This window comes from Streptomyces sp. NPDC006925, from assembly GCF_042869575.1.
GTDB lineage: Bacteria > Actinomycetota > Actinomycetes > Streptomycetales > Streptomycetaceae > Streptomyces.
Window position 1 is genome coordinate 167,089 of record NZ_JBIAGB010000012.1, and the last position, 51,787, is coordinate 218,875.

Here is a 51,787-nt window from a genome sequence, read left to right on the forward strand (position 1 = left end):
GCCCCCCCCCCCCCCGCCCCGGGGGCGGGGGGGGCCGGGGGGGGGGGGGGGGGGCCCCCCCGGGGGGGCGCGGGGGGGGGGCGGCCGCCCCCCCCCCCCCCCCCCCCCCCCCCCCCGCCACAGTGGTCAGGAGGGATGAGGGTCAGGAGTGGGAGGTGATGACGCCGCCGGGGGTGAGCACGATGTACACGCCGTTGGCGCTGGTCCCGGTGGCGCTCTCGTTCGCCTCCAGGGTGCCGTTGACCGCACCGTCGTTGCCCAGGATCTCCGCGCGGTACCGGTTCTGGCCGAGCTTGGTGACCTCGGCCTTCCAGCCGCCCTCCAGGTCGAAGGTGCCCGGACCCTGCTGCTCGCCGCCCGTCCAGGAGTGGACCTTGCCGCCCATGGTGAGCACGAGATACATCCCGTTGAAGTTGGCGCCGTCGTCCGCGTCGTGGGTGCGCAGCGTGCCGTAGCGCTCACCGCCGTTGACGATCTCGGCGCGGTAGTTCTGGTCGCCGCTCCGGTAGATCTCGGCGGTGCTGCCGTCCACCAGGGTCTGGGTGCGCACAGGTGAGGCCGCCTTGCTCTCGGTGCTGTCGGCGACGGGGGTGCCGTTGTGCTCGCCCTTCGGGGTCTTGCCCGATGCGGACGAGGAACCGCCGGACGAGGAGCCGCCGGACGTGGCCTTGTCCTCGCCGGTGGAGTGCGAGGCGGAGGCGGAGTCCTTCTTCTGCGGGCTGCCCGCGGCGTCCTGGTCGGTGCCCTGGCAGGCGGTCAGCGAGAAGGCCGCGGCGGCGGCGAAGGCGACCAGGCCGGTGGTGCGGAGAGTGCGGCGGGTGCGGCGAGCGGTCATGATGGAGATCCCCCATGGGCTGTCAGGATGCGGTGTCGCCGCCCGTCTGCGCGGGCCGCGGCCGCATCGGCTGTGAGCTTGTACCCCATGTGATGGCGCGCGGGCCGAAGTTGTTCACGGGGTTGTGTCCGCATCCGGTAACAGCCCGCCTCCGCCGCCGGGCCCAGCCGCAGGGCCGCCCGTGGGGCTCAGCCGGTGATCCGGCCGCCCGCCACGTCCAGCGTGATGCCGGTGAGATAGCTCGCGGCGTCGGAGGCGAGGAAGAGCGCCGCCGAGGCCACGTCCGCCGGTTCGGCCATCCGGCGGAGGGGGTGGCGCAGCGCGGTCCGGTGCTGCGCCTCCTTGGACATGGTGGCGGCGACCTTCTCGGTGCGGACCGTCGAGGGGGCCAGGCAGTTGACGCGGATGCCCTGGGGGCCCAGTTCGGTGGCGAGTTGCCGGGTGAGCGTGGTCACTCCCGCGTTGGCGACGCCGTGGGCCAGGTCGGGCGCGCCGGGGCGGGAGCCTCCGGAGGACGCCGAGGACACCGAGGACGCAGCGGTCATGGTGAGGACGCTGCCGCTGAAGCGCTCGACCATGGCCGGGAGAAAGGCGCGGATCGTCAGGAAGGTGGCGGTCAGTCCCGTGTCGAGGACCTGCCGCCAGCGCTCCTCGGTCAGCTCCAGGGCGGGCACGGGGGAGCCCCGGCCGCCCGCGAACGCGGCGAGGATGTCGACCGGGCCCAGCTCCTCCGCCACCCGCTCGGCCACCCGGCGCAGTGCCCCGGTGTCCGTCACGTCGGCGAGGGCGCCGATCGCGGTGCCGCCCTCCTTGCCGATGCCGTCGACGACCTCGAACAGGGCCGGGCGGTCCCGTCCCACCAGGCAGACGGCGACACCCTGGGCGGCCAGCGCCCGTCCGGTCTCGGCGCCGATGCCCCGGGAACCGCCGGTGACCACCGCGACCTTGCCCGCCAGGTCCGGGTAGACGGGGTGGGCGGGGACGGGGCCGCCGAGCGGGACGGACGGCGCGGGGCCGTCCGGTGCGGCGCCGCCGGGGCTGTGCGTCATCGGGAGGATCCTCCGGTCGGTTCGCTCGAGTGCAGGCCCAACTCGCGGCGGCGGCGGTGGCCGTAGACCGCGGCGCCGATCGCGCAGCCCACCAGGGCGCCGGTGGTGATGCCCCAGCCGACGACGAAGGCCCCCAGCTGCGTCGGCTCCGAGCGGCTGGGCCGCACCTCGCCCCGCGGGTCGGCGACGACCGACAGGGTCTCGCCCACCTCGTCCTCGCTGCAGGGGAGGCGTAGGCCGTCGGTGCGGATCCCGTCCTCCGCGAGCGGGCGCATGTCGCAGGTGGGACCGCCCTTGGCGTGGTGGTGCACCTCCGTCAGCTCCACCCGTATCCACTCGCCGCGCTGCCCCAGCACCGAGGCGGTGTTGCCGCTCCCGGCGACGACCAGCAGGGCCAGCCCCGCGAGGATGATGAGCAGCAGATAGCTGGGTCGCGGCCCGTAGTAGGTCAACTCCAGCAGCAGCAGGACCAGATAGACCGCGGTGAGCAGCATCAGCGCCCAGAACAGTGGCTCGCCGCCGACATGGGTGGGCAGCACCATGGCGGCCGCGGCCAGCGCGCATCCCACCAGCGTCACGGTGGTCGCCAGGGCAGTGGCGGCGGGCAGCGAGAGCTGCTGGATCCGGGTGTCCAGCCGGGGGCTGAGCCGGTGCGGGGCGGCCGGGCGGGCGCCGAGCCGGGTGTAGAGCCCGGCGCCGGGTGCCAGCCGCGCGTCCCGCGCGCTGCCGCCGGAGCCGGACGTACCCGACGGGCCGTCGGCGCGCGGCCGGTACCGGCGGGCCCGGGCTGTGCCCCCGCAGCCGGCGACGGTCAGGATCACGGCCCACGCCAGCAGCGCTCCGTAGACCGTGGGGTCGGGTTCCTCGTACGGGTCGGAGGAGAACGCCTGCATCAGCCCCGAGAGGAGGAAGACGAAGGCGAGAAAGAGCGCGAGCACGGACAGTGCCGTCCAGCCGGCCCGCCGCCCGCGCAACCCCTGCCCGGCCTTGCCGCCGGCCGGGCCGCCGTACAGCTCGATCATCCGGTGCCGGTCGCGGCTGCGGCCGCGCAGCCGCAGCAGCACCACGAGCGCCCCGGGCACCAGGACCGTGCCGGTGACCAGTGACAGGTTCGCGGCCAGGCCCTCGGGGCGGCCGACGTGCGTGTAGTCGTAGATGCCGGAGGCCAGCAGGCCGCTGCCCGCGCAGAGCGCCACGACGAGTGCGACGCGCGCCCACAGCTCGCCGGGTGCGAGCTGGGCGCGGATCAGCGCCGCGCCCCACGCGGCGTCTTCCGCGGCGTCCTCCCCGTGCGCATCCGGGAGCCCGGCCGTGGCCGTGCTGCCGTCCGCCGTCCGCAGGGCTTCCCGGCCCGTCCTCGCCATTGTGCTGCCCCCCGTTCGCCCCGGGCCTGCCCGGCCTGCTCCGAGCCCGCGCCCCGCACTCTAGGGGGCGCCACCGACAGTGTCGGGGGTCGGGTCCGCTGCGGAAAATCCCTGTGGATAAACCCGCCTCGGAGGAGTAGAGAGTCTGCTGTGTCTTCCTCGACTTCCTCGACTTCGACGTCGTCCGCACCCCGCATCCGGCCGGCCGCCCTCGCCGATCTGGCGGCGGTCGCGGACATCTACGCGCACTACGTCACCGACACCGTCGTCACCTTCGACCAGACCCCGCCGTCCGCCGACGACTGGCGGCGGCGCTTCGAGGAGCTGTCCGGGCGTGGGCTGCCCTTCCTGGTGGCGGAGCTCGGCACCGAGATCGCCGGATACGCCTACGCGGGCCCCTGGCGCCCCAAACCGGCCTACCGGTACACGGTCGAGGACTCCGTCTACCTCGCTCCCGACCGGACCGGCCGGGGACTGGGCTCGGCCCTGCTGGCGCGACTGCTCCGGGAGTGCGGACCGGCCGGTGTCCAGCAGATGGTGGCCGTCATCGCCGACACCGGCAGCGACGCCTCCGCGGCGCTGCACCGCCGCCACGGCTTCACCCCGGCGGGACGGCTCACGGCCGTCGGCCGCAAACAGGGCCGCTGGGTCGACACGGTCCTGATGCAGTATTCCTTCGAGGGCACGCAGGACGTGCCCGACCGGTAGCACACCCGGGACGTGCGGGACGGGGAGCACCGCGCAGGGTGCGCGGAACGGGCGGAGCAGCACGCTGCGCCCGGCGCCGACCGCTCGGCGCCGGGCCGCGCGTCACTTCTCGCCGCGCTCCTGCTTGCGGGCCTGTTCCCACTCCTGCCGGCGTTCCTGTTCGCGGGCGCGGCGGGCCGCCTCGGCGGGGCGGCGGACCGGGTCCAGCTCCTGGTCGATGTCCGGGATGGAGTCGTGGTCCTCGTCGCGGGTCTCCGCCTCCCACAGAGTCCGGTATTTTGCGTCCCGCATCTTCAGCAGGAAGCAGGCCACCAGCGCGGAGAGCAGCGAGCCGAGGAGGACGGCGGCCTTGGTGTGCTCGGTGACGGCGGCGCCCTGGAAGGCCAGCTCGGACACCAGCAGCGAGACCGTGAAGCCGATCCCCGCGAGCATGGCGACCCCGGCCACGTCCGCCCAGGCCAGATCGGAGCTGAGGCGCGCTCGGGTGAACCGGGCCGCCAGATAGGTGCCGCCGAAGACACCGAGGAACTTGCCGACGAACAGGCCGAGCATCACGCCGAGCGCTTCCGGTTGCCGGAAGGTCTCGCTCAGTGCCGAGGCCGAGACGCCGACGCCCGCCGCGAAGAGGGCGAAGACGGGCACGGCGAAGCCGGCCGACAGCGGGCGCACCAGGTGCTCGATGCGTTCGGCGGGGGAGACGCTGTTCGGGTCGTCCGGGTTGTCGGGCTTGACCCGGAGCAGCAGGCCCATCGCGACGCCCGCGATGGTGGCGTGCACGCCGCTGTTGTACATGAGCGCCCAGATCACCACGCCCAGCGGTACGTAGATGTACCAGCCGCGCACCCGCAGGTTGACGTGGAGGACGCGGAAGAGCACCAGTCCGGCGACGGCGCCCGCGAACGCCGCCCAGTTGAGGGTGGAGGTGTAGAAGACGGCGATGACGAGGATGGCGCCCAGGTCGTCGACGATGGCGAGGGTCAGCAGGAAGGCGCGGATCCCGGAGGGCAGGTTGGTGCCGATCACCGCGAGGACGCCGAGCGCGAAGGCGATGTCGGTGGCCATCGGCACGGCCCAGCCGTTCAGGTTTCCGCCGTCCGCCAGGTTCACCGCGACGTAGCAGAGGGCGGGCACCACCATGCCGCTGGCGGCCGCGACGACGGGGAGTGCGGCCGCCGCGGGGCGGCGCAGTTCGCCGACGGTCAGTTCGCGTTTCAGCTCGATGCCGGCGACGAAGAAGAAGATCGTCAGGATGCCGTCCGAGGCCCAGTGCTCCACGGACAGGTCCAGCCCCAGCGCGGGGATGCCGAAGTGGAAGGCCCGCACACTTTCGTACAGATGTGCGAGCGGAGTGTTCGCCCAGACGAGTGCCACCACGGCGGCGACCAGCAAGACCGTCCCACCGACGGTCTCCGTGCGCAGCGCGTCGGACAGCAGCTTGCGCTCGCGGGCCGAGGGGCGTGCGAAGAGCGACGTGTCGCCGCTGCCGCTCTGCCGGTCGCGGCTCTCGTCTGCGGTGGGCGGTGTCATGGGCGGCTCCTGGATCGGCGCGTGCAGAGATACGGGGAGGGTCCCCGTACCGCCGACCAGACTTCCCGGCACACCTGTAACAAACCTGGCGCGATCTTGACGCCTCTCCGACACCGTACTCGAACACATGGGAACCGCACCTTCCGGTCTCCTGGCCGATGCCCGGTCGATGCCCGCCCGTAGCCTTGCCGAGCGCGGTGTCCCCGCTCTCCGGACGCCCGGATCCAGCCTCGCCGGCCCCGGGGATTCCGCCTCGACGGGCCCGGAATCACGCCCCGCGGCAGCGGTCGGATCCGCCTTGAGGGGGTCGGGGGGTGTTGATACTGTGCCCGGGATCTGTAGGGCGTGGCCGCGTGTCGGTACGCGGGGGTATGTCCGCTGTGGGGTAGCGCACGGCGGCGCGGGGGCAGGTTTCTCGACGTGGAACGACGTGAGACGCACACAGAACGGAACACGGGGGTGGTGAGGTGAAGACCCAGGAGCGGAGCTCCGCCGGGGTCGGGCGCGGGGCGGCACTCACCCCACCGGCCGGGGACCGGCTTCCCTCCCCGCCACGCGAGCGCAAGCCCGCGCTCGCCGCGCTCGCCGTCCTCCTCGTGCTGCTCGGCGCGCTCGGTGCCACCGTTCTGGTGATGCGCGCCGGCGACCGGGTCGAGGCCGTCGTCCTGACCAAGCGGGTCCAGCAGGGCCAGGCGATCCCCGACTCGGCCATCGAACCGGTGATGGTCGCCGAGGACAGCGACATCAAGTACGTGCGCTGGGACCAGCGCGGCCTGCTCAAGAAGTACCGCTCGACCACCGACCTGGTCGACGGCACCGTACTGGTGGGCAGCATGCTCACCAAGGAGAAGGGCCTGGAGGCCGGCAAGGCCGTGGTGGGGCTCTCGCTCAAGAGCGGGCAGTACCCGCCGCGCCTGAAAGAGGGCGACACGGTCTCCGCCTACCGGGTGGGCCGCGAGACCTCGGGCGGCAGCGACGACTCCGACAGCGGCACCGGGGACGGCTCCGGTCAGCGGCGCGGCTCCTCCGGCAACGCGACGATCGCCGAGGGCGCCAAGGTCCAGTCGATCAAGTCCGGCTCCGGCGACTCCATCGCCTCCAGCGGCAACCTCCCCGTCTCCGTGGTCGTCGACAAGAGCGACGCCGCCGAGCTGACCGCGGCCGCGTCCAACGGTGAGGTGTCCCTCGTCCTCGACGCCGACGGCGGAAGCTGAGACGCACCCGCGCGCGGGCCCACCGCGCCGCGGCCGTGTGGCGGGCTCCCCGCCGCCGGGACGCCGGGCCCGCCCGTGGAACCGTCCCGCCGCGCGGTGTCGTCGTCGGCTACGGCAGGACACGACGACAGGCACCACGGCACGGACGACAGCACACGGACACAAGGAAAGGCGTAGCCGGAATGGCGCTGATCGCACTCGCCGCCGACAAAGGCGCACCGGGGGTCACCACGACCGCCGTCGCCCTCTCGGCGGTGTGGCCGCGCCGCGCGCTGCTGGCCGAGATGGACACCGCGGGCGGTGACCTCGTCTACCGCAGCCCCGCAGCGGACGGGCGTCCGCTGGACCCCAACACCGGACTGCTGTCGCTGGCTGCGACCGCCCGCAGAGGGCTGGCCGCCGAGCAGCTCTGGGACCACACCCAGCGGCTCTCCGGCGGTCTCGAGGTGCTGGTCGGACTCGGCAGCGCCGAGCAGTCCGCCGGGCTGGCCGGGCAGTGGGACACCGTGGGCCGCGCCTTCGCGCACCTCGCCGAGTCGCCGCACCCGCAACTGGCCGCCGACGTGATCGCCGACTGCGGACGCATCGGTCCGGAGGCCGCCTCGGTCGCGCTCCTGCCGCACGCCGCGCTCGTGCTGCTCGTCGCGCGCGACGAGCCGGAGCAGATCGCCCGGGTGCGGGACCGCGCCCTGGCCCTCACCGCACGGCTGCACGGCGCCGGGCACGCCGCCGGCCCGCTGGCCCAACCGCTGCTCGGCGTATTGCTGGTGGCCCGCACCCAGGGCGCCGCCAAGATCGCGGGACAGGTCAACGACATGCTGGTCGCCTCCCGCGCCGGCGCCCGGGTCGTCGGCGTCCTCGCCCACGACACGCTGGGCGCCGAGCAGTTGGCCGGACGCCGCCGCGGCCGCGTCGAACGCTCGCTGCTCGTCCGCTCGGTACGCAAGGTCGCCACCGATCTGCACCAGCAGTACGGCGCCAACTGGGAGTCGGCCGCGCCGCCGCAGCGGTCCCTCACCCCGCCCGGCCCGGGGCAGCAACCCCAGGGCCCGGCCGGCAACCCGGTGCAGGCCCCCGGTCGCAGCCCGGCCCCGGGCGCCGGAGCGCCACCGCACCCCGGTCCGGGCCCGGTCGGCGGGCCGGCCCCGAGCGGCCCTGCCGAACCCCTCCCCTCCGGCCCGGCGCCGCACCCGCGGCCCGGTCACCCCGGTGCACCCGGTCACCCCGGCAGCGCACCCGGAGACCCCGGCAGCACGCCCGGGAACCCCGGTGCGGACCCCGGCCCGGCCCCGGCGCCCGGGAGGTCCGGATACCCCGCGCCCGGCTCGTGGACCCCGGCCGACCAGGGCGCGCCCGGCCCGCAGACGCCACCGTCCGGACCGCAGCCCACTCGCCCAGGTCCGCAGGCGGCCTCGCCCACCCCGCACCCCTCGCCGCCCGGCCCGCAGGCGTCCCCGCCCCCGCAGGCGCCGGGTGCGCTGCCGCCGGTCCAGGCACCCCCGGCGCAACCGGCCGCCGCGCCCGCGCCGGGCGCCGCCGGGCAGGACGCCTCCCAGCGGGGGCGCAAGGGGCTGCGCGGGCGGCGCAGGCCGACGGCGCCCGAACCGACACCGCCGGTACCGCTGCCCGGCACCCCCGGGAACGGGGACCCGCGGGATGAGGGAGCCGCCTCGTGAGCGCGAGCATGGTCGACCACCAGTTGGTGAAGCGGTTCCGGCAGGAGGCCGGGGACCGCATCGCCGAACAGCGGCGCATGGACCAGGCGTCCGGCGTGGCGGCGATGTCCGCCGAGGACGAGCGGCAGTTCGCGCGCGCCGTGATCGCGCAGATCCTCGAGGAGCACGCGCGCACCGAGATCACCTCCGGCCGCACCCCGCCGGACGCGCAGTCCGAGGAGGCGTACGCGGCCGCGGTGCACGCCGCGCTGTTCGGCGTCGGGCGGCTCCAACCGCTGCTCGACGATCCCGAGGTCGAGAACATCGACGTCAACGGCTACGACCAGGTCTTCGTCGGCTACGCCGACGGCCGCGAGGTGCGGGGCGAGCCGGTCGCCGAGTCGGACGAGGAACTGATCGAGCTCATCCAGATCCTCGGCGCCTACTCCGGACTCTCCTCCCGCCCCTTCGACTCCGCCAACCCACAGCTGGACCTGCGGCTGCCGGACGGCTCCCGGCTCTCCGCCGTCATGGACGTCACCCGGCGGCCCGCGCTGTCCATCCGGCGGGCCCGGATGGGCAAGGTCTTCGTGTCCGACCTGGTGGGCAACGGCACCCTCACGCCCGAGCTGGGCAGCTTCCTGGCGGCGGCCGTACGGGCCCGCAAGAACGTCATGATCGCGGGAGCGACCAACGCGGGCAAGACGACGCTGCTGCGCGCCCTCGCCAACGAGATCCCCCCGCCCGAGCGGCTGATCACCGTGGAGCGGGCGCTGGAGCTGGGCCTGGACCAGTTCCCCGAACTGCACCCGAACGTCGTCGCGTTCGAGGAGCGGCTGCCCAACTCCGAGGGGCAGGGCACCATCAGCATGGCTGAACTGGTCCGCCGCTCGCTGCGGATGAACCCCTCCCGGGTGATCGTCGGCGAGGTGCTCGGCGACGAGATCGTCACCATGCTCAACGCCATGTCCCAGGGCAACGACGGCTCGCTGTCCACCATCCACGCCAACAGCTCCAGCGAGGTCTTCAACCGCATCTCCACCTACGCGCTCCAGGCCACCGAGCGGCTGCCCATCGAGGCCACCCAGATGCTGATCGCCGGGGCCATCAACTTCGTCGTCTTCGTCGAACGCCGCAACGCCTTCGCCAGCGGCGGGCGGCTGTCCCGCTCGGTCACCTCCGTACGGGAGATCAACGGCGTGGACGGCCGGGTGCTCTCCAGCGAGGTGTTCGCCGAGGCCCCGGACGGGCGGCTGCTGGCGCACGCGCCGGTCTCCTGCGCCCAGGAGCTGGCCGCACACGGATACCAGCCGACCGGAAACTGGGGGTGAGACCGTGTCTGTGAGCGGCGGTACGGGCGGCATCTTCGCCCTGTCCACCCTCTACGCGCTGCTCTGCGGCGTCGCCGTCGGCGGCGGCGTCGCGCTGCTGATCGTCGCGCTGCGCGGGCTGCCCGCCAAGGCGCCGGACGAGCAGCGGGACGCGGGCAGACGCGCCGCCGAACTGGCCCGGTTCATGAGCCGGCGCGGCTCGATCGCGGTGTGCGCCGCCGTGCTGGTGCTGCTGCTGACCCGGTGGCCGGTCGCGGCGATCGCCACCGGAGTGCTGGTCTTCCTGTGGGACCGGCTCTTCGGCGGTGCGGCCGAGGAGCGCGCCGCGATGAAGCGGGTGGAGGCGCTGGCCGCCTGGACGGAGTCGCTGCGCGACACCATCGCCGGGGCCGTCGGCCTCGAACAGGCCATCCCCGCCTCGGCCCGCGCGGCCGCCCCCTCGCTCCGCCCGCATCTGGACGCGCTCATCGACCGGCTGCGGGCCCGTACCCCGCTGCCCACCGCACTGCAGAACCTGGCGGACGAACTGGACGACCCGTCGGCCGACATCATCGTCGCCGCGCTCATCCTCAACGCCCGGCTGCGCGGCCCCGGTCTGCGCGAGGTGCTGGGCGCGCTCGCCAAGTCGGCGCGCGAGGAGGTCGACATGCGGCAGCGGGTGATGGCGCAGCGCGCCTCCACCCGGCGCAGCGTGCAGATCGTCGTCGGGGTCAGTGTGGCCTTCGTGCTGGGTCTCGCCGTCTTCAACCGGGACTTCGTCGCGCCGTACGGCACCCCGCTGGGCCAGGTCGTGCTGGCCGCCGTGTGCGCCATGTTCGCCTGCGGCTTCTGGTGGCTGCGCAAGCTGTCGCAGATCGAGACCCCGGAGCGGTTCCTGGTCCGCGCCGACCAGCAGGCGCCCGGAGCCGGTACGGGCCACCCGGGCGAGCGCGGTGAGGCGCCGGTACCCGGCCTCCCGGGGCCCGGCGGACCGTCCGCCGGGCCGGGCGCCTCCGGCGCCGGAGCGGAGGTGCCGCGCCGATGACCCCCTTCACCCTCACCGCACTCACCGGCGCGCTGGTCGGCCTGGGCCTGTTCCTGCTCGTCCGTGCCCTGGCACCGGGCAAGCGGAGCACCGTCGCCTCCGTCGCCGAGATCGACGCGCTGCGCGCCCGCGCCGCCGCGCACCAGCAGGGTGCGCAGGGCACCCCGGAGGAGAGCGGACGGGTCGCCGCCTTCCGCGCCCGGATCGGCGCCCGGGTCGCCGAGCTGTATCTGCGGCAGGGCTGGGAGCAGCGCAGTCTCCGCTCCGACCTGGAGGTGCTGGAGCGCAGTTGGGAGAAGTTCCTCGCGACGAAGGTGCTGCTGGCCGCCGCAGGGCTGTTCTTCGGGCCGTTCCTGTTCTCGATCGGCTGGCTGATCGGGTTCGGCCGCAGCCCGCTGATCCCGCTGTGGCTGGCGCTGCTCTGCGCGGTGGTGTTCTTCATGCTGCCGGACCTGGAGGTGCGCCGGGACGCCGCGGCCAAGCGGCGCGACCTGCGCCGGGTGGTCGGCGCCTACCTCGACCTGGTGGCCATGAACCTGGCGGGCGGCCGCGGACTGCCCGAGGCGCTGAAGGCGGCCAGCGAGGTCAGCGACGGCTGGGCGCTGCGCCGCATCCGCGACACCCTGGCCGACGCGCGGATCACGGGGCAGAGCCAGTGGTCGGCGCTCGGCGACCTCGGTGCCCGGCTGGGGGTCGACGAACTCAAGGACATGTCGGCATCCTTGGCACTGGTCGCCGACGACGGCGCCAAGGTGCGCGCCTCGCTCTCCTCGCGGGCCGAGACGATGCGCCACCGCGAACTGGCCGAGATCGAGGGCAGCGCGGGTGAGAAGTCCCAGTCGATGCTCGTGGCCCAGCTGATGCTCTGCGCGGGCTTCCTCGTCTTCCTCATCTATCCAGCGGCCATGCGCGTCTTCCAGATCTGACGCCTGCCGACCCTCACCCGAAGACCAAGAAAGGACTGAGCACGATGCCGAAACCGCTTCGCTCGATCAGTCATCCCGCCGTCGACTTCCTCGTCACCTTCCTCCGCGGCCGCGTCCAGCGCGCCCGCTCCGGCGAGTTGGACCGCGGCGCCTCCGCCGTCGAGTGGGTGATCATCTCCGCGGTGGTGGTGGCCATCGTCGGCGTGGTCGCCGCCATCATCAACATGGCGCTGAGCGACGGCGCCAACAAGGTCAAGGACTGCATCGACGGCGCCGACGAGAAGGGCACCTGCTAGGAGGAGCGGACCAGGACAGCACCCGCACGTAGGAGTGGCAGCGTGAGAGCGCAGGAACGGCCGGCCGGATGGGCACGCCGCAGGTGGGAGGCTGCCTCCCGGCGCGGCGAAAGCGGCATGACCGCGATCGAGTTCGTGCTCCTGACCCCGGTGCTGTTCTTCCTGATCTTCGCGACGGTGCAGTTCGCGCTGTACTTCTTCGCGGACCACGTGGCGCAGGCGGCGGCCCAGGCCGGAGCGCGCAAGGCCCGGCAGGAGGCCGACGCCGATCCGGGCGGCTGGCGCGCCAAGGCGCGGGAGACCTCCGGCTCCTACATCCAGCAGCTCGGCCCGGAGTTGATCCTCGACCCTGACGTGAAGCTGCTCGGCCCGCGGGACAACACCGTCGGAGTGGAGATCCGCGCCAGGGTGCCCTCGGTCTTCCCCGGCCTGGACATGGACGTGTACGCGATCTCCCAGGGCCCGATGGAGCGGTTCGTGCCGGACGGGGGCGGCTGATGAGACGGACGACGAGCCGGAGGGGGAGCGACGACGCGGGGCTCTCGACGATCGAGGTCGTCGTCCTGGCCCCGGTGATGATCCTGTTCATCCTCGTGCTGGTCGCCTTCGGGCAGCTCGTGGACGGCCGCGGCGCGGTCGACGGCGCCGCCCGGGACGCGGCCCGGGCCGGATCGCTCCAGCACGGCAGCCACGCCGCGGCGATGACCGCCGCGCAGCAGGCCGCCACCGCCACCCTCAAGGGCACCTGCGCCGGGGACGTGACCGTACGGGACGCGGGCAGCGACTACCGCTCCGGCGGGCTGTTCACCGTCGAGGTGAGCTGCCGGGTGCGCGGTCTTGACATGCTCGGGCTGGACATCGCCAAGGACATCTCGGGCCGGTCCAGTTCGCCGATCGACCCCTACCGGAGGACCGGATGAGCCGCCGCGCGGAGTTCCGCGAGCGGGCCGCGGCCTGGCTGCGGGCCAGGGAGGCGGCCTGCGACGACCGCGGCTCCGGCGCCGCGGCGGTCATCATGTTCGCGCTGCTGTTCATGGCGCTGGCCGCGTTCGTGGTCGACGGCGGGCTGTCCATCTCGCAGCGCGAGCGCGCCGCCGACATCGCGGAGCAGGCCGCCCGCTACGCTGCGCAGGACATCGACGAGGAGGCGCTGCGCGCCAGCCAGGGCAACAGCGCCCCCATCAACTACGAGAACTGCGGCGCGCGGGTACACGAGTTCGCCACCCGCTCCGGCCTCTCGGCGGCCGACGTGGCAGCCTCCGGCTGCGTCTCCGCCAGCGCCCAGCAGGTCAGGGTCCGCATCCGCCTCACCTACCGCCCGGTCCTGACCGGGCTGTTCTACAGCGCACCGCTCACCGTCCACGGCACGGCGACGGCAGAGTCCGTGACCGGGTGACCCGGTCCGGGTGACCGCCCCTCCTCCACGTCCGCACTTCTCACTCTGGGAGCACACGACATGGCGCGCCGCAGTTCGACACCGGCACCGGCCCCCGGCGGGTCCAGGTCCCGTGCCCGCTCGCGCACGCCCGTCTCCGTGCGCACCCGCCGCACGTTCGGGGACCTGCTCAAGGCGTGCGGCGCGTTCCTCGCGCTGGCCGCGCTGGTGGCCGGGGTGCCCGCGGCGCTGGCGTACTTCATCGGCTGGCCGCTGCCGCACCGGATGCCGACGCTGGACATGCTGCGGGACGAGGTGAGCGCCGGGGTCTTCATCGACGTCCTGACGGTCGTCGTCTGGCTGGCCTGGGCGCAGTTCACCGCCTGCGTGCTGGTCGAGGTGAAGGGCGCGCTCTCCGGGGTGGGGCTGCCGGCCCGGGTGCCGGGTGCGGGCCCGAGCCAGCTGCTGGCCCGGCAGCTGGTCACCGCGGTGCTGCTGCTGGGCTCGACCACGGCGAGTTTCGCGCCCGGGCTGGCCCAGCTCGGCCACCATGTCCAGCCGCACCAGTCGGCGCAGACCGTCGCCAGTGCCCAACTCCTGCCGGGACAGCAGCAGTCGGCCGGGCCCGACGCGCTGCTGGACGGCGGCGGTGCGCACGTCATGGGCGGGAGCGGCAGCGACACGGTGGTGCTGGCCGCCGCCGGTGGGAAGGGCGACGGCGCGGGGCGGCAGTCCACGGGCGGCGCCTCCGACCGGGCCGAGCGGACGAAGTTCTACCGCATCCAGCCGCCGGTGGGCCGGCACCACGACTCGCTGTGGGAGATCGCCGAGCGGCACCTGGACGACGGGCGGCGGTACAAGGAGATCTACCGGCTCAACAAGGACCGGGTGCAGCCGGACGGTTCCCGGCTGTCCGAGGCGAGCCTCATCCGGCCCGGCTGGATCATGGAGATGCCTGCCGACGCGCACGGCGGCGAACTGGTCGAGATGCCGGACGACGCGCAGCAACTGGGCGAGCGGGAGCGCGCCCAGTTCGAGCGCTACCAGGACAGCGGCTCGGGCCGTGACGCGGGCGGTGGCCACGGCGACCGGCGGCAGCAGCCGGCGCCGCAGGACGAGGACCGCTCGGCGCAGGACGAGCCCACAGCGCCCGGCGAGTCCGACAGCGACACGCCCGGCACCGACACGCCCGACAGCGACACGCCCGGCGGCGACGGTCCCGGCAGCGGGGTGCCCGGCGGTGACGCACCGGGCGGGGACACCTCCGAGAAGGGCACGCCCGACCGGGACGCCGACCCGGTACCGGACTCGTCCGACGACGACGCCCGGGACGATGACTCCGACCCCGCGCTGCAGCCGAGCGTCCCGGAGGACCCGGCGGCCACCAAGCCGGACCAACAGGCCCCGGACGACAGCGGCGACCCGGGCGGGCCGACCCCCGGCGACCGGGACACCCCGGCCGACCGGGACGCGGACGGCACCGGTACCGGCGCGGACGAGGGCACCGACACGGACACCGACGACGCCCGGGCACGGCCGGACACCGAGGAGCGGCTGGACGTCCCGCCGGACGCGCACAGCCCCGACCGCCAGGGGCAGTCCGTCCCCGAGACCCCGGCCGAGCGGGAACCGACCCGCACCGACGACCTCGGGGACTCGGCGGACGACGACGGCCTCCCGGGCCCCGGCGTCCCCCAGCCCGACGACATCCGGCCCGGCGGGACGGACCCCGACACCTCCCACGACTCCGCGCCCGCCGGCAGCGACCGGCACCCGGCGGACCACGACCGCGACGGCGCCCGGGACCACGACCGGGGCGAGAAAGGCCGCACCGGCACCGGGGACCGGGCGGAGGACGACACCGCCGCCGACCTCGACCACGCCGACATCCCGGAGGCCGACCGGAGCAACCGGCTCGACTCGTCGGGCGCCGCGCAGGACGAGGCCGGTGGGGACACCGGAGACGGCGTGCTCGGCCCGGTGGGACTCCCCGAAGCCCTGCTGGGGGCACCGCTGCTGGCGGCGGGCGTGCTGGCGGCGCTGGGGCGCCGGCGGCGGACCGCGCTGTGGAAGGCGGTCACCGGCCGGTCCCGGCGCGCGACCGGCGACGACTTCACGCCGCCCTCCGACCCGGCCGCGCTGGCCCGCGACGCGCTCCTGGCCGGAGCGGACCCCGGCGCCGTCCGGTTCCTGGACCGGGCGCTGCGCGGGCTGGCCGAGGACCTGGCCGAGGCGGGGCGGGCGCTGCCCGTCGTCTACGCGGCCTGGCTGACCGGCCAGGACCTGCATCTGCAACTGGCCGAGGAGACCGGACAGCCGCCGGCCCCCTGGCGATTCGGCCAGAGCCCCACCTTCTGGACCATCCAGCGCTCGCACACCCGCTTCGACGTGGACACCAGCGGCCCGCCGCCCTACCCGGCCCTGGTCAGCCTCGGCCTGCGCGGCGAGGCGCGGCTGCTGCTCAACCTGGAGTCGGTGCCCGGCCTGGTGTCGGTCGCGGGCGAGGAGGAGCGGCGCATCGCCGTCCTCGCCTCCGTTGCCGCCGAACTCGCCACCGGAAGCTGGTCGCAGGGGACCGGACTGACCCTCGTCGGCTTCGGCGCCGAACTGCACGCGCTGGCACCCGACCGGGTGCGGCACCTGCCCGACGTGGCGGCGCTGCTGCGCGAGCGGGAAGCCGCGCGGACCGAGGGGCCCGCCGCCTCCGGCGCGCAGGCGGCACCCCAGGTGGTGCTCGTCGGCGCTGAGCCCACCGAGGAGGAGGCGCACCGGCTGGCGGCGCTCGCCACCGAACGCGGGGGGCCGCGCGTCGGCTTCGTCGTCGGGGTGGCCGGCGGGCGGCTGCCCAGCGCCGTGTGGGAGTTCACGGTCGACGCGGAGGGCACCCTGGCCGCGCCCCGGATGGGACTCCAGGTGCGGGCCCAGCTGCTGCCCGAGGAACTGCGCACCGCGGTGGTCGAGCTGTTCGCCGACGCCGACGGAGAGCGGGCCGAGAGCGGCCGGGGCCCCGGGTTCCGCGTCGACCTGAGCGAGGGCGGCCGCCCGGCCGTCTACGCACGGATCATGGGCAACTACGACGTCACCGGGATCGAACCGCCCGAGGAGGCGCGCAGCGCGCTGCTGCACGAGGCCCTGGCGCTGCTGCTGCTCAACCGGGACGGAGTGCACCCGCGGGTGCTGGCCTCCGCACTGTGGCCCAAGGGCGTCACCGACGACGTCCGGGACGCACTCGTCGAACGGCTGCGCGGCTGGCTGGGCATCGAGACCGACGGCACGCCCCGGCTGTCCACCGACAAGGACGGACGCCTCGCGCTGCGTTCCTCCGTCGTCTCCGACTGGGACGTGCTGCGCACCCTGCACCACGGCTGCACCGGGGAGCGCGGCAGCAGGCTGGCCGCGCAGGTGCGCCGCCAGAAGCTGACCGAAGCCCTGGACCTCGCCCGCGGACCGCTGCTCTGCGACCGGCCGCAGGGCCGGTACGGGTGGCTCGCCCACGACGCGGTCGAGGCCCAGCACCCGCTGCTCGTCGCCGAGGTCGGGCTGGCGCTCTGCGCCGAGCACCTCAGGTTCGGCGAACCGGGCGCCGCGGTCGACGCGGCGTACGCGGCGCTGCGGACCGCCTCGGCCGACGAACGGCTGTGGGACGCGCTGCTGCGGGCCGCGCACGACACGGGGGAGCAGGCCGTCTTCGACGAGGCCGTGCGCTGGGTCACGGAGCGTGCCGCCGCGTTGCACGGCGCGGAGCGCGGCCTCCCGCCGCGGACCCGGGCCCTGCTGGAGGAGCTGGCCCCGGGCGCGTATCCGCGCTGAACTCCCGTCGGCCGTGAACGGTTTGTCACCGAATCGCGACCTTCCGCACGAGTCCCGGCGGCGCCGTCTCCCGTCACACCGGAGGAACGCAACTGAACGCGACGGTGTGAGGGGGACGCGATGAGGCGGGCACGGCTCGCGGGGGTCGCCATGGCGGTGGCGGTGGGAGTGCTGTCGGGATGCACCGGGGACATCCATGACACCAAGGCCACGAGCCTCGACAAGGGCGGCGGCCGGGGCGCCCCCGGCTACGCGGAGGGCGGTGCCGCCCAGCCGCGGAACGGCGCCTCCGGGAAGCCCGAGGAACCGGCCGACTTCCGTTCGACGTTCGCGCTGGACGTCGATACGGCGTCCTACAGCTACGCGCAGCGCATGCTCCGGGACGGCGCCCGGCCGGCTCCGCGCACGGTGCGCACCGAGGAGTTCGTCAACAGCTTTCCGCAGGGCTACCGGCGGCCCAAGGGCGACGGCTTCTCCGTCTCGGCGGACGGAGCCCGCCTCGGTGCGGGCGACTGGTCGCTGATGCGGGTCGGGCTGGCCACCAGGAAGAGCGACCCGGACGCGCCGCGCCGCCCGGCCGCGCTCACCTTCGTCCTCGACGTCTCCGGCTCGATGCGCGGGCCCGGCCGGCTGGACCTGGTCAAGGACGCACTGCGGACGGCAGCCGGCCGGCTGCGCGAGAGCGACTCCGTCTCGCTGGTGACCTTCAGCGGGAAGGCGGAGACCGTACTGCCCATGACCCGGCTGGACGACGGCGGCCGCGACCGGCTGCGGGCGGCCGTCGACGAGCTGGAGCCGCGGTCCAGCACCGACCTGGGCGCGGGGATGAAGCAGGGCTACCGGCAGGCGGCCGAGCACCGGCGCTCAGGGGCCACCAACCGGGTCGTGCTGATGTCCGACGCGCTCGCCAACATGGGGGAGACCGACGCGGACCGGATCCTCGACGAGGTCGCCCGCTACCGGAAGGAGCAGGGCATCTCGCTCTTCGGCGTCGGCGTGGGCAGGAACTACGGCGACGCGCTGATGGAGCGCCTCACCAACAAGGGCGACGGCAGCACCGTCTACCTCTCCACCCGTGCGGAGGCCCACGAGGTCTTCGTCAACCAGCTGCCCCGCAACATCGAACTGCGCGCCCGTGACGCCAAGGCCCAAGTTGTCTTCGACCAGGACGCGGTCACCGACTTCCGGCTGCTGGGCTACGAGAACCGCAAGGTGGCCGACGACGACTTCCGCGACGACACGGTCGACGGGGGAGAGGTCGGCCCGGGGCACACGGTCACGGCGCTGTACGCGGTCAAGCTTGAAGACGGCGCGAAGGGAAGGGCGGCCACCGCGACGGTGCGCTGGCTCGACCCCGACAGCCGGAAGCCGCACGAGGAGGAGCACACGATCGCCGCCTCGGAACTGGCGGGGGAGAGCCTGTGGAAGGGCGAGGTCTCCCCGTATCTGCGGCTGTCCGCGGTCGCCGCCTACTTCGCCGAGGCGCTGCGGGCAGGCGGGGACGCCACAGCGCCCGGCCCCGAGCCGAGTCCGGCAGCCGCGGAGGCCGGGCCGCTGCCCGCCGCGCCGTCGTTCGCGAAGCTGCGCTCCGAGGCGGACCGGCTGGCGGAGGAGCCGGGGCTGAGCTCGGCGGCCGGGCTGGCGAAGAACATCAGCCGGGCCCGGAGCATCTCCTGACCCGCGGTGCCCGACGGCAGACGGCCCGCTGAGCCGGCGGGCCGGGCGGGAAAGGAGCCGTGGCCCGCGCCCTCGGGGGAAGGGGCACGGGCCACGGCGGTCTGGGGAAGCTTCGGCCTTGCTCAGCCGACCTGCAGCTTCTGGCCGGGCAGGATCAGGTCCGCGTCGTCGCCGACGGTGGACTTGTTGTCCGCGTAGACCCGCTGCCAGGTGGTGCCGTGCGCCTCGGCGATCTCGCTGAGGGTGTCGCCCGGCTTGACGGTGTAGTTGCCGTGGCCGCTCTCGGGGGCCTGCTGCCGCGGCTGGGCGGGCTTGCTCGGGGCGGCCTTCTTCGGTTCCGCCTTCTCGGGCGCCGCCTTCTCGGGTGCGGACTTGTGCTGCGGCTGGGGCTGGTTGCCGTCGGGGTTCACCTCGGCGGCGGGGCCGCCGGCGGTCAGCCCGCCGGCTCCGGCGCAGGCCCAGGCGCCGGGGCCCTGCATGTCGAGGAGTTTCTCGGCGACGGCGATCTGCTGGTCCTTGGTGGCCAGGTCGGCGCGGGAGGCGTAGGCGGTGCCGCCTGCCGCGGCCCAGCTCGACTGGGAGAACTGCAGGCCGCCGTAGTAGCCGTTGCCGGTGTTGGCCTGCCAGTTGCCGCTCGACTCGCACTGGGCCACCTTGTCCCAGGTGTCGACCGAGGCGGCCTGCGCGCCCGTCGCGGAGACCAGCGGCACGGCGGCCACCGCGCCGGCGACACCGGTCATGGCGGCGATACGGGCGGCCTTGCTGGGGCGACGATGACGGCCCTTGCCGGAGAACAGCATGGTCTTTCGTTCCTTACGGTCGCGGCTGTCCGCCCACTGGTGCGGGGCGAACGTGTCGAGCGGGAGCGACCGTAAGCACGTCTGTCCGAATGCTCCAACGAGGGGCGTTAAAGATCGTTGAAGCCGCTTGACACCCAACAGCGACATCTGTGCTGGTGATGCGCCTGCGTGAAGATCGGCACGGGTGGGTGTGACGTAGCCGTCGGAGACAAGCGTCACAAGCGGGGACGTTCCGCCGGTGGGTGCACGGCGGTGGGAAGCGGCCGGCGCCGGATGGTGCGGGGCCGGGGCGCGTCCGCGCACTCCGGCCCCGCACCACGCGTTCTCAGGGCCAGATCGAGTCGGCCCACTCCGGGTGGTCGACGAACGGATTGCGATTGTGCTGGAACTGGTCGTATATGACGTCGTTCCGGTGCTTCTCGAAGGTGTCCGGCGGGTCCTGCTCGTTCCACTGCTTCAGCACCGAGAGACGGCCCATGGCGGGCGCCGAGCCGTTGTCCACCTCGTCGTTGGGCTCCAGGTCGGGGAACGCGTCGTCGCCCTCGTAGCGCACGGCCATGTAGAGCACCATGCGGGCCACGTCGCCCTTCACCTCGTCGCGCGGCTCGAAGGAGTCGTCGTCGGTGCGGTTGCCCGGCGCCTGGTCGACCTCCTCGCCGCCCTCGTCGAAGTCCTTGTTGCCGCGGGTGCTGTTGACCGAGACATCCGTGGGGCGCAGATGGTGGATGTCGGTGCCGGGACCGGTCGCCGTGCCGAAGTCGCCGTGCGACTTGGCCCACACGTGCTCCCGGTTCCACTGGTCGGCGCCGCCGCCGTTGTCGTCGGCGCTCTGCGAGCGGCCGCTGTAGAGCAGCACGACGGACGAGGAGTCGTCCGGATCCTGGTCGGTCGCCTTGAGCGCGTCCCACACCTGGTCGTAGGAGAGCGCTTCGGAGTCCTCGATGATGCCGTGCAGGGCCGCCTTCAGCTCGGAGCCGGTCTTGCCCTCGGCGTCCTGGTAGTAGTCGGCGGGAGCGTCGTAGGCGGTGGCCGAGGCGGCCGGGTCGGTGGGGGTCAGGGGCATGGCCGAGGCCTGCGGGGACAGCACCAGCAGTGCGGCGGTGCCCAGGGCGGTGGCCAGAGGAGCGTGAACAACACGCATGGGGGGTCCTCTCGACGGCACGGGGCACGTGCGGAAGTCAAGACCCCCGAATGCGCCCCGTGTTGGCATGGGACGGGGGGAGCCTGCCAGATTTTCGAACACATGCAAGGGGGACGACCCGATGCGCGAACCCCGTCCGCGGCTCCCCTCTGCTTCCGGGCGGCGACCCGCGCCCGGCGCGGCCCCGCGGGTGCGGGGGCCACGGGACCGGCGTTAACCTGGGGGCGCGGCGGCCGCCCGGCCCCGCACGGCGGTGGGGCTCGCCGGACACCAACCGCGGCGACGGCGCCGCCAACGGTCCCTGCTTGCGACGACGCGCGCCCACGGGCGCCCGGCGAGTAGGAGACAGGTGTGGAGAGGCTTTCGCGGAGCCCCGCGCGGCCCCCGCGCACGCCCGTGGTGCTGCGCGGCCAGGGTCCCGTCGTGGCGGTGGTGGCCCTCGGCGGCGCGCTCGGCGCCTGCGCCCGCTACGGTGCCGGGCTGCTGTGGCCCACCCCGCACGGCGCCTTCCCCTGGACCACCCTCGGGGTCAACGTAGCCGGATGCGCCGTCATCGGCGTGTTCATGGCCCTGATCACCGACGTATGGGCGGCACACCGACTGGTGCGGCCGTTCCTGGGAACCGGGGTGCTGGGCGGCTTCACCACCTTCTCCACCTACGCGGTGGACATCGAGCGGCTGCTGGAAGCGGACGCGACCGGCACCGCGCTCGGCTACCTCGCGCTGACGCTGGTGGGCGCGATGGCGGCGGTCGGGCTCGCGGCGGGCACCACCCGCCGGCTGATCTCAGGGAGGCAGGGATGACGGAAGCGGACCCGGCCCGGTACGGGACGGCACTGCGGCTGACCGTGCTGCTCGGCGAGAGCGACCAGCACCACCACCGGCCCGTGTACGCCGAGATCGTGCACCGGGCCCACGCGGCCGGGCTCGCCGGTGCCAGCGTCTTCCGCGGCATCGAGGGCTTCGGCGCCTCCTCGATGGTGCACACCACCCGGCTGCTGTCGCTGAGTGAGGACCTGCCGGTGGCCGTCGTCATCGTCGACGAGGCCGACCGGATCCGGGCCTTCCTCCCCGAACTGGAGGACCTGACCGGGGAGAGCCCGGTGCTGCTCGACGAGGTACGGACGGTCCGCCTGCCGGGCCGCGGCGCTCCCCGGGAGACCGGCGGGGCGGGCGCGTGAACTGGCTGTACGTGTGCGTCGGCGCCGCCGTCGGCGCGCCGCTGCGCTATCTGACCGACCGGGCCGTGCAGGCCCGGCACGACGCGCTCTTCCCCTGGGGCACGTTCACCGTGAACGTCGCGGGCTGCCTGCTGCTCGGCCTGCTCACCGGCGCCGCGCTGGCCGGCGCCCCGTTCCTCGGGGCGCCGCAGGCGCAGCTCCTGCTGGCCACCGGGCTGTGCGGCGCGCTGAGCACCTACTCGACGTTCTCCTACGAGACGCTGCGCCTCGCCGAGCAGGGCGCCGCCCGCTACGCGCTGCTCAACGTGGCGGCGAGCCTGGCGGCCGGACTCGGAGCCGCCTTCGCGGGCGTCGCGCTGGCCCGGGCCGCCTGGGGCTGACCGGCCGCGCGGCCCCGGCTCACCAGCCCGCGGGCCTGGCGGTGCCCAGCGCCCGGGTGACGGCGATCTCGACGACGACCCGGTCCGGATTGGGCCGGGGCGGCTTGTAGCGCCGGGTGTAGCGCTCCTCGGCGTCGGCCACCGACTCCGGGTCGTCCCGTACCACGGCGGTGCCCTCCAGGGTGCACCAGCGGCGCCCCTCGGCCTGGCTCACCGCCGCGCGCGCCCCCTCGGGCCCGGCGGCCAGCACATTGCGGACCTTCTTGCTGGAGCGGCTGCTGATGACCCGGGCGATCCGGGTCTGCGGATCGTAGGTCACCCCGACCGGCACCAGATGCGGGGTGCCGTCGGGACGCGGGGTGGTGAGGAAGCAGATGCGGCGCTCCTCCCAGAAGCCGGGATCCACCCCGGCCGCGGTCTGAGTACTCATGGGCGGAACGCTACCGGCCCCCGTCACGCGCTCAGCGGTGTACCGGGCCAGCCGAGCAGCCGGGCGCCGATCACCGCGGTCTGCAGCATGTAGCGGTGTGCGGGGTCGGTGGGGCTGGCCCCCGTCAACTGGTGGATCCGCTCCAGCCGGTAGGTGAAGGCGCGCACGCTGAGCGAGAGCCGCCGGGCCGCCTCCGCGGCCACACAGCCGGACTCGAAATAGGCGGTGAGCGTCTCCAGCAGCGGTTCGACCCCGCCCCGGGCCGCGCCCAGCGGACCCAGCGTCGCCTGCACGAGGTCGGCCATGGCCTGCCGGTCGCGGGTCAGCACCGGGTAGACCAGCAGATCCGAGGCGTAGAGCACCGGTTCGCGCAGCTCCAGCCGGGCGCCGAGATCCAGGACGCTGACGGCTTCCTCGTACGACTGCACCACCCCGCCCGGACCGGGCTGGACACGCCCGATCGCCACCTGGCCGCCGTCCATCGCGGCGTAGCACTGTTTCGCGAAGTAGGTGAGCACCTCGGGCTGGTCGCCCGGCGCCACGCAGAGCATCCGCCCCTCCTTGGTGGTCAGCAGGATGCCCCGGTCGTGGAAGCGGGCGATCAGCGCGCGTTCGACCCGGCGCGCCACCTGGTGGCTCTCGTCGTAGTCGGCCGGACCGCGCGCCGCGGCCACCGCGTGGGTGTGCGAGAGGCGCAGCCCGAAGCGCTCGGCGCGCTCGGCCAGCCGGCCCAGGTCGCTGCGGCCGTGCAGCAGGTCGTCGATGAACTCCCGCCGGGTGGCCTCCTCCTGACGGACCGCCTGCCGTTGGGCGCGCTCGTACCCCTCGGCCACCGCGTCGACCACCTGGTGCATCACCGTCAGCAGGCTGTCGGCGTCGCCCGGCAGGGTCGGCCAGGCCGTCCGCGCGGCCGTGAGGTGGGCGCTGACCAGGTCGCGCAGCCCGAACCCGGCGTCGGCCGCGCGCTCCCCCAGCTCGCGCCGGGTCTCCAACTCGTCCCGCTTCAGCCGGCGGCCCGTCCGGCAGACCTCGTCCAGCAGTGCGACGTAGCCGTCCAGATAGGTCTCCGGTATGCGCGCAGCGTCACTCACCCGTATCTCCGCTCTCCTGGTGCCGCGTTGACGGTTCCTTGACGCCGTCCGGCACGCAGACCCTAGAGAACGCTGCCGGGTTCCGGCAATGCGGTGCGGCGTGCTCCGCGGACAGAATGCTTGCCACGGGGGGAACCACGGGGGAATCCGGGGGGAACCGGGGGATGCCTCAGTGCCGTACACCGGCAGGGGGTGCCGTACACCGGCAGGGGGTGCGGCGCTGAGGCCAACGGGGGCGACGGAGGGGACGGCCATGGGAACTTTCCTGGAAGCGACCACGGCCTTCCCCACCGTCGTGTTCTCCGCCGCCCTGCTCGTCGTCGTGCTCGGCTGGTTGCTCGCGGCCCTCGGCAGCGTCGACCCGGAGGAGGCCGCCGCACCGTTCGGTGCCGCCTTCCACGGCCTGGCCGGACTGCCGGCCGCCGTCGGGGTCTCGCTGCTGACAGCGGTCGCCTGGCTGCTGAGCCTGGCGGGCGGGCTGCTGCTCGACCGGGCCGGGCTCGGGCCGGGGCAGCAGGCGGCCGCCGGCGCCGCGCTGCTGGTCGCCGCACCGTCGGCGGGCTGGCCGCTCGCACGCGCCGCGGCGCATGTCGCGGCCCGGGCGCTGCCGACCGGAACCGGCCCCTCACGCCACGACTTCGTCGGCCTGACCTGCACCGTGCGCACCCGCCAGGTGGACGGCCGGTTCGGCCAGGCCGAGGTCACCGCAGAGGACGGCTCCAGCGCGCTCGTCCAGGTCCGGCAGAACGGGACCGCCCGGCTGACGCGGGGCAGCACCGGCCTGCTGTACGCCTACGACGCCGAGGGCGAGTTCTTCTGGGTGGCGCCCTTCGACCCGGCGCTCGACCCGCGCCGCACCTTCGACTGACCCACAGACCACCGCACCACAGCATCGCCGCACCACCGCACCACAGCACCACCGCACCACCGCACGGTGAAGTCACCGCACCGCCGGACAACCCGGCGGACCGCCGCGCCGCCATGCGCGCGCACCGGCCCCGGCCGGACCGCGGGCCACCGGGCACCACCGCACACCGGCTCCCCGAGCCGCTCCTTCTTCGTAGAGGTCGTCACATGGAAACCTTCAACCTGGGCCTCGGCGTGCTCGTCGCCGTCGTCCTGCTGATCGTGCTCGCAGCCCTGCTGGTCGTCTCCCGGCTCTTCCGCAAGGTCGAGCAGGGGCGCGCGCTGATCGTCTCCAAGATGCGCAAGGTCGACGTCACCTTCACCGGGCAGGTCGTGCTGCCCGTCCTGCACAAGGCCGAGGTCATGGACATCTCGGTGAAGACCATCGACATCTCGCGCACCGGCCGGGACGGGCTGATCTGCAAGGACAACATCCGCGCCGACATCCGCATCTCCTTCTTCGTGCGGGTCAACAAGACCGTCGAGGACGTCATCAAGGTCGCGCAGGCCATCGGCACCGAGCGGGCCAGCGACAAGGGCACGCTCCAGGAGCTGTTCAACGCCAAGTTCTCCGAGGCGCTCAAGACCGTCGGCAAGCAGCTCGACTTCGCCGACCTGTACACCAAACGCGACGAACTGCGCGACCGCATCATCCAGGTCATCGGCACCGATCTGAACGGCTACAGCCTTGAGGACGCGGCCATCGACTACCTGGAGCAGACGCCGCTGGCCCAGCTGGACGCCGCCAACGTGCTGGACGCGCAGGGCATCCGGAAGATCACCGAGCTGACCGCCGCCGAACACGTGCGCACCAACGAGTTCCAGCGCGGCGAGGAGAAGGAGATCACCCGGCAGAACGTCGACGCACGCGAGGCGATCCTGGAGCTGGAGCGCCGCCAGGCGGACGCCGAGACCAAGCAGAAGCGCGAGGTCGAGACCGTGCGGGCCCGCGAGGAGGCGGAGACCGCGCGGGTCGTGGAGGAGGAGCGGCAGCGCGCCCAGGCCGCGTTCCTGCGCACCGAGGAGCAGCTCGGGGTGCAGCGCGAGAACCAGAACCGCGAGATCGCCGTCGCCCAGAAGAACCGCGAACGCGTCATCGCCATCGAGAACGAGCGCATCGAGAAGGACCGCCTCCTGGAGGTCATCGCCCGCGACCGGGAGACCGAGCTGACCCGCATCTCCGCGGAGAAGGAGGTCGAGGCGCAGCGCCGGGACATCGCCGAGGTGATCCGCGAACGCGTCGCCGTCGACCGGACCGTCGCCGAGCAGGAGGAGTCCATCAAGAAGCTGCGCACGGTCGAGGAGGCCGAGCGCGACCGGCAGGCCCTCGTCATCGCGGCCGAGGCCGAGGCACAGGAGAAGCTGGTCAAGGACATCAAGGCGGCCGAGGCCGCCGAGCAGGCCGCCACCCACCGGGCCGCCGAGGAACTCACCCTCTCCGAGGCCCGGCTCAAGGCCGCCGATCTGGACGCCAAGGCCAAGGCACGGCTGGCCGAGGGCGTGCAGGCCGAGAACGCCGCACCGGGGCTCGCCGAGATCCAGGTGCGCGACAAGGAGGCCGAGGTCATCGAGAAGGCCGGCCGGGCCGAGGCCGAGGCCGTCGCGGCCCGGCTGCGCGCCGAGGCCGAGGGCGCCCGCGCCCGGGCGGAGGCGGAGGCCGCCGCGGTCGGCGAGAAGCTCAAGGCCGAGGCCGAGGGCCTGACGGAGAAGGCCGCCGCGATGGCGGCGCTGGACGAGGCGTCCCGCGCCCACGAGGAGTACCGGCTGCGCCTGGAGGCCGACAAGGAGGTGCGGCTGGCCGGACTGGACACCCAGCGGCAGCTCGCCGAGGCACAGGCCGCCGTGCTGGCCAAGGGACTGGAGAGTGCCGACATCGACATCGTCGGCGGCGAGTCCGCCTTCTTCGACCGGCTCGTCTCCGCCGTCTCGCTGGGCAAGAGTGTGGACGGCTTCGTCGACAACTCCCGCACCGCGCAGGCCCTGGCCGGATCGTGGTTGGACGGCTCCGCCGACTTCACCCGCGACCTCACCCGGGTGCTGGGCTCCTTCAGCACCGGCGACGTGCAGAACCTGACCGTCTCCGCGCTGCTGACGAAGCTGATGAGCGACGGCGGGCAGCAGTCCGGCCGGCTGGGCGAACTGCTGGAGTCCGCGCGCAGCCTGGGCCTGGCGGACATGCCGCTGGCCGAGCTGAACGGGGACGGCCGCACCGCCGCCGCGCACGGCGGCGGCCAGGACTGACCCGCAGTCCGCGCCCGGTGGGCCGGGGCCGAACCGCCCCGGCCCACCGGGCACCTGCCCCGCACCCACCCGCCCCGAGGAAGGAAGCCCGCGATGGACACCGGTCCGGACACCGGAACGTACGAGGTGCTGCGCGACCGGCTCGCCGCGCAGGCCGCCGAACTCGCCCGCCGCGCGGAGGCGCTCGATGTGCTGCGCACCGAGGAGTTCGGCGCCCGGCGGCTGGCGCTGACCGGCACCGGACGGCTGCACAGCGAACGCCCGAGCCTGCCGCGCGACGTGGTGGCGGTCGGGGACCGGCTGCTCTTCGGCCGCCACGCCGGACCGGCCCCGGCGGACGGCCGGACCGAACCGGGCGACGTGCTGGCCCTCCACGACCGGGAGCTGAACCCGCTGCCCGCCGACGCGGTGCCCGGGCTGCTGGACGATGCCGACTTCCGGCACGAGTTCGCCGCGCTGCACCGCTACTACCGGCACGCCAGGCTGCTGCGGCTGCGCCCGGTCGAGGGCAGGCTGCTGGCCGTCTTCCAGACCGGCGAGAACCCCGCCGACATCCGGGTGCTGCGCTGGGAACTCGCCCCGGACGGCGGCAGCGCCCGGTTCCTGGACGCGCGCGGCGAGCGCGACCACACCGCACCGGCCGAGCAGGACCTGGCGTGGACCGAGGCGACCCGCGAGGACCACGTCTCCGGACGCCGTCCGTACGTCGCCGTCGGCGACGGGGTCCACGTCTCCACGGTCGGCGGCTTCCTCACCGTCGGGGACGGGCACGGCACCGGGAACGAGACGGAGACCGGCCCCGGCACCGGCCCCGGCAGCGGCCCCGGCACCGGCGTCGGCACCGGCGTCCCGGAAGCCGACGAGCTGTACCGCGAACCCGTCAGCGACGCCCTCCAGTCGCTCGCGGACGCGGAGATCGCGCACGCCGCCGTCGGCCCGCTCGTCCTGCTGCGGGTGCGGCCCTACAAGGAGGAGCAGCGCCGCTACCTGGTCGTCAACCCGCTCACCCGGCAGGTGGTCCGGCTGGACGGCATCGGCGCGGCCTGCCGCCGGCTGCCCGGCGACGGCGGCGTGGTCTTCCCCGGCGGCTACTACCTGGCCTCGGGCGAGTGGAAGACCTTCGACGCGGTGGACACCGCCGGGTTCGGCTTCGAGGCCGCACTGCGGGCCCCCAACGGCGAGGACGTGCTGTTCGCCTTCCACGCGCCCCAGGCCGGCGGCCGCGACCTGCTGCTGTCCTACAGCACCCTGCGCCAGGAGTTCGCCGCCCCGCTGGTCTGCAAGGGGCACGCGCTCTTCGGCGACGGCACCCTGGCCGTGCTGCGCGCGGACGGCGACGACGGCGTGCAGCACGGCCGGGTGCACACCGTGCAGACCTGGGCGTCCCCGTACGTGTCCGACGCGTTCGAGGCGGCCTCGGGAGGAACGGCGGGCGGGGACGCCGGACCGCTGGCCCGGATCGGCAACCGGGACCTGGTCGGCGGCATCTCCGCGTGCCTGGCCGTCGCCCGCTCCGCCGCGCCCGCACACGGCGAGCCGACCGCGGAGCGCTACCGGGCCCTGGCCGCCGCCTGCGGGCGCACCGCGGACAGTCACCCCTGGCTGGGCGCCCCGGAGACGGGCGACCTGCACACTCCGCTCCAGGAGCTGGCGGGCACCGCCGCGCAGGTGCTCGCCGAGTTCGAGACCGTCCGCGACCTCACCCGGCAGGCCGCCGAGGAGCTGGAGGCCGCGGCAACCGGACTGGCCGCGGTGGTGCGGCAGGTACGCGGCGACGAGGCCCGCCCGGCCACCGCGTGGGTCGAGGGGCTGACCGCGCTGCGCGCCGCCCAGGGCAGACTGCTCGGCTGCGCCGAGACGCGCTACGCCGACACCGCGCGCGCCGCCGAGCTGGCGGCCGAAGCCGAAGCCGAACTGGCCGCCTTCGGGCTGCGGGCGGTCGAGAGCCTGCGCGAGGAGGGCGCGTTCGCGGACCACCACCGCGACATCGAGGAGCTGATCGCCGCCGCGCGGGACGCCGACACGGCCGCCGAGGCCGCCGCGGTCGCCGAGCGGATCGGCGCCCTGGACCAGGGGCTGCGTACCGTCACCGAGGTGATCGGCGCGCTGGAGGCGGGCGACGCGGCCGTGCGCACCGCCGTCCTGGAGCGCGTCTCGGAGGTGGCCGGGGGGCTCAACCGGGCCCGTGCCACGGCGGAGGCCCGCCGCCGGACCCTGCTCGCGAGCGAGTCCCGGGCCGAGTTCGCCGCGGAGTTCGCACTGCTGGGCCAGTCCCTCACCGCCGCGCTCACCGCGGGCGACACCCCGCAGCAGTGCGACACCCAGCACGCCCGGCTGCTGGCGAAGGTCGAGGACCTGGAGCGGCGGTTCGCCGAGTCCCCCGACTTCCTCGCCGACCTCGACGCCAAGCGCGCCGAACTCAACGACGCCTTCGCCGCCCGCAAACAGGCGCTGGCCGACGCCAGGGCCCGCCGCACCGAACAGCTCGTCGGCTCCGCCGAGCGCACCCTGGGCACCCTCGCCCGGCGCGCCGCCGAGCTGGCCGACAGCCAGGAACTCGCCGCGTTCTTCACCTCCGACCCGATGGCGGACGCCGTGCGGCGCACCGCCGGTGCCCTGCGCGAGTCGGGCGAGTCGGCCCGCGCCCAGGAGTTGGAGGACCGGCTGTCGACCGCGCGTCAGGAGGCGGCGCGTGCCCTGCGGGACCGCGGCGAGCTGTACCTGGACGGCGGCAGCGTGCTGCGCCTGGGCCGCCACCGCTTCGCGGTCAACACCCAGCCGCTGGACCTGACCCTGGTACCCGACGGGGACGGGCTGGCCCTCACCCTGACCGGCACCGACTACCGCACGCCCGTCACCGACCCGGAACTGCTGGCCGAACGCGCGCTGGGCGAGCGGCTGGTCCCCTCCGAGTCGGCGGAGGTCTACCGCGCCGAACACCTGGCGGCCCGGCTGCTGGACGAGCACGGCCCGCAGGCCCTCGGCGCGGCCGAGGACCTGCCCGGACTGGTCCGGCAGGCCGCCCGGGACGCCTACGACGAGGGCTACGAGCGCGGCGTCCACGACCACGACGCCCTCCTCGTCCTGCGCACGCTGCTGGAGCTGCACGAGGGAGCCGGGGCGCTGCGCCACGAGCCGGACGCCCGGGCCGTCGCACAGCTGTTCTGGACCTACGGCACCGGGCCCGCGCAGCGCGACGCCTGGACGCGGCGGGCCGTCTCGCTGGCCCGCGCGGACGAGGCGTTCGGGCCGGCGGCGGTCGGCGCCGGACTCCGCGACGAGCTGGCGGCCGCGATCGGGACGTTCGGCCGGGAGCAGCCGGCCGCCGCCGGAACCGGCGTCCGGCCGGAGGCCGCCGCCGACTACCTGCTGCACGAACTGACCGGCGCCGCCGCCGGGTTCGTGCTCAGCGGTGCGGCCCGCGCGCTGCTGGAGAAGTTCCGCCACAGCGTCGACCCGGACCTCCACGACGGCTACCTGGCCGACCTCGACGCGCTGGACACCCTCACCGAACGGCACCAACTGGCCGGCGCCTGGCTGTCCTCCTACGCCCGCTCCACCGGCTCCGGCCTCACCCCGGGCGACCTCGCCGAGGCGGTGGCCGCGCAGCTGTGCCCGGAGCTGGAGCGCTACGACGGCGACGCGCCGCTCACCCGCACCGCCACCGGACTGCTCGGCGCCCACCCGCGCATCCGGGAGGGCGAACTCACCGTGCGGATCGACGAGTTCCTCGCCCGCACCGCCGCCTTCCGGACCGAGGCGGTGCCCGCCTTCCGCGCCCACCAGCGGCGCCGCGCCCGGCTGGTCGCGCAGGAGCGGGACCGGCTGCGGCTGGCGGACCACCGGCCGCAGGCCCTGCCCGGGTTCGTCCGCAGCAGACTCATCGACGAGGTGTGGCTGCCGCTGATCGGCGAGAACCTGGCCAAGCAGCTCGGTACCGACACCGGAGCCGGGGCGCTCGGCGGACTGCTGCTCCTGCTCTCCCCGCCGGGGTACGGCAAGACGACACTGCTGGAGTACGTGGCCGAACGGCTCGGACTGCTGCTCGTCAAGGTGAACGGCCCGGCCCTCGGCTCCGAGGTGACCTCCCTGGACCCGGCGCAGGCGCCCCACGCGACGGCGCGGCAGGAGCTGGAGAAGATCAACTTCGCGCTGAAGGCGGGCAGCAACACCCTGCTGTACGTGGACGACATCCAGCACACCGCGCCGGAGTTCCTGGAGAAGTTCATCCCGCTGTGCGACGGCACCCGGCGAGTGGAGGGCGTCTGGGAGGGCGTGCCGCACACCTACGACCTGCGCGGCAAGCGCTTCGCCGTCTGCATGGCCGGAAACCCCTACACCGGCTCCGGCAGCCGCTTCCGCATCCCCGACATGCTGGCCAACCGGGCCGACGTGTGGAACCTGGGCGAGGTGCTGACGGGCAAGCAGGACGCCTTCGCACTCAGTTTTGTGGAGAACGCGCTGACCTCCCACCCGGTGCTGGCGCCGCTGGCCGCCCGCCCCCGCGCGGACGTCGAACTGCTGGTCGCACTGGCCGGGGGTGCGGCAGAGGCGCGGGCCGACCGGCTCTCCCACCCCTGCCCGCCCGCCGAGCTGGACCGGATTCTGGCCGTGCTGCGCCATGTGCTGGCGGTGCGCGAGACCGTCCTCGCGGTCAACCGGGCCTACATCGCCTCCGCCGGACAGACCGACGCGACCCGCACCGAGCCGCCGTTCCGGCTCCAGGGCTCGTACCGCACCATGAACAAGATCGTGCAGCGGGTGCAGCCGGTCATGAACGACGCGGAGCTGGGCGCCCTGGTCGAGGACCACTTCACCGCCGAGGCGCAGACCCTCACCGCGGACGCCGAGGCCAACCTGCTCAAGCTCGCCGAACTGCGCGGCGTGCTCAGCGGTGACCGGGCGGACCGGTGGGCGGAGATCAAGCGCGGCTACGTCCGCACCCAGGCCCTCGGCGACACCGACACGGACCCGATGGCCCGGGCCGTCGCCGCGCTCGGCCTGCTGGCCGACCGGGTGGCCGCCGTGGAGGCGGCCCTCCGCCGGCAGCCCGCCGCCCGGGCACCGGAGCAGGGGTGAGAGCGCCCTGGTACCGGGACGGGAGCGCCTCCGGTGCCCCGCCCGGGGGCGGGCCGATACCCGGACGGGAGCGAGAGCGGGAGCGCGGCTGCGGAGCGGACCGGCCCGCAGCCGACCCGCAGCCGGCCCGCAGCCGACCCGCAGCCGGCCCGCAGCCGGCCCGCAGCCGGCCCGCGGACGGCGCCCAGGGGCCGTACCCAGGGCTTCGGCGGGGCGCGGGCCCGCCGGGGGCCGCTGCCGCGCGGGGGCCGTGCGGCGGGCGCGGGCACCCTGCGGCGGGGCGCTGCGATCGGATAACGAGACGGCCCGGGCACCCGTGGCCCGCTGCGGCCGTTGCTTAGGGTGAAGTTCCGAGCGAAGGACCGCGGCGGAAGCGGTTCCGCAGGCGCGACGTCGCAAGGGAGCACCATGGCTGAGGGGCGCGAGCAGCGTACCTACACCGTGCTGGTGCTGCTGCCGGTCCTGGTGATGGCAGTGGTGGCCGGTGTCGACATGCTGGCCGGCCCCGAGGTGGGCTTCCTGCCGCTGGTCTCCCTCGGCCCCGCCTTCGCCGGACTGGTCGGCACCTGGCGGCGCACCCTGGTCGTGGGTGCGCTGGCGATGCTGCTCTGCGTCGGGCTCGGGGTCTACGACGACCTCCTGCTGACCCGGCGCGGCTACACGGCCCTGGCCTCCGTCGCCGGGGTCACCGTCGCCGGTGTGGTGGCGGCGATCATGCGGGGCCGGCGCGAGCAGGAGCTGGCCAGCGTGCGATCGATCGCGGAGGTCGCCCAGCGGGTGCTGCTGCGCCCCGTTCCGCGCAGCGCGGGCCCGCTGCGGGTGGCGGTCTCCTACACCTCGGCCGTGGCCGAGGCGCGGATCGGCGGCGACCTGTACGAGGTGGCCGCGTCCGCCGACCGGATACGGCTGATCGTCGGCGACGTGCAGGGCAAGGGGCTGGCGGCGGTGGAGACCGCGTCCGTGGTGCTCGGCACCTTCCGGGAGGCCGCCTACGAGGAGCCGGACCTGACGCAGCTGGGCGCCCGGCTGGAGCGCAGCGTGGGAAGGGAGTTGGAGGACGAGAAGTTCGTGACGGCCATCATCGCCGAGGTCCGCCCCAAGGAGCGCACCGTGGTCTTCCTCAACCATGGCCATCCACCGCCGATGCTGGTCCGCCGGGGCGGCGTGGTGGACTTCCCGCGGCCCGCCAGCTACGCGCTGCCGCTCGGGCTGGCCGCGCACGGCGGCGAGCCGCCCGCCGCGTTCAGCGCCGAGTTCGCGCCGGGCGACCAACTCCTCCTGTACACCGACGGGGTGACCGAGGCCCGGAACGGCGAGGGCGACTTCTACCCGCTCAAGGACAAGGGCGGGCTGCTGCGCACCGGCGACGCGCAGGCCGCGCTGGACACGCTGCGGGAGGATGTGGACCGCTACACCGGCGGCGTCCAGGACGACGACGCCGCGATGCTCCTGGTGCGCTACCGCCCCGGGCGCGGCCCCGGGCGCGACTGAGGCCCCGCGTGCCCGGGGTGGGCGAGCTGTCCGGTGACCGGCCGGCCAGGGAGACCGCAGGATGTGGAAGAGAAGGAAGCGGTAAAAAGGGGACATGACCGAGAGCGGAGACCCGCTGGAGGGTTTGGACGATGTGGACGCGGTCACCCGCGCCGTACTGACCGCGTCCAGGGTGCTGGTGGCGGTGTCGGCCAGTTCGCTGGCCGAGGTCGAGGACCGGGTGACGCTGCCGCAGTTCCGGATGCTGGTGGCCCTCTCCTCCCGCGGCGCCACCAAGCTGGTGGCGGTCGCCGAGCTGCTGCGGGTGGCGCCCTCGACGGCCATGCGGATGGCGGACCGGCTGATCACGGCCGGGTTCGTGGACCGCCAGACCAACCCGCACAACCGCCGCGAGACTCTCCTCACGCTCACCGGCGAGGGGCGGCGCATCGTGGGCAGCGTCACCTCCCGCCGCCGCCGGGAGCTGGCGGCCGTCGTCGAACGGCTCGCCCCCGACCGGCGTGCGGCGCTCATCGAGGCTCTGACGGACTTCAACCGGGCGGGCGGCGAACCGCCGGTGCCCCCCACGGACGCCGACGTCCCCTACCCGCTGGGCTGGGGCGACCTGGCCGACCTCGCGGCACCGCCGACCGCGCCGGACGGCGCGGTGGAGCGGTCCCCTGGGGGAGCCGGGGAGCAGTCCCCGGGTGGGCCGGGGGAGCCGTCCTCGGCGGGCGTTCCTGGGGAGCAGTCTCCGGGTCGACCCGGGGGACAGGCCCCGCACAGACCCCGCGAACAGCCCTCGGGCCGGCCCGCGGACCGGACCTGGGACCGGTCGTGACCTGAGGCGCCGTCCGGACCCGGAGCCGTCCGGACCCGGAGCCGTCCGGACCCGGAGCCGTCCGGTGCCGGGACCGGTCAGGCCGGTACGGACTCCGGGGCCGGCGCTGCGGCCGGGGCGTGCAGGGCGCGCAGGGCGCTGCGGTGGCTGAGCCAGCCCACCGGGACGCCCCGTTCGGGGTCCAGCACCGGCACCCCGCTGCCCACCGAGTCTGCGAGCGAGTGCAGCGCCGTGGCCAGCGGCTCGTCCGGCTCCACGACCGGCGGCCGGTGGACCAGGTCGCCCGCCGTGGTGGGGGCGCCGTCCGGCTGCTCGGACAGCGCTTCGGCCACCGCCCGGGTGGTGACCACTCCCGCGTACCGGCCCGCGGGGTCCAGTACCGGCAGTGCCCCGTGCCCGGAGAGACTCAGCACGTCGGCGGCCTCGGTCAGCGGGGTGCTGGCGCAGAGCGGTTCGGGGAGCGCCTCCATCACGGAGCCGACCGGCTGGCCGCCCAGCGGCGCGCCCTGTGCCGGGCCCTCCAGGTCGATGCCGCGGCGGCGCAGCTTGAGCGTGTAGACGGTGTCGCGGGACAGCAGCCGTCCGGTCGCCGTGGCCAGCGCGATCGCCAGCATCATGGACAGGATGATCGAGTACTCGCCGGTCAGCTCGAAGAGGATGACCACGGCGGTGATCGGGGCCCGGGACGCCCCGGCGAAGACCGCGCCCATCCCCACCAGTGCGTAGGCGCCGACGGCGCCCGCGCTGTGCGGCAGGACCTGGTGCAGCACCGCGCCGTAGGCGGCGCCCAGCATCGCGCCCATGAACAGGCTCGGCGCGAACACGCCGCCGGAGCCGCCGATGCCGATGGTCACGCTGGTCGCCAGGATCTTGCCGACGAGCAGCAGGAGCAGGAAGCCCACCGCGTACTCGCCCTCGGTGGCGTTCTCCAGCACCGGGTAGCCCACTCCGTACATCTGCGGCAGCGCGAGCAGCAGCAGCCCCAGCACCAGTCCTCCGGCGGCGGGCCGCAGCCATTCGGGGCCGCGCCACAGCCAGTCGCAGGCGTCCTCGATCGCGTACAGGATGCGCGAGAAGCCCACCCCCACGGCGCCGGCGATCACTCCCAGCACCGCGAAGAGGCCGTACTGGCCCAGGTGGTCGACGTGGAAGGCGGGGAGTTCGAGGAAGGCCACGTCTCCGAACGCGGCCCGGCCGATCACGCTCGCGGTGACGCTGGAGAGCACCGCGGCGCCGAACGCCTCGGCGCTGAAGGTCATGAGGATGAGTTCCATGGCGAAGAACACGCCCGCCAGCGGGGCGTTGAACGTCGCGGCGATGCCGCCCGCGGCACCGCAGGCCACCAGCAGCCGCAGCCGCCCCTCGTCGGCGCGTACCAGGCGGCCCATGGTGGCCCCGAGCGCGGAGCCGACCTGCACGATCGGGCCCTCGCGGCCCACCGAACCGCCGGAGCCGATGGTCAGCGCGGAGGCGAGCGTCTTGACGACCGCGACCTTCGGGCTGATCCGCCCGCCGCGCTGCGCCACCGCGAGCATCACCTCGGGCACCCCGTGTCCGCGCGCCTCCTTGGCGAAGCGCTGGACGAGCGGGCCGTACAGCAGTCCGCCCACCACCGGTGCCAGCACCACGAAGAACGGCCCCAGCCAGGACAGGTGGGGGTGTGCCGAGCCGGGGTCGGCTGCGTAGTCCTCGTGTCCGGAGAAGAGCCGGGTGAACTGCTCGATGCACCAGCGGAACACGATCGAGCCGAGGCCCGCTCCCGCTCCGGTGAGGACGGCCAGCAGCATCAGCCCCCATGGTGCGGAGCGCACCCATGCACTCGTCGTACCTCTGCTGCCACCGGCCCTTATGCCGACCATCACTGCTCCCTTCTTACTTTTGCATTATGCAAAGCTTGTCAAGTGCACGGACAGTGAGCAGAGGACTTGCCAAAGTGGAAAGTAGATGCCTAGCCTGAAAGAACGTGAACGGCCGACAACACGGAAGGCAGGTCATGGAGGCAGCGCAGGCACGGGCGGCACTCGCCCAGCGGGACGCGGTGCAGGGAGCCGGGCAGCGGGCCCACGCCGACTGGTACGCGCGCTATCTGCTGGGCTTCCTCGGGTTCACCGTGCTGCTGCTCGGCGCCGCCGCGGCGGCCCGGACGGCTCCCGCGGCCGCCGTGACGCTCAACGCGGTCGGGGCCGTCCTCGGCATGGCGGCCATGGGGTACGCGGGCACCCGGCCCGTCGTCACCCGCCGCTTCCGCCGCTTCCACCTCGTCTTCAGCGCGGGCTGGAGCGCGCTGTACGTGGCAGCGGTCGTCACCGGCTCGGTCTGGCCGGGGGGCGCCCCGCCGCTGTGGTGGCCGGCCGCGCTGGCCGTGCTCGCGGCATGGACGCTGGGCGCGGCGCTGCTGGCCCGCCGGGCGGGTGCACGGTGAGCAGCACCGCACGGCACCCGCGTCACCGGCTGGAGCCGCTGCTGCAGTCCCCGGTCCGGTTCTCCGTGCTGGCCGCGCTGGCCACGGCCGAACGGCTGGAGTTCCGCTTCGTCCGGGACGTGGTGGAGGTCAGCGACTCGGCGCTCTCCAAGCAGTCCGCGGCGCTCGAGGAGGCGGGCCTGGTCGAGGTGGAGAAGGGATACCTCGGGAAGCGCCCGCGCACCTGGCTCAAGGCCACCCCGAAGGGCAGGCGGATCTTCCAGGAGCACTGCGAGGGCCTCCAGGCCATCGCCCGGGGTCCGGAGGCGGAGCCGCCGGCGGACCCCGGCGAGCGGTAGCCCCTCCCGTCCGGGCCGCCGAACTCCTGGACCGGCACGCCGAGCTGAGCGGCGCGCTGGAGGAGCTGCGGCCCCGGGTCGAAGACATCCTCTACGCCCTCGTCCCCCTCCTCGACGACGCCCGCGACCTGCGCCGCGCCGTACTGGCCGCACGCCGCGCCGCACACCGCGCCGCCCCGCCGGGCTGGGACGGGCCGACCACTGCGCGGATCGCCGAGTACGCGGACGAGGAGGCGCGCGGCGCGCTGCGCCGCTGGCAGGAGTTGACCGCCGCCGCGCAGGCGGTGGCCGAGGAGCTGGACAAGGAGGTCGCCCGCGACCGCGCCGCGGCCGAGGACACCCTGGCAGCCGCCCTGGAGGAACCGTCGTTCGCGCACTCCCTGGCGCTGGCCACCCCCGACTGGGTGCGCTACGGCAGGGCGCGCGGCAACCGCAAGCGGCAGCGGGCGATGCGGACGCTGTACTCGTACACCGTCCGCGCCGCCGCCAAGACCAGCCCCTTCGCCCGGCTGACGACGGTCGGCGTCCCCGGCGGCGCCCACGACGGCCGCGCCGTGCAGCAGGTGTCCGCCACGCTCTCCCTCACCGCCCTGTACGCGCTGGCCCGCTCACGCCGCACCGCGCAGCTGCTGCGCTACCGTCCGGCCCCCGTCCGCCCGGCCGCCCCCGCGGCGGAGGCGGCGGGCGCGGGGGCGCCGCTGATGCTCCACCCCGAGTACGTGGCCACCGGCGGGGTCACCTGGCGGCTGGACCAGGTGGTCGAGGGGGCCCGGCGGCGGACTGGGCCCGGTCCCTGGCGGCCGCCCGCACGCCGGACGAGGGCGTGTCGGCCGACGGTGAGGGGGCGCGGGCCGGTGGCGACGCTGCTTCGGCCCGCGGCGAGGGCACGCCGGTTCCCGGTGACGGCATGCCGGCCGGCGGCGGCACCACCACCCCGGAGCACGCCGACGACACCCTGGCGCACGGCGACGCGCTGCGCACCCTCGGCGGGCCGGACCCCTTCCGGCGCTTCCTGCGGATGCTCGACAGCGGCGTCCTGGCGCCGGTCCCCCCGTGGCGGCGCGGCGAGGACGCACTGGACGCCCTGCTGGCGCTCACCCGGCAGCTGCCCGACGCGGAGCCGACCGGCGCCGCGCAGGCGCCGGCCGCCGGGCACGCGGTGGACGGAACCGACACGGTGGACGGAACCGACACGGTGGACGGAACCGACGCGGCGGACGGGCTCGCGGTCGTGGGCCAGTTGCGGGCCCTGGCCGCCGAACGGGAGCGGCTGGCCGAGCCCGTCCGGCCGGGTACCGAGGCCCCCGGCGGCGCGCCGGAGCCGTGGCGCGCGTGCGCGGGCTGGGCCGGGAGTGGGCCCGCACGGCGGGCTGGGACCGGTTCGAGCCCGCCGAGGTCTGGTACGAGGACGCGGCCACCGGACTGCGGCTGCCGCCGGTCGTGGCGGACGAGCGCACGGCGGAGGACCTGCGCCGGCTGGGCGCCGAGATCCGCCCCCGGCTGTTCCGCTCGCACCTCTACGACACCCTGGTGCGCCGCTTCGTGGCCGCCTACGGCAGCTGCGACGACGTCCTCGGCTTCGCCATGCGCTGCGGCGCCGAGAGCGACCGCGACCCGGAACTGGAGCGGGCCGTACAGCTCGACCTCGCCGCGCGCGAGGACCCGGGGGAGCGGGCCTGGCTCCCGGTCGGCCCGAGCAGCGCGCCGCCCACCGCCGCCCTGCTGTTCCAGCAGATCCGCGGCGGGCACGACGCCGCGGCGGACGGCGGCCCGCGACTGGTCGTCAACCAGTTCAACCCCGGTACCGGCGGCCTGCTCACCCGCTTCACGGAACTGCTCGGCGGCGAGTTCGCGGAGTCGCTCCGCGGCCATGTACGCCGCTGCTGGCCGCATGCCGCACACCACCGCGAACTGGTGCTGTGGACCGAGTGCAGCACCGCGCAGGCCCAGTCCTGCGGGCTGCTGCCCCCGCTCACCCTGCCCGGGGAACTCGGCGCCGCCGACGCGCTTCCGCTGGACGCCACCCGCCTGGTGCACGATCCGCGGCAGGACACCCTCACCCTGCTGGCACCGGACGGATTGCCGCTGGCGGCCGCCTACACCGGTCTGGTGCCCACCCATCTGTTCCCCAGGTTCGCCCGCTTCCTGGCGGTGCTGTCCGACCCGTGGATCAACGGATCGCCGCTGTCCGACCACCGGATGCCCTTCCACCTGCCCCGCGACCCGGAGCAGGTGCGCGTACAGGACAGGGAGACGCTGGAGGGTGCGGGCACGGTGGTGACGCGACGGGCCTCCTGGATCGTCCCGGTGCACCGGCTCCCGCTGCCGTCCCCGGACGCGGGCTGCGACGCGGCGGGGGTCGCCGCGATGGACGCCTTCCGCCGCGCGCACGGGATGCCCCGCGAGATGTTCGCCTACCTGCTGCCCGCGAACGGCGGCGGGTTCGGCCTCGACCACGACCGCAAGCCGCTGTGGGTCCGGCTGGACTCGGCCGTCTCGCTGGAGGTCCTGGCCCACTGGATCACCCCGGGCACCGGCCATCTGCGGCTGGTCGAGGCGCTGCCCGCACACGACGAGCATCCGCTGCGCGACGCGGACGGCCACCGGCGCGCGGCCGAGCACGCGGCCCTGCTGCACTGGGCCGACACCGGTGAGGAGGAGGGATGACCAGCACCGCTGCCCGCCCCGGAGAGGCGGCACACGAGGGCGCCGAAGCCGAGGTCGAGTCCGAGGCCGAGGTCGAGACCGAGGGCGCGAGCGCTGACGCGAGTCTCGCGCAGCCCGCGTCGGCGAGTGCCGGAGCCGCGTACGAGCGCGCCGGTGGCGCCTGGGACTGGTGGTATCTGCGGGCCTATCCCGGAGGGCCTGCCCGGATGGACGCCGCCGTCCATGCGGTGCTGCCCTGGCTGGCGACCCGTGCCACCGAACTGCGAGCGCCGGACTGGCACTTCCTGCGGTACTGGGACGCGACCGGCCATCACCTGCGGCTGCGCATCCGCTGCACGCCCGAGCAGGCCGACACACTGCACAGCCGCACCCCCGAAGTGCGGGCGCTGCTGGCCGCGCTGCCGGAACCGGAGCACGCGGACGGCGGCGGACTGCTGCCCGCCGAACCCACCATGGCGCCCCGGCGCCAGCCCGTCGGGGCGAGCCCCGCCCCCTACGCGCCCGAACGCGCCAAGTACGGCGGAACGGCGGGTATCGCCGCGGCCGAGGAAGTCTTCACCGACTGCTGCGCGCTGCTCTCCGAGACGGAACTGGTGGCGCTGCCCGCCGCCTTCGAGCGGGCCGCCGCCGCCGTCGAACTCACCGGCACGCTGGTGGCGGGCTGTCTGGCACCGGGCGAGCGGGACGCGTTCTGGACCGCGCACCGGCGCCGGTGGCTGGCCCGGCTGCGGCTGGTGCTCCCGGCGGACGAGACCCGGGAGCGGCTGCGCGCCCTGGCATCGCAGGTGGGGGAAGCGCCCCGGCCGGGCGAGGCCGTCCGCCGCCGGTGCGCGGCACATGCGGCGCTGGTGTCGGCGGTGCTGGACCGCTGTGCGGCGGCCCGCGTCCCCGTACCCCGTGCCGAACTGCTGCTGCACCACGTCCATATGACCTACAACCGGCTGGGCTTCCCGCCCGCCGAGGAGGCAGCACTGGTGCTGGCCGCCCGCGTGCTGACGGCGGGGCGCTGAGAGCGGCGGCGCCCGTGCTCGCAGTGGGCGCCGGTGCCGGGAGCGGACGCCGGGGCGGGGGCGTTGCGGCGCCCGCCCCGGAACCTGCCCGGGCCTGCCGTCAGATGCGGGCGGGCCCGTTCCGGCGCGGGCCCGTCGTTCCTCCGGCCCGGCCCGGCCCGGCCCGGCCCGGCCCGGCCCGGCCCGGCGTCGGCGACGGGCGGTCAGGCGGCGCGCGGTGCGGGAGCGGGCTGCGGCGGGGCGGGGCGGGTGAGTTCGGCGCGGCCGAAGAGCAGCGCGTACCCGGCGGGGAGCCGGTCCAGGATCCGGGCGACCAGGTCCTCACCGGCGAGCTTGGCCACCAGTTCGAGCACCGTGCCGGTGTCCCAGCGTGCTGTGGCAGGGGTGCCGCCGGTGCGGGAGGCGAGGTCGGCGACGAACTCCCAGCCGGTGAACTCCTCGGGCTCGCGGGCCGAAGAGGTCAGGATGCGTGCGGCCTCCTTGGGGAGCACGCCGGCGAGTTCGGTGCGCTCCTCCTCGGGCAGGCGCCGGCCGAGGGAGGTGAGGACGGCGTGGATCACCGCGTCGGCACGTTCGCGGGTGGGGTAGGCGCCGTCGTAGCGCACCCGCTCGACGAGTCGGTGGTACGTCATGGCCTCCGTGACGGGGGCGGCCTGGGGCTTGATCTGCGTCAGTGACACGTCTCGGTCTCCGGTTGTGTTGAGGCGGCGCGCGTCCCGGGCCCGGTCCCGGTCAATTCGGGGAGCGGGCCGACGGGCTTCTCGTGCGCCGGACGGGCGGATCGGCCGCGGGACGGGGAAGCGCCCTTCCCCTCCCGCTGGCCGTCCGCCGTGCTCGGCGCCGCGCCGCCGCGAGAACTCAGTGGACTCGGTTGCTGATCCGCGTGCGTCCGGCTTCGTCGCCGGCAGTGGTGTGGACGGCCTCGGCAGGTGCGAGCCGCCGGAGGCTCGGTGCGTCCGCCGGGTGAGCGGCGTGGACGCGTCGGGTGGTGGCCGGCCCGGTGCCGGGGAGGAGCAGGTCCGGTGGCCGCCCACTGCGCCGGGCGCGCAGTGTGTCGGTGGCCGCGCGGCGGGGTTCCGCCGGGCCGGCGGAGGTGCTGCGTCCGGCTTCGGTGGCGAACGCGTCCGGGGCGTCCCCCGGAGGGTGGAGCGCGGGTTCGGCGCCCGATCGACGACGTGCGGCGCCGCCCCGGCGGGCGTCCGTCGGACTCGCGGACGGCCGGGGCCGATTGCCGCTCGCGCCCGGGAACTGTGGCGTGCGACGGTCGGGCTCGTGGAACGGATCGGTGCGCATCACTGTTACGAACACCTCCGATGAGCCTGGGCAGTTTCTCCGTGTTCCGCCTATGCGCTGCACCTCGTCCTCCTTGTATCATGTCGTCAGAATGATGACAAGTGCGGTTGTCGCCCTGTGGACGACGTGCGAGGGGGAGGATCCCCGTGCCCACACCTGAAGAGCAGCCGGTGCCGACCGCCGGGATCGGTCCCGGACCCGTCTCCTTCCCCGCCGCCGCGGCAGCGCTGCACCGGATCCAGGACGCGGTGCGCAGCGCGCAGACGGCACCCTCCGGCCACCGGGCGCCACCCGACCCGGAACCCGGCCTCCCGCCCGCCGACTGCGAACAGGCGCTGGTCGCGCTGCTGACGCTCCGACAGGTGCGCGACCAACTCGCCGGATGGGAGACCGCGTTGATCGAGACCGCCCGTACGGCAGGGGCGAGCTGGGCCGAGCTGGCCGCGCCACTCGGCGTCGCCAGCAGGCAGGCGGCCGAGCGCCGCTACCTGCGGGGCCGTCCCGGGGTTCCCGGCGCCACCGGCGAACAGCGGGTGCGCGCCACCCGCGAACGCCGGGCGGCCGACCGCACGGTGGCGTCCTGGGCCCGGGACCGCGCCTTCGAACTGCGCCAGCTCGCCGGTCGGATCACCGCGCTGCCCGACCTCCCCGCCGAATCCCGCGCCCTGCTCGCCGGGGAGCTCGCCGACAGCGACGCGGCGCGGCTGGTCGGCCCGCTGCTGGACACCCGGCCGCACCTGGCCGGCCGGCACCCCGAACTCGCGGAGTGCGTCGACGCGCTCGCGCGCGACGCCGGGCGGCTCCGCCGGGACGCCGACTCCCGTCGGGCGGACCACTCAGCAGGCGCGCCCGAGGGGGCGGGGGCCGGCGTACCGGCGCCCGGCCGAGCCGGTGCCCGCCCGGAGCCGCACCCGGAGGAGGCAGCCGACCACACGGCCTGACGGCACGTGTCGGGCGGCAGTCGCGCCCGTGGGCGGCAGGTGGCCGTCGGCGAGGGGACCCGGACCGGCCGTCTGCCCGGGGTTCGGGCGTGACGCCCCGTCGGGCGCCGCCCCGGGTGTCGCGGCTCTCCGTCGGGGCCGCCTCCCGGCCCGCCGTCCGGTGGTCTGTTCGTCTTCCTCTTCCGGCCCGGTCTCCGGTCCGACCGGTCTTCCCGGGCGCCCCACGGGACACCGGGGACGTCCGTCCCGCGTCACCCGGACGGCGGGACGGCGGACGGCGGGGCTGTGGGACGGCGGAACGGTCTGACGGGCCCGGCGGCGTGCACAGATCCTCTTCGGCACCGCGGTTCACGGCATTCGCAGGCCAGTTTCACCGTATTGGCCCTGTCATGTCAGTCCAATCAGGGTCAGACTCCGCTGTGCAGTGACTGTTGGACGTGCTGCGACGGCGAAGAGATCGGACGGGACGACACGCAGGAGGGGTGAGTGATGAGTGGCGGATCCGCCGCCGGGCGGAGCGGAGCGACGGCGGGGAAGAGCGGTGGCGGTGCGGCGGGACCGGGCCGGCTGGTCGTCGGCGTGAGCGGGTCGCTCGCGAGTCTGGCGGCGCTGCGGGCTGCCGCGCGGGAGGCGGCCGGCACCGGTCGCCCGCTGCTGGCGGTGCTGGCCTGGGAGCCACCGCGCGGCGAAGCCGGGTACATGCTGCGGCCGGACCGGATCTGGGCCGAGAACTGGCGTCGAGAGGCCCGCGCACGGCTGGACCGCGCCTTCGACGAGGCGTTCGGCGGCGACCCTCCGGGAGTGGCCGAAGTCGAGCGGCGGCTGGTGCGCGACCGGTCCTGGCGCGCCCTGTGCGCGACGGCCGACCGTCCGGACGACCGCCTGGTCATCGGGGTGCGCGGCGCGCGCTGGGGGCTGTTCGGGCGCGGCGGCACGGCCCGCCGCGTCCTCACCCGCGCCCGCTGCCCCGTGCTCACGGTTCCCGCACCGCGCTTCCCGGTCCTTCTCCGCACCCGGTTGCGGCACGCGAGAGCGGTCCACTTCCAGTCCGGGGGATCCGGTCGGGCGGCTGTCTGACGCCGGGCTCGCCGAGCCCGGGGGCGGCGGTCGGCCGGCCTTCCGCTGCTCGGACGGTGGCCGATCCGCGCGGAACGTCAGGCGAACTGGGGGGTTCTGACCCTGGCCAGTTGTGCGACGAGAGCTTCGCAGAAGACCGGCAGGTCGTCGGGGCCGCGGGTGGTGACGAGGTTCCCGTCGATCACGACCTCCTCCTCGACGACCTCGGCGCCCGCGTTGCGCAGATCCGTGCGGATACTGGGCCAGGAGGTCAGGCGCCGGCCGCGGACCGCCTCCGCCTCCACCAGCGTCAGCGGGCCGTGGCAGATGGCCGCCACGGGCTTTCCGGCGCGCATGAACTCCCGGGCGAAGCCGACCGCGTCGGGATCGGTGCGGAGCTGGTCGGGGTTCATCGCACCACCGGGCAGCAGCAGCGCGTCGTAGTCGTCGGCGGACGCGTCGGCAACCGTCCGGTCCACCGTGAAGGTGCCCGCCGGGTCGATGTCCATCTGGCGGGCGTTGATCTCCCCGCTGTGCAGCGCGATCACCTCGGTCCGCGCCCCGGCCCCGTGCAGCGCGCCGCGCGGCTGCTCCAGTTCGACCCGCTCCACGCCGTCGGTGGCGAGCAGGGCCACTCGTGTGCCGTGCAGTTCGGCGGTCATGATGCGGCTCCCTTCGGAGTTCCGGGGACTCCCGCTCGTAGCGCGGCGAACCCGGCCGCGTGCGGTCCCGACACGCCTTCCGCTGCCAGCCTCTCATGCCTATAAAAGCTCTCAAAACGGTCAGCTGCTGTTCTGGTGGTCGCATGATGTGCCCGGGCGGCGATCCGCGTGCCCCGACCCCCGGCCTCCGGCCCGCTCAGCGTCCCGCCGGGGCGCCGACCAGGGCCCGGACCGCGGCATCCAGATGTGCGGCCCGTGCGGGGCGGCGCCCCGGACCGGCCGAGGCACCTGGCCCCGACACGAGCACACCGGTGGCACCCGCCCGATGTGCGGCACCCAGATCGGCGGTGCGCCCTCCGACCACCGCGGTCTCCGACGGGCGCACGCCCAGCACCCGGCACGCGGCGAACACCAGACCGGGTTCCGGCTTCCGGCACGCGCACTCGTCCTGCGGCCGGTGCGGGCACACGGCGGTCACCGCGAGCGGTCCCAGCAGCGCCTCCATCCGCGCGTGCAGCGCGTCGAGTTGCTCCAGCCGCAGGGCTCCGCATCCGATGCCGGGTTGATTGCTCACCACTCCCGCATGCACCCCGGCGGTGCGCAGCGCCTCCAGCGCCTCGCGCGCCGAGGCCAGCGGGCGGATCCGGCCGGGATCGGTGTTGTGCGGCACCTCCTCGACGAGGGTGCCGTCCCGGCCGAAGAGCACGGCCCGGGGCTGCCCGCACCCCGGCACGGCCCGGCACCGGCCCGAACCCGCGTGGGGGAGCCGCACCAGCGGCTCCTCGGGTCCGTCCTGGTACCAGGACGCGGTCACCGTGCGCAGGACGACCGCCGCCGGACGGGCGCCCCCGGCCTCCGCGGGCGCCGCCCCGCGCGCGGACGCCGGGCCGCTCATGCGGGACCGTGCCCGCCCGCGGCCCGGCACGTGCGCGGTGCCGGCCACCTCCGCGGGCCCGGGCGGCCCGGCACGTCCGGAAGGGGATGCCGCGGGCGGGATGCCGACGCTGTGGGCGCGTTCATGGACACTCCTGCGGTCACGGACGCCGTGTGCGGTCGCACGCACGGGCATCGCGGGCGGTGGAATGCGGGCGTGGAGCGTGGACGAGGGCGAGGGACGCGGAGGGGTGAGGGGGGCGCCGCTGTCCTCAGCCTGCGGGTGCCCCTCGGGTGCCGCAACCGCCGGCCGCCCCGTCGCCGTGTCCTGCGGCGGCGCCCCGGGCGACCCGGAAGCCCACGTCCTCCACCCGGAAGGTCGGATGGCTGCGGCGCCGCACCGAGGCCCGGCAGCTCCAGTGCTCGTCGAACCAGCCGCCGCCCCGCAGCACCCGGTAGCCGCCGTACACCTCGGGGTCGTACAGGTCCCAGCACCAGTCCCAGACGTTGCCGAGCATGTCGTACAGTCCCCACGCGTTGGGAAGCCTGCCTCCCACCTCGTGGAGGCGCTCCCGCGAGGTGCCGCGGTACCAGGCGATCTCGTCCAGCGGCCCGTAGCGCGGTCCGGAGGTCCCGGCGCGGCAGGCGTGCTCCCATTCGGCCTCGGTCGGCAGCCGGTACCCGTCGGCGTCGCGGTTCCACTCGATGCTCGAGCCGTCGTCGTCCCCGCGGTGCCCGGCCGTGCCGTCCGGGGCGTCCCGCAGTCGGTAGGCCGGTGTGCGGCCCTCGTGCCGCGAGAGGGCGTTGCAGAACCGTACGGCGTCCCACCAGGACACGCCCTCGACGGGCAGCCGGTCCCCGCGTGCGGTGCTCGGCCGCTCGCCGGTGATCCGTGCGTACAGCTCCTGGGTGACGGGATACGCGGCCAGTCGGTAGGGCGCGAGGTCGACCGACCAGCTCCGCTGTGTCCGCCGGTCGGACAGGGCGACCCGTCCCGGGGGTATCGCGACCAGTTCGATCTGCGTCTCCGCTTCCATGATCGGGTGACGCTACCGCCTCGCCGGGCCTGGCGCAGCCTGGACGAAGCGTCTAATTTTAGATACTGCGTCCAAGTCCGGGCGTGCCGTCCCCTCTCGGAACCTCCGGCAAGGGAGTACCTCTCGTGGCCACCTCCTCCCCGAACGCCCCCCAAGCGCCCCCGGCGCGCCACCTGCGCGATCCGCGCTCCGGCCGCCGCTACCCGCTGGACCCGCTGCGCTGGCGGGGGGACGACGGCACGCCACTGCTGGTCTCACCGGCGCGCGCGCCGGGACCGGCCGACATCGTGACGGCCGACCGGTCGCTGTGGCGCTACCGGGCCGCGCTGCCCCCGCTGCCCCCGGTCAGCCTGGGCGAAGGATGCACTCCGCTGCTGGCACGCACCTGGGGCGGCGTCGAGGTCGGCTTCAAGCTGGAGTGGTTCAACCCGAGCGGCAGCTTCAAGGACCGCGGGAGCAGCGTGATGATCTCAGCGCTGGCCGCCCAGGGGGTCGACCAGGTTCTCGAGGACAGCTCCGGCAACGGCGGCTCCTCCATCGCCGCGTACTGCGCCGCCGCCGGTCTCGGCGCCACCATCCTCGTCCCCGCGCACACCTCACCCGCCAAGACGCTGCAGGCCACCGCCTACGGGGCCCGGGTGACCCCGGTGGACGGCGACCGGGACGCGACGGCCGCGGCGGCGCTGCGCCGGGCCGAGCAGACCGTCTACGCGAGCCACAACTGGCACCCGTACTTCCTGGAGGGCACCAAGACGCTGGCCTACGAGATCTGGGAGGACCTCGGCTTCCGCGCTCCGGACGCCGTGGTCACCGTCGCCGGCGCGGGCAGCACCGTACTGGGCTGCGATCTGGGGTTCGGCGAACTCCTCGCCGCAGGGCGGATCGCCGCCCTGCCCCGGCTCCTGGTGGCCCAGCCGGCGAACTGCGCGCCGCTGCACGCCGCGTTCCACGCCGGACCCGACGCCGAGCAGAGCGCCGCGTCCGGGCGGTGGCGGCCGACGCTGGCCGAGGGGACGGCCATCAAGGAGCCCGTCCGGCTCCCCGAAGTGCTGGCCGCCGTCCGCCGCTCGGGCGGGACCACAGCCGCCGTCCCGGAGGAGGACATCGCCTCGGCCCTGCGCCGCCTCGCGGCCACCGGCCTCTACGCGGAGCCCACCAGCGCCACCGCAGCGGCCGCCGTCGACCTCTTCGCTGCGCGCGGCGAACTGCCGCCTGGCGGCACCACGGTCGTGATCCTCACCGGCTCGGCCCTCAAGGCGCCGGCGGCGACGGCGCAGATCGTCGAGGGGACACCGTGAGCGCCGCCGAGGACGAACTGCTGCTGCGCGAGGCGGAGAAGATCGTCACCGCCGTCGGGCGAATGTTCCCCGGCCTGTGCGAAGCCGTGCTGCACGACCTGCGCGACCCCGAACACGCGGTACGCGCCGTGGAGAACAACCTCTCCGGCCGCCGGGTCGGCGACCCGGCCACCGAACTGGGCCTGGCCCGGATCGCGGACCCCGACCACCCCGAGGTTTTGCAGAACTATCCCAACCGGTTCCCCGACGGCCGCCCCGCCAAGAGCACCTCGGTCGGCATCCGGAACAGCGAGGGCGTCTACGTCGCCGCCGTCTGCCTCAACCTGGACGTCTCGCTGCTCTCCACCCTCACCCGGGGCCTGGAGCAGTTGCTGCGCACGGAAGACCACCGGCCGCCCGTCGCCGAGACCCTGCGCGCCCGCACCCTGGACGAACTGCGCGGTGTCGCGGAGTCCTTCGCCGCCGCCCGCGGCACCACTCCGCGCGCCCTGACCACCGCTGACCGCGTCGCCCTCGTCCAGTCCGTGCAGGAGCAGGGCTACCTCGGACTCAAGGGCGCGGTACCGGCCCTGACGGGCCTCCTCGGGGTCTCCAGAGCCACGGTCTACAACGACCTGCGCCGCTGACGCCGCGCGCCGGGCGGGCGAACCGGGCGGCGGCGCCGGCGCGGGACGGCGCGGGAGCGGCGGGTCGCCGTGCGGAGGCGGGCCGTGTGTCACAGGCGCGTAAGAGGGGCGGCCGGGTGTGAACATCCGACGGTCCGGGTGGATCAGAGCCCTGTGTAGACGCCCACCGTGCCGAGCGGACGGCACCCACTGCACAAGGAAGAAGCGATGCGCGCTCAGCAGCTCACCCTCGCCGCCCTGACCCTCGCCGCGGGGCTCTCGCTCACCGCCTGCCAGGGGGAGGACTCGACCGCCACGTCGGACGCCTCCGACTCCGCCGCCGCCTCCTCATCGTCCGGCTCCGGCCGCGGCACGGGGTCCGGCGAGCAGACCCCGACCGGTGGCGGCAGCGCCGAGACCTCCGACGACGGCGGCGGCGACGCGAAGAACGTACGGTCCGCTCCGGGCAGCGGAACCGGGAAGACCACCGCCGGGCGCTGCCGGACGTCGGACCTCCTCTTCGAGGCGGCCCACGGCATGGCCGAGGGCGACCTCGTGGTCAGCTTCAGGAACATCGGCGGCGATGCCTGCTCGCTCAAGGGCTTCCCCGGCGTCGACCTCACCTCCCCGGAGGCCGGCGCGCCCCTCAGCGCCGAACGCAGCGACCGCACCGCCCCGGCCGTCGCCCTCGGATCGGGCGAGGAGACCCGCTTCACCCTGCACTGCCCGCCGAACGACACCGGCGGCTCCGGCGTCCCCGTCAGCAGCATCCTCGTCACCCCGCCCGGGGAGACCCGTGCCAGGGAACTGCCGGTCAGCATCAGCGTTCCGGCCAGGCCGGGCGCCGCCGACCGCGTCACGATCGACCCCGTCGGCACCGGCAAGCAGTAGGAGGACCGGCCGCGCGATCCGGCGCCGTGGCCCGTCCCCGTACACCCGTACACCTGTGTCCCCGTACACCCGCGCCCCGGCGGCGGGCGAACCCGGCCGCCGGGGCGTTCGGGGCGGTGCCCGGCAGTCGGCAGCCCGGCAGTCGGCAGCCCGGCAGCCCGGTCGGCCGGGCTGCAGGGCGTCTTTCTCCTCTTTGCGCATGTGTGCGGCTCGCCCCGATCCGGTGCTGCCCACAGTGCTCCGACCTCTGCGGGCCCGCCCCGGTGGCCGCCGGTGACCAGCGCCCCGCCACAGTAGTCGGGGAGTCAACACGGCTTTCTCACATGGTAGTTACGCACCTGATCACGAATGTGCAACAGAAGAGTCCAGGGGATGCGGTGCTTGATCGGGAGTGCCACCATCAACGCTCAACGCGGTCGGGGCGATCATTGGCGAACGCACATCTTCTGGCATCAGCCCGGCCCGGCGCGCTTCAGTGCACTCCCTCCCCGTCTGTTGGGACAACTCCATGCTGGACAAGCTGCAACGCAGGCTGGGTCTGCGGACCGACGCGGTCATCTTCTTCACCTCGGCGGCGCTGACGGTCCTGTTCGTCGCCACCACCATCACGCTGACCGACCAGGTCGACAGCGTCTTCACGGCGGCCTCGGACTGGATCCTCACGAACCTCGGATGGTTCTACATCCTCGGCGTCACCACGTTCGTGCTCTTCCTGATCTGGATCGCGCTCAGCCGCTACGGGCATGTGCGACTGGGCGGGCAGCACGCACGCCCCGAGTACAGCAACGGCGCGTGGTTCGCGATGCTCTTCGCGGCGGGGATCGGCACCATCCTGATGTTCTGGGGGGTCGCCGAACCGATCAGCCACTTCGCCGATCCGCCCGAACAGGGCGTCAAGCCGGAGTCGAACACGGCGGCCGAACGGGCGATGGCGTTCGCCCTCTACCACTTCGGCCTGCACACCTGGGCCATCTTCTGCCTCCCGGCGCTGGCCTTCGCCTACTTCGTCTACCAGCGCGGCCTGCCCTTCCGGGTGAGCTCGATCCTGCACCCGCTGCTCGGCGACCGGATCAGCGGCCCGATCGGCAAGACCGTCGACGTCACGGCCGTCGTGGGCACCCTCTTCGGGGTCTCCGTCTCCATCGGGCTGGGCACCCTGCAGATCAACAGCGGTCTGAACGAACTCTTCGGCGTCCCGGAGAACAAACTGGTCCAGGTCCTGCTGATCGCGGGTGTGACGGCGATCGCGACGGCCTCCGTGGTCAGCGGCCTGGACAAGGGCATCAAGATGCTGTCCAACGTCAACATCCTGATGGCCGTCGGCCTGCTGGTCTTCGTCCTCGTCGCCGGGCCGACGCTCTTCATGGCCAAGGGCATCGTCGAGTCGACCGGCACCTACCTCAGTTCGGTGGTGCCGCTCTCGTTCTGGAACGACACCTTCGCCGACACCGGCTGGCAGGGGAGCTGGACGGTCTTCTACTGGGCCTGGACCATCACCTGGTCGCCGTTCGTCGGCATCTTCGTCGCCCGCATCTCCAAGGGGCGCACGATCCGGGAGTTCGTCGTGGGCGTGCTGGGGCTGCCCACCGCCTTCACGGTGATCTGGTTCAGCATCTTCGGCATGGGCTCGTTCGACATCGAGATGAACGGCCCGGGCGGGCTGGTCAAGGCGGTCGTGGACGACGGGGACGTGCCCGGCGCGCTCTTCACGTTTCTGGGCAACTACCCGGCGGCCACCTTCGTCTCGGCGCTGTCGGTGCTGATCGTGGTCATCTTCTTCACCACCTCCGCCGACTCCGCCTCCATGGTGGTCGACATGCTGTGCGAGCGGGCGGACGAGAAGAGGCGCACCCCCACCCGGCAGCGCGTCTTCTGGGCCGTGATGCAGGGCGTGGTCGGCGGCACCCTGCTGGCGGCCACCGGCAAGAGCGGGCTGGACGCCCTCCAGCAGGTCATCACCGTCATCGGGCTGCCGTTCTTCGTGATCGCCTTCCTGGTCATGTTCTGCCTGCTCCGGGCGCTGAAGGAGGACTTCCCCGAACTGAGCCGCGCCCCGTACGCCGGGAAGCCGAGGACCTTGGAGCCGAACCCGGAGCCGAACCCGGAGCCGGGGCCTGCGGGGGCACCGGCGGCCGCCGCGGAGGGATCCGGGCAGTCCGCCGCCGCGGAGCAGTCCGCGGGGCCGGCCAAGGACCCGGTCGGCTGAACTCCCGCTCGGCACATACCCGCGGCGCCGCCGCGCGGCGGACCTGATGGACCGGGGGGGGGGGGGGGGGGGGGGGGGGGGGGGGGCCGGCCCCCCCCCCCCCCCCCCCCGGCGCGGCGGCGGGGGGGGGGGCGGGC

Annotated in this window: 43 protein-coding genes and 1 pseudogene; 30 read left to right on the forward strand and 14 right to left on the reverse strand. The window is 74.6% G+C overall.

What is annotated here, in order from left to right; genetic code table 11:
• Nucleotides 1-142 precede the first annotated feature (142 nt).
• From ACFYNS_RS18475 to ACFYNS_RS18485, 3 genes are all read right to left on the reverse strand, one after another.
• Entirely contained in the window at nt 143-835 is a 693-nt protein-coding gene (locus tag ACFYNS_RS18475) for a hypothetical protein (RefSeq protein ID WP_360297797.1), read from the reverse strand.
• Nucleotides 836-1,023: 188 nt separating this feature from the next.
• A complete protein-coding gene (locus tag ACFYNS_RS18480; RefSeq protein ID WP_388603855.1) occupies nt 1,024-1,884 on the reverse strand; it encodes an SDR family NAD(P)-dependent oxidoreductase in 861 nt (286 codons plus the stop codon).
• Nucleotides 1,881-3,248: a hypothetical protein gene (locus ACFYNS_RS18485; protein WP_388603857.1), complete on the reverse strand. Its 1,368-nt coding sequence runs from the start codon at nt 3,246-3,248 to the stop codon at nt 1,881-1,883. The genes ACFYNS_RS18480 and ACFYNS_RS18485 overlap by 4 nt, the downstream gene beginning before the upstream one ends.
• A gap of 150 nt (nt 3,249-3,398) precedes the next feature.
• Here ACFYNS_RS18485 and ACFYNS_RS18490 point away from each other — a divergent pair, with 150 nt between their 5' ends.
• Nucleotides 3,399-3,956 (forward strand): GNAT family N-acetyltransferase, encoded by a 558-nt coding sequence (locus ACFYNS_RS18490; protein ID WP_388603859.1) that lies wholly within the window; start codon nt 3,399-3,401, stop codon nt 3,954-3,956.
• A gap of 102 nt (nt 3,957-4,058) precedes the next feature.
• Here the strand turns inward: ACFYNS_RS18490 and nhaA are convergent, their stop codons facing one another.
• Complete coding sequence (nhaA, locus tag ACFYNS_RS18495; protein ID WP_360297805.1) at nt 4,059-5,483, reverse strand: Na+/H+ antiporter NhaA; 1,425 nt, start codon at nt 5,481-5,483, stop codon at nt 4,059-4,061.
• 467 nt (nt 5,484-5,950) lie between these two features.
• Here nhaA and ACFYNS_RS18500 point away from each other — a divergent pair, with 467 nt between their 5' ends.
• The 11 genes from ACFYNS_RS18500 (at nt 5,951) to ACFYNS_RS18550 (ending at nt 18,791) form a co-directional block, all read left to right on the forward strand.
• A complete protein-coding gene (locus ACFYNS_RS18500) occupies nt 5,951-6,697 on the forward strand; it encodes a hypothetical protein (RefSeq protein ID WP_388603863.1) in 747 nt (248 codons plus the stop codon).
• A gap of 182 nt (nt 6,698-6,879) precedes the next feature.
• Nucleotides 6,880-8,373, forward strand: a complete 1,494-nt coding sequence (locus ACFYNS_RS18505; RefSeq protein ID WP_388603865.1) for a hypothetical protein — start codon at nt 6,880-6,882, stop codon at nt 8,371-8,373.
• An 8-nt stretch (nt 8,374-8,381) separates the two neighbouring features.
• A complete protein-coding gene (locus ACFYNS_RS18510; protein ID WP_388603921.1) occupies nt 8,382-9,683 on the forward strand; it encodes a CpaF family protein in 1,302 nt (433 codons plus the stop codon).
• 10 nt (nt 9,684-9,693) lie between these two features.
• The gene (locus tag ACFYNS_RS18515) at nt 9,694-10,707 is read left to right on the forward strand and encodes a type II secretion system F family protein (protein ID WP_388603923.1); all 1,014 of its coding nucleotides are present in this window, start codon (nt 9,694-9,696) and stop codon (nt 10,705-10,707) included.
• Nucleotides 10,704-11,633, forward strand: a complete 930-nt coding sequence (locus ACFYNS_RS18520) for a type II secretion system F family protein (RefSeq protein WP_360303310.1) — start codon at nt 10,704-10,706, stop codon at nt 11,631-11,633. The genes ACFYNS_RS18515 and ACFYNS_RS18520 overlap by 4 nt, the downstream gene beginning before the upstream one ends.
• Nucleotides 11,634-11,677: 44 nt before the next feature.
• The gene (locus ACFYNS_RS18525; protein ID WP_360303308.1) at nt 11,678-11,929 is read left to right on the forward strand and encodes a hypothetical protein; all 252 of its coding nucleotides are present in this window, start codon (nt 11,678-11,680) and stop codon (nt 11,927-11,929) included.
• 117 nt (nt 11,930-12,046) lie between these two features.
• A complete protein-coding gene (locus ACFYNS_RS18530) occupies nt 12,047-12,427 on the forward strand; it encodes a TadE family protein (RefSeq protein ID WP_239501826.1) in 381 nt (126 codons plus the stop codon).
• Complete coding sequence (locus ACFYNS_RS18535; RefSeq protein ID WP_388603867.1) at nt 12,427-12,849, forward strand: TadE/TadG family type IV pilus assembly protein; 423 nt, start codon at nt 12,427-12,429, stop codon at nt 12,847-12,849. The genes ACFYNS_RS18530 and ACFYNS_RS18535 overlap by 1 nt, the downstream gene beginning before the upstream one ends.
• Nucleotides 12,846-13,325 carry a pilus assembly protein TadG-related protein gene (locus tag ACFYNS_RS18540; protein ID WP_069991162.1) on the forward strand — a complete coding sequence of 160 codons (480 nt, stop codon included), beginning with the start codon at nt 12,846-12,848 and terminating at the stop codon, nt 13,323-13,325. Before ACFYNS_RS18535 ends, ACFYNS_RS18540 begins: the two co-directional genes overlap by 4 nt.
• Nucleotides 13,326-13,463: 138 nt before the next feature.
• The gene (locus ACFYNS_RS18545; RefSeq protein ID WP_388603870.1) at nt 13,464-17,114 is read left to right on the forward strand and encodes a BTAD domain-containing putative transcriptional regulator; all 3,651 of its coding nucleotides are present in this window, start codon (nt 13,464-13,466) and stop codon (nt 17,112-17,114) included.
• A gap of 120 nt (nt 17,115-17,234) precedes the next feature.
• On the forward strand, nt 17,235-18,791 hold the full coding sequence (locus ACFYNS_RS18550; protein ID WP_388603873.1) for a von Willebrand factor type A domain-containing protein: 1,557 nt from the start codon (nt 17,235-17,237) through the stop codon (nt 18,789-18,791).
• Between the two features lie 122 nt (nt 18,792-18,913).
• On the opposite strand, the gene ACFYNS_RS18555 is transcribed toward ACFYNS_RS18550, so the two are convergent.
• Both ACFYNS_RS18555 and ACFYNS_RS18560 read right to left on the reverse strand, forming a co-directional pair.
• The gene (locus ACFYNS_RS18555; RefSeq protein ID WP_388603875.1) at nt 18,914-19,591 is read right to left on the reverse strand and encodes a transglycosylase family protein; all 678 of its coding nucleotides are present in this window, start codon (nt 19,589-19,591) and stop codon (nt 18,914-18,916) included.
• Between the two features lie 325 nt (nt 19,592-19,916).
• Nucleotides 19,917-20,732 (reverse strand): endonuclease I family protein, encoded by an 816-nt coding sequence (locus tag ACFYNS_RS18560; protein ID WP_388603877.1) that lies wholly within the window; start codon nt 20,730-20,732, stop codon nt 19,917-19,919.
• A gap of 351 nt (nt 20,733-21,083) precedes the next feature.
• On the opposite strand from ACFYNS_RS18560, the gene crcB (ACFYNS_RS18565) reads away from it, so the two are divergent.
• The 3 genes from crcB (ACFYNS_RS18565) to crcB (ACFYNS_RS18575) are packed head-to-tail and all read left to right on the forward strand — an operon-like array spanning nt 21,084 to nt 22,293.
• Nucleotides 21,084-21,536 carry a fluoride efflux transporter CrcB gene (gene crcB, locus ACFYNS_RS18565; RefSeq protein ID WP_388603879.1) on the forward strand — a complete coding sequence of 151 codons (453 nt, stop codon included), beginning with the start codon at nt 21,084-21,086 and terminating at the stop codon, nt 21,534-21,536.
• Nucleotides 21,533-21,913, forward strand: coding sequence for a DUF190 domain-containing protein (locus tag ACFYNS_RS18570; RefSeq protein WP_360297183.1), 381 nt, complete (start codon nt 21,533-21,535; stop codon nt 21,911-21,913). Before crcB (ACFYNS_RS18565) ends, ACFYNS_RS18570 begins: the two co-directional genes overlap by 4 nt.
• Complete coding sequence (gene crcB, locus ACFYNS_RS18575) at nt 21,910-22,293, forward strand: fluoride efflux transporter CrcB (protein WP_360297181.1); 384 nt, start codon at nt 21,910-21,912, stop codon at nt 22,291-22,293. Before ACFYNS_RS18570 ends, crcB (ACFYNS_RS18575) begins: the two co-directional genes overlap by 4 nt.
• Nucleotides 22,294-22,312: 19 nt before the next feature.
• On the opposite strand, the gene ACFYNS_RS18580 is transcribed toward crcB (ACFYNS_RS18575), so the two are convergent.
• Nucleotides 22,313-22,723: a TIGR03618 family F420-dependent PPOX class oxidoreductase gene (locus ACFYNS_RS18580; protein ID WP_360297178.1), complete on the reverse strand. Its 411-nt coding sequence runs from the start codon at nt 22,721-22,723 to the stop codon at nt 22,313-22,315.
• Between the two features lie 23 nt (nt 22,724-22,746).
• Nucleotides 22,747-23,814, reverse strand: a complete 1,068-nt coding sequence (locus tag ACFYNS_RS18585; RefSeq protein ID WP_027760730.1) for a helix-turn-helix domain-containing protein — start codon at nt 23,812-23,814, stop codon at nt 22,747-22,749.
• A gap of 253 nt (nt 23,815-24,067) precedes the next feature.
• Between ACFYNS_RS18585 and ACFYNS_RS18590 the strand changes: the two genes are divergently transcribed.
• The 5 genes and pseudogenes from ACFYNS_RS18590 to ACFYNS_RS18610 all read left to right on the forward strand — a co-directional run.
• The gene (locus ACFYNS_RS18590; protein ID WP_388603883.1) at nt 24,068-24,682 is read left to right on the forward strand and encodes a hypothetical protein; all 615 of its coding nucleotides are present in this window, start codon (nt 24,068-24,070) and stop codon (nt 24,680-24,682) included.
• A gap of 206 nt (nt 24,683-24,888) precedes the next feature.
• Complete coding sequence (locus ACFYNS_RS18595; protein WP_360297172.1) at nt 24,889-26,961, forward strand: flotillin family protein; 2,073 nt, start codon at nt 24,889-24,891, stop codon at nt 26,959-26,961.
• Between the two features lie 93 nt (nt 26,962-27,054).
• Nucleotides 27,055-32,040 carry a DNA repair ATPase gene (locus tag ACFYNS_RS18600; RefSeq protein WP_388603885.1) on the forward strand — a complete coding sequence of 1,662 codons (4,986 nt, stop codon included), beginning with the start codon at nt 27,055-27,057 and terminating at the stop codon, nt 32,038-32,040.
• A 408-nt stretch (nt 32,041-32,448) separates the two neighbouring features.
• On the forward strand, nt 32,449-33,531 hold the full coding sequence (locus ACFYNS_RS18605; RefSeq protein WP_360302267.1) for a PP2C family protein-serine/threonine phosphatase: 1,083 nt from the start codon (nt 32,449-32,451) through the stop codon (nt 33,529-33,531).
• A 94-nt stretch (nt 33,532-33,625) separates the two neighbouring features.
• Nucleotides 33,626-34,141: pseudogene (locus ACFYNS_RS18610) on the forward strand (MarR family winged helix-turn-helix transcriptional regulator); the annotation flags it as partial.
• A 287-nt stretch (nt 34,142-34,428) separates the two neighbouring features.
• On the opposite strand, the gene ACFYNS_RS18615 reads toward ACFYNS_RS18610, so the two are convergent.
• A complete protein-coding gene (locus ACFYNS_RS18615) occupies nt 34,429-36,138 on the reverse strand; it encodes a chloride channel protein (RefSeq protein WP_360302270.1) in 1,710 nt (569 codons plus the stop codon).
• Between the two features lie 206 nt (nt 36,139-36,344).
• On the opposite strand from ACFYNS_RS18615, the gene ACFYNS_RS18620 reads away from it, so the two are divergent.
• Complete coding sequence (locus tag ACFYNS_RS18620) at nt 36,345-36,773, forward strand: hypothetical protein (RefSeq protein WP_388603888.1); 429 nt, start codon at nt 36,345-36,347, stop codon at nt 36,771-36,773.
• Nucleotides 36,770-37,111, forward strand: coding sequence for a transcriptional regulator (locus ACFYNS_RS18625; protein WP_360302261.1), 342 nt, complete (start codon nt 36,770-36,772; stop codon nt 37,109-37,111). The genes ACFYNS_RS18620 and ACFYNS_RS18625 overlap by 4 nt, the downstream gene beginning before the upstream one ends.
• A gap of 634 nt (nt 37,112-37,745) precedes the next feature.
• Here the strand turns inward: ACFYNS_RS18625 and ACFYNS_RS18630 are convergent.
• Nucleotides 37,746-38,267 carry a hypothetical protein gene (locus ACFYNS_RS18630; protein ID WP_388603891.1) on the reverse strand — a complete coding sequence of 174 codons (522 nt, stop codon included), beginning with the start codon at nt 38,265-38,267 and terminating at the stop codon, nt 37,746-37,748.
• A gap of 167 nt (nt 38,268-38,434) precedes the next feature.
• Between ACFYNS_RS18630 and ACFYNS_RS18635 the strand changes: the two genes are divergently transcribed.
• Nucleotides 38,435-39,778: a hypothetical protein gene (locus ACFYNS_RS18635; protein ID WP_360302258.1), complete on the forward strand. Its 1,344-nt coding sequence runs from the start codon at nt 38,435-38,437 to the stop codon at nt 39,776-39,778.
• Complete coding sequence (locus ACFYNS_RS18640; RefSeq protein ID WP_388603893.1) at nt 39,775-40,788, forward strand: lantibiotic dehydratase C-terminal domain-containing protein; 1,014 nt, start codon at nt 39,775-39,777, stop codon at nt 40,786-40,788. Before ACFYNS_RS18635 ends, ACFYNS_RS18640 begins: the two co-directional genes overlap by 4 nt.
• Before the next feature lie 203 nt (nt 40,789-40,991).
• Here the strand turns inward: ACFYNS_RS18640 and ACFYNS_RS18645 are convergent, their stop codons facing one another.
• Nucleotides 40,992-41,468, reverse strand: coding sequence for a DUF2267 domain-containing protein (locus tag ACFYNS_RS18645; RefSeq protein WP_388603895.1), 477 nt, complete (start codon nt 41,466-41,468; stop codon nt 40,992-40,994).
• A 759-nt stretch (nt 41,469-42,227) separates the two neighbouring features.
• Between ACFYNS_RS18645 and ACFYNS_RS18650 the strand changes: the two genes are divergently transcribed.
• Nucleotides 42,228-43,022: a type III effector protein gene (locus tag ACFYNS_RS18650; protein WP_360301803.1), complete on the forward strand. Its 795-nt coding sequence runs from the start codon at nt 42,228-42,230 to the stop codon at nt 43,020-43,022.
• Between the two features lie 489 nt (nt 43,023-43,511).
• Complete coding sequence (locus ACFYNS_RS18655; RefSeq protein ID WP_360301800.1) at nt 43,512-44,099, forward strand: universal stress protein; 588 nt, start codon at nt 43,512-43,514, stop codon at nt 44,097-44,099.
• A gap of 77 nt (nt 44,100-44,176) precedes the next feature.
• Here the strand turns inward: ACFYNS_RS18655 and ACFYNS_RS18660 are convergent, their stop codons facing one another.
• The 3 genes from ACFYNS_RS18660 to ACFYNS_RS18670 form a co-directional block, all read right to left on the reverse strand.
• Nucleotides 44,177-44,740, reverse strand: a complete 564-nt coding sequence (locus ACFYNS_RS18660) for a type 1 glutamine amidotransferase domain-containing protein (protein WP_388603899.1) — start codon at nt 44,738-44,740, stop codon at nt 44,177-44,179.
• 196 nt (nt 44,741-44,936) lie between these two features.
• Nucleotides 44,937-45,635, reverse strand: a complete 699-nt coding sequence (locus tag ACFYNS_RS18665) for an HAD-IIIA family hydrolase (RefSeq protein ID WP_360301795.1) — start codon at nt 45,633-45,635, stop codon at nt 44,937-44,939.
• A 250-nt stretch (nt 45,636-45,885) separates the two neighbouring features.
• Nucleotides 45,886-46,650 carry a formylglycine-generating enzyme family protein gene (locus ACFYNS_RS18670; RefSeq protein WP_360301792.1) on the reverse strand — a complete coding sequence of 255 codons (765 nt, stop codon included), beginning with the start codon at nt 46,648-46,650 and terminating at the stop codon, nt 45,886-45,888.
• Between the two features lie 125 nt (nt 46,651-46,775).
• Between ACFYNS_RS18670 and ACFYNS_RS18675 the strand changes: the two genes are divergently transcribed.
• The 4 genes from ACFYNS_RS18675 to ACFYNS_RS18690 all read left to right on the forward strand — a co-directional run bounded on the left by ACFYNS_RS18675 (nt 46,776) and on the right by ACFYNS_RS18690 (nt 51,650).
• Complete coding sequence (locus ACFYNS_RS18675; RefSeq protein WP_360301789.1) at nt 46,776-47,948, forward strand: pyridoxal-phosphate dependent enzyme; 1,173 nt, start codon at nt 46,776-46,778, stop codon at nt 47,946-47,948.
• Entirely contained in the window at nt 47,945-48,574 is a 630-nt protein-coding gene (locus ACFYNS_RS18680) for a PAS domain-containing protein (protein WP_360301786.1), read from the forward strand. Before ACFYNS_RS18675 ends, ACFYNS_RS18680 begins: the two co-directional genes overlap by 4 nt.
• A gap of 207 nt (nt 48,575-48,781) precedes the next feature.
• Nucleotides 48,782-49,444, forward strand: coding sequence for a DUF4232 domain-containing protein (locus ACFYNS_RS18685; RefSeq protein ID WP_360301783.1), 663 nt, complete (start codon nt 48,782-48,784; stop codon nt 49,442-49,444).
• A 508-nt stretch (nt 49,445-49,952) separates the two neighbouring features.
• Entirely contained in the window at nt 49,953-51,650 is a 1,698-nt protein-coding gene (locus ACFYNS_RS18690; RefSeq protein WP_388603903.1) for a BCCT family transporter, read from the forward strand.
• Nucleotides 51,651-51,787: the final 137 nt, after the last annotated feature.

Bases quoted from the DNA above. Each gene is read 5' to 3' on its own strand.
- ACFYNS_RS18475 (WP_360297797.1), bottom strand. From the start codon at position 835: ATGACCGCTCGCCGCACCCGCCGCACTCTCCGCACCACCGGCCTGGTC.
- ACFYNS_RS18480 (WP_388603855.1), bottom strand. From the start codon at position 1,884: ATGACGCACAGCCCCGGCGGCGCCGCACCGGACGGCCCCGCGCCGTCC.
- ACFYNS_RS18485 (WP_388603857.1), bottom strand. From the start codon at position 3,248: ATGGCGAGGACGGGCCGGGAAGCCCTGCGGACGGCGGACGGCAGCACG.
- nhaA (WP_360297805.1), bottom strand. From the start codon at position 5,483: ATGACACCGCCCACCGCAGACGAGAGCCGCGACCGGCAGAGCGGCAGC.
- ACFYNS_RS18505 (WP_388603865.1), top strand. From the start codon at position 6,880: ATGGCGCTGATCGCACTCGCCGCCGACAAAGGCGCACCGGGGGTCACC.
- ACFYNS_RS18510 (WP_388603921.1), top strand. From the start codon at position 8,382: ATGGTCGACCACCAGTTGGTGAAGCGGTTCCGGCAGGAGGCCGGGGAC.
- ACFYNS_RS18520 (WP_360303310.1), top strand. From the start codon at position 10,704: ATGACCCCCTTCACCCTCACCGCACTCACCGGCGCGCTGGTCGGCCTG.
- ACFYNS_RS18525 (WP_360303308.1), top strand. From the start codon at position 11,678: ATGCCGAAACCGCTTCGCTCGATCAGTCATCCCGCCGTCGACTTCCTC.
- ACFYNS_RS18530 (WP_239501826.1), top strand. From the start codon at position 12,047: ATGACCGCGATCGAGTTCGTGCTCCTGACCCCGGTGCTGTTCTTCCTG.
- ACFYNS_RS18535 (WP_388603867.1), top strand. From the start codon at position 12,427: ATGAGACGGACGACGAGCCGGAGGGGGAGCGACGACGCGGGGCTCTCG.
- ACFYNS_RS18540 (WP_069991162.1), top strand. From the start codon at position 12,846: ATGAGCCGCCGCGCGGAGTTCCGCGAGCGGGCCGCGGCCTGGCTGCGG.
- ACFYNS_RS18550 (WP_388603873.1), top strand. From the start codon at position 17,235: ATGAGGCGGGCACGGCTCGCGGGGGTCGCCATGGCGGTGGCGGTGGGA.
- ACFYNS_RS18555 (WP_388603875.1), bottom strand. From the start codon at position 19,591: ATGCTGTTCTCCGGCAAGGGCCGTCATCGTCGCCCCAGCAAGGCCGCC.
- ACFYNS_RS18560 (WP_388603877.1), bottom strand. From the start codon at position 20,732: ATGCGTGTTGTTCACGCTCCTCTGGCCACCGCCCTGGGCACCGCCGCA.
- ACFYNS_RS18570 (WP_360297183.1), top strand. From the start codon at position 21,533: ATGACGGAAGCGGACCCGGCCCGGTACGGGACGGCACTGCGGCTGACC.
- ACFYNS_RS18580 (WP_360297178.1), bottom strand. From the start codon at position 22,723: ATGAGTACTCAGACCGCGGCCGGGGTGGATCCCGGCTTCTGGGAGGAG.
- ACFYNS_RS18590 (WP_388603883.1), top strand. From the start codon at position 24,068: ATGGGAACTTTCCTGGAAGCGACCACGGCCTTCCCCACCGTCGTGTTC.
- ACFYNS_RS18595 (WP_360297172.1), top strand. From the start codon at position 24,889: ATGGAAACCTTCAACCTGGGCCTCGGCGTGCTCGTCGCCGTCGTCCTG.
- ACFYNS_RS18600 (WP_388603885.1), top strand. From the start codon at position 27,055: ATGGACACCGGTCCGGACACCGGAACGTACGAGGTGCTGCGCGACCGG.
- ACFYNS_RS18605 (WP_360302267.1), top strand. From the start codon at position 32,449: ATGGCTGAGGGGCGCGAGCAGCGTACCTACACCGTGCTGGTGCTGCTG.
- ACFYNS_RS18615 (WP_360302270.1), bottom strand. From the start codon at position 36,138: ATGCTGCTGGCCGTCCTCACCGGAGCGGGAGCGGGCCTCGGCTCGATC.
- ACFYNS_RS18620 (WP_388603888.1), top strand. From the start codon at position 36,345: ATGGAGGCAGCGCAGGCACGGGCGGCACTCGCCCAGCGGGACGCGGTG.
- ACFYNS_RS18640 (WP_388603893.1), top strand. From the start codon at position 39,775: ATGACCAGCACCGCTGCCCGCCCCGGAGAGGCGGCACACGAGGGCGCC.
- ACFYNS_RS18655 (WP_360301800.1), top strand. From the start codon at position 43,512: ATGAGTGGCGGATCCGCCGCCGGGCGGAGCGGAGCGACGGCGGGGAAG.
- ACFYNS_RS18660 (WP_388603899.1), bottom strand. From the start codon at position 44,740: ATGACCGCCGAACTGCACGGCACACGAGTGGCCCTGCTCGCCACCGAC.
- ACFYNS_RS18665 (WP_360301795.1), bottom strand. From the start codon at position 45,635: ATGAGCGGCCCGGCGTCCGCGCGCGGGGCGGCGCCCGCGGAGGCCGGG.
- ACFYNS_RS18670 (WP_360301792.1), bottom strand. From the start codon at position 46,650: ATGGAAGCGGAGACGCAGATCGAACTGGTCGCGATACCCCCGGGACGG.
- ACFYNS_RS18685 (WP_360301783.1), top strand. From the start codon at position 48,782: ATGCGCGCTCAGCAGCTCACCCTCGCCGCCCTGACCCTCGCCGCGGGG.
- ACFYNS_RS18690 (WP_388603903.1), top strand. From the start codon at position 49,953: ATGCTGGACAAGCTGCAACGCAGGCTGGGTCTGCGGACCGACGCGGTC.